The organism is Paenibacillus provencensis, from assembly GCF_042678545.1.
Classification (GTDB): Bacteria; Bacillota; Bacilli; order Paenibacillales; family Paenibacillaceae; genus Paenibacillus; species Paenibacillus provencensis.
Genome location: NZ_JBHTKX010000007.1, coordinates 57,672 through 115,342, shown reverse-complemented (window position 1 = coordinate 115,342; position 57,671 = coordinate 57,672). Strand labels below are relative to the sequence as shown.

The 57,671-nt window shown below is 45.9% G+C and carries 55 protein-coding genes and 1 pseudogene (2 of these 56 cut by a window edge); 45 read left to right on the top strand and 11 right to left on the bottom strand.

What is annotated here, in order from left to right; all coding sequences use genetic code 11:
• Both recJ and ACFQ3J_RS24180 read left to right on the top strand, forming a co-directional pair.
• Positions 1 to 979 carry the final stretch of a single-stranded-DNA-specific exonuclease RecJ gene (gene recJ, locus ACFQ3J_RS24185; RefSeq protein WP_091158908.1) on the top strand. Its footprint begins 1,427 nt before the window's first position, so 979 of the gene's 2,406 nt are visible here — the last part of the coding sequence; the start codon falls outside the window, past its left edge; it ends in the stop codon at positions 977 to 979.
• 29 nt (positions 980 to 1,008) lie between these two features.
• A complete protein-coding gene (locus tag ACFQ3J_RS24180; RefSeq protein WP_091158907.1) occupies positions 1,009 to 1,521 on the top strand; it encodes an adenine phosphoribosyltransferase in 513 nt (170 codons plus the stop codon).
• A gap of 102 nt (positions 1,522 to 1,623) precedes the next feature.
• Here ACFQ3J_RS24180 and uraA read toward each other — a convergent pair whose 3' ends face one another.
• Positions 1,624 to 2,910: a uracil permease gene (gene uraA / locus ACFQ3J_RS24175; protein WP_091158904.1), complete on the bottom strand. Its 1,287-nt coding sequence runs from the start codon at positions 2,908 to 2,910 to the stop codon at positions 1,624 to 1,626.
• A gap of 317 nt (positions 2,911 to 3,227) precedes the next feature.
• Between uraA and ACFQ3J_RS24170 the strand changes: the two genes are divergently transcribed.
• The 10 genes from ACFQ3J_RS24170 to ACFQ3J_RS24125 all read left to right on the top strand — a co-directional run bounded on the left by ACFQ3J_RS24170 (position 3,228) and on the right by ACFQ3J_RS24125 (position 16,204).
• The gene (locus tag ACFQ3J_RS24170) at positions 3,228 to 5,405 is read left to right on the top strand and encodes a RelA/SpoT family protein (RefSeq protein ID WP_091158902.1); all 2,178 of its coding nucleotides are present in this window, start codon (positions 3,228 to 3,230) and stop codon (positions 5,403 to 5,405) included.
• A 15-nt stretch (positions 5,406 to 5,420) separates the two neighbouring features.
• The gene (gene dtd / locus ACFQ3J_RS24165; RefSeq protein WP_091158900.1) at positions 5,421 to 5,864 is read left to right on the top strand and encodes a D-aminoacyl-tRNA deacylase; all 444 of its coding nucleotides are present in this window, start codon (positions 5,421 to 5,423) and stop codon (positions 5,862 to 5,864) included.
• 92 nt (positions 5,865 to 5,956) lie between these two features.
• Positions 5,957 to 6,124, top strand: coding sequence for a hypothetical protein (locus ACFQ3J_RS24160; RefSeq protein WP_170862453.1), 168 nt, complete (start codon positions 5,957 to 5,959; stop codon positions 6,122 to 6,124).
• 168 nt (positions 6,125 to 6,292) lie between these two features.
• Positions 6,293 to 6,799, top strand: a complete 507-nt coding sequence (locus ACFQ3J_RS24155) for a type 1 glutamine amidotransferase domain-containing protein (protein WP_091158899.1) — start codon at positions 6,293 to 6,295, stop codon at positions 6,797 to 6,799.
• Positions 6,800 to 6,890: 91 nt separating this feature from the next.
• Positions 6,891 to 7,328, top strand: a complete 438-nt coding sequence (locus tag ACFQ3J_RS24150; RefSeq protein ID WP_091158897.1) for a hypothetical protein — start codon at positions 6,891 to 6,893, stop codon at positions 7,326 to 7,328.
• A gap of 700 nt (positions 7,329 to 8,028) precedes the next feature.
• A complete protein-coding gene (gene hisS / locus ACFQ3J_RS24145; protein WP_251584186.1) occupies positions 8,029 to 9,273 on the top strand; it encodes a histidine--tRNA ligase in 1,245 nt (414 codons plus the stop codon).
• Between the two features lie 618 nt (positions 9,274 to 9,891).
• On the top strand, positions 9,892 to 11,670 hold the full coding sequence (gene aspS, locus ACFQ3J_RS24140; protein ID WP_251584187.1) for an aspartate--tRNA ligase: 1,779 nt from the start codon (positions 9,892 to 9,894) through the stop codon (positions 11,668 to 11,670).
• A gap of 22 nt (positions 11,671 to 11,692) precedes the next feature.
• Entirely contained in the window at positions 11,693 to 12,439 is a 747-nt protein-coding gene (locus tag ACFQ3J_RS24135) for a tRNA threonylcarbamoyladenosine dehydratase (protein ID WP_091158891.1), read from the top strand.
• 155 nt (positions 12,440 to 12,594) lie between these two features.
• Positions 12,595 to 13,896: an NCS2 family permease gene (locus ACFQ3J_RS24130; RefSeq protein WP_047913312.1), complete on the top strand. Its 1,302-nt coding sequence runs from the start codon at positions 12,595 to 12,597 to the stop codon at positions 13,894 to 13,896.
• 142 nt (positions 13,897 to 14,038) lie between these two features.
• The gene (locus ACFQ3J_RS24125; protein ID WP_251584188.1) at positions 14,039 to 16,204 is read left to right on the top strand and encodes a HelD family protein; all 2,166 of its coding nucleotides are present in this window, start codon (positions 14,039 to 14,041) and stop codon (positions 16,202 to 16,204) included.
• 56 nt (positions 16,205 to 16,260) lie between these two features.
• On the opposite strand, the gene ACFQ3J_RS24120 is transcribed toward ACFQ3J_RS24125, so the two are convergent.
• The 3 genes from ACFQ3J_RS24120 to ACFQ3J_RS24110 are packed head-to-tail and all read right to left on the bottom strand — an operon-like array spanning position 16,261 to position 17,668.
• On the bottom strand, positions 16,261 to 16,701 hold the full coding sequence (locus tag ACFQ3J_RS24120; RefSeq protein WP_251584189.1) for a hypothetical protein: 441 nt from the start codon (positions 16,699 to 16,701) through the stop codon (positions 16,261 to 16,263).
• Between the two features lie 42 nt (positions 16,702 to 16,743).
• Positions 16,744 to 17,199, bottom strand: a complete 456-nt coding sequence (locus ACFQ3J_RS24115) for a hypothetical protein (RefSeq protein ID WP_251584191.1) — start codon at positions 17,197 to 17,199, stop codon at positions 16,744 to 16,746.
• On the bottom strand, positions 17,183 to 17,668 hold the full coding sequence (locus ACFQ3J_RS24110; protein WP_251584193.1) for a hypothetical protein: 486 nt from the start codon (positions 17,666 to 17,668) through the stop codon (positions 17,183 to 17,185). Before ACFQ3J_RS24110 ends, ACFQ3J_RS24115 begins: the two co-directional genes overlap by 17 nt.
• 141 nt (positions 17,669 to 17,809) lie before the next feature.
• Here ACFQ3J_RS24110 and ACFQ3J_RS24105 point away from each other — a divergent pair, with 141 nt between their 5' ends.
• Genes ACFQ3J_RS24105 through crcB (ACFQ3J_RS24090) form a run of 4 tightly spaced genes read left to right on the top strand, consistent with a single transcriptional unit; the run spans position 17,810 to position 20,126 of the window.
• Positions 17,810 to 17,995, top strand: a complete 186-nt coding sequence (locus tag ACFQ3J_RS24105; RefSeq protein WP_091158885.1) for a hypothetical protein — start codon at positions 17,810 to 17,812, stop codon at positions 17,993 to 17,995.
• A 33-nt stretch (positions 17,996 to 18,028) separates the two neighbouring features.
• Positions 18,029 to 19,348, top strand: a complete 1,320-nt coding sequence (locus ACFQ3J_RS24100) for a replication-associated recombination protein A (RefSeq protein ID WP_091158883.1) — start codon at positions 18,029 to 18,031, stop codon at positions 19,346 to 19,348.
• A complete protein-coding gene (gene crcB / locus ACFQ3J_RS24095) occupies positions 19,345 to 19,749 on the top strand; it encodes a fluoride efflux transporter CrcB (protein ID WP_251584202.1) in 405 nt (134 codons plus the stop codon). Before ACFQ3J_RS24100 ends, crcB (ACFQ3J_RS24095) begins: the two co-directional genes overlap by 4 nt.
• The gene (crcB, locus tag ACFQ3J_RS24090) at positions 19,746 to 20,126 is read left to right on the top strand and encodes a fluoride efflux transporter CrcB (RefSeq protein ID WP_251584204.1); all 381 of its coding nucleotides are present in this window, start codon (positions 19,746 to 19,748) and stop codon (positions 20,124 to 20,126) included. The genes crcB (ACFQ3J_RS24095) and crcB (ACFQ3J_RS24090) overlap by 4 nt, the downstream gene beginning before the upstream one ends.
• Positions 20,127 to 20,226: 100 nt before the next feature.
• Here the strand turns inward: crcB (ACFQ3J_RS24090) and mnmA are convergent, their stop codons facing one another.
• The gene (mnmA, locus tag ACFQ3J_RS24085) at positions 20,227 to 21,351 is read right to left on the bottom strand and encodes a tRNA 2-thiouridine(34) synthase MnmA (RefSeq protein ID WP_379294182.1); all 1,125 of its coding nucleotides are present in this window, start codon (positions 21,349 to 21,351) and stop codon (positions 20,227 to 20,229) included.
• Positions 21,352 to 21,690: 339 nt separating this feature from the next.
• Between mnmA and cymR the strand changes: the two genes are divergently transcribed.
• On the top strand, positions 21,691 to 22,110 hold the full coding sequence (cymR, locus tag ACFQ3J_RS24080; protein WP_091158877.1) for a cysteine metabolism transcriptional regulator CymR: 420 nt from the start codon (positions 21,691 to 21,693) through the stop codon (positions 22,108 to 22,110).
• A 338-nt stretch (positions 22,111 to 22,448) separates the two neighbouring features.
• On the opposite strand, the gene ACFQ3J_RS24075 is transcribed toward cymR, so the two are convergent.
• Positions 22,449 to 22,970: a DUF3231 family protein gene (locus ACFQ3J_RS24075; protein WP_251584206.1), complete on the bottom strand. Its 522-nt coding sequence runs from the start codon at positions 22,968 to 22,970 to the stop codon at positions 22,449 to 22,451.
• Positions 22,971 to 23,064: 94 nt separating this feature from the next.
• Positions 23,065 to 23,313 (bottom strand): WGxxGxxG family protein, encoded by a 249-nt coding sequence (locus tag ACFQ3J_RS24070; RefSeq protein ID WP_251584209.1) that lies wholly within the window; start codon positions 23,311 to 23,313, stop codon positions 23,065 to 23,067.
• Positions 23,314 to 23,845: 532 nt separating this feature from the next.
• Between ACFQ3J_RS24070 and ACFQ3J_RS24065 the strand changes: the two genes are divergently transcribed.
• The 15 genes and pseudogenes from ACFQ3J_RS24065 to ACFQ3J_RS23995 all read left to right on the top strand — a co-directional run bounded on the left by ACFQ3J_RS24065 (position 23,846) and on the right by ACFQ3J_RS23995 (position 38,049).
• Positions 23,846 to 24,994 carry a cysteine desulfurase family protein gene (locus ACFQ3J_RS24065; protein ID WP_251584210.1) on the top strand — a complete coding sequence of 383 codons (1,149 nt, stop codon included), beginning with the start codon at positions 23,846 to 23,848 and terminating at the stop codon, positions 24,992 to 24,994.
• A 121-nt stretch (positions 24,995 to 25,115) separates the two neighbouring features.
• A complete protein-coding gene (locus ACFQ3J_RS24060) occupies positions 25,116 to 25,622 on the top strand; it encodes a PRC-barrel domain-containing protein (protein WP_091158873.1) in 507 nt (168 codons plus the stop codon).
• A 90-nt stretch (positions 25,623 to 25,712) separates the two neighbouring features.
• Positions 25,713 to 25,922: a hypothetical protein gene (locus ACFQ3J_RS24055; RefSeq protein WP_091158871.1), complete on the top strand. Its 210-nt coding sequence runs from the start codon at positions 25,713 to 25,715 to the stop codon at positions 25,920 to 25,922.
• Between the two features lie 254 nt (positions 25,923 to 26,176).
• On the top strand, positions 26,177 to 27,247 hold the full coding sequence (locus ACFQ3J_RS24050; protein ID WP_251584211.1) for an AI-2E family transporter: 1,071 nt from the start codon (positions 26,177 to 26,179) through the stop codon (positions 27,245 to 27,247).
• A gap of 208 nt (positions 27,248 to 27,455) precedes the next feature.
• Complete coding sequence (locus ACFQ3J_RS24045; RefSeq protein WP_170862452.1) at positions 27,456 to 27,608, top strand: hypothetical protein; 153 nt, start codon at positions 27,456 to 27,458, stop codon at positions 27,606 to 27,608.
• A gap of 218 nt (positions 27,609 to 27,826) precedes the next feature.
• Entirely contained in the window at positions 27,827 to 30,448 is a 2,622-nt protein-coding gene (gene alaS / locus ACFQ3J_RS24040) for an alanine--tRNA ligase (protein WP_251584212.1), read from the top strand.
• 146 nt (positions 30,449 to 30,594) lie between these two features.
• Positions 30,595 to 30,855 carry an IreB family regulatory phosphoprotein gene (locus tag ACFQ3J_RS24035; protein WP_091158866.1) on the top strand — a complete coding sequence of 87 codons (261 nt, stop codon included), beginning with the start codon at positions 30,595 to 30,597 and terminating at the stop codon, positions 30,853 to 30,855.
• Between the two features lie 15 nt (positions 30,856 to 30,870).
• Positions 30,871 to 31,287, top strand: coding sequence for a Holliday junction resolvase RuvX (gene ruvX / locus ACFQ3J_RS24030; RefSeq protein ID WP_091158865.1), 417 nt, complete (start codon positions 30,871 to 30,873; stop codon positions 31,285 to 31,287).
• Positions 31,288 to 31,301: 14 nt separating this feature from the next.
• Positions 31,302 to 31,610, top strand: a complete 309-nt coding sequence (locus tag ACFQ3J_RS24025) for a DUF1292 domain-containing protein (protein ID WP_076313463.1) — start codon at positions 31,302 to 31,304, stop codon at positions 31,608 to 31,610.
• Complete coding sequence (locus ACFQ3J_RS24020) at positions 31,611 to 31,925, top strand: DUF1292 domain-containing protein (RefSeq protein ID WP_091158863.1); 315 nt, start codon at positions 31,611 to 31,613, stop codon at positions 31,923 to 31,925.
• A 97-nt stretch (positions 31,926 to 32,022) separates the two neighbouring features.
• On the top strand, positions 32,023 to 33,096 hold the full coding sequence (gene mltG / locus ACFQ3J_RS24015; RefSeq protein WP_379294175.1) for an endolytic transglycosylase MltG: 1,074 nt from the start codon (positions 32,023 to 32,025) through the stop codon (positions 33,094 to 33,096).
• A gap of 26 nt (positions 33,097 to 33,122) precedes the next feature.
• A pseudogene (locus ACFQ3J_RS24010) lies at positions 33,123 to 33,673 on the top strand (peptidase U32 family protein).
• A complete protein-coding gene (locus ACFQ3J_RS24005; protein WP_348272328.1) occupies positions 33,634 to 33,723 on the top strand; it encodes a hypothetical protein in 90 nt (29 codons plus the stop codon). Before ACFQ3J_RS24010 ends, ACFQ3J_RS24005 begins: the two are co-directional and overlap by 40 nt.
• Positions 33,724 to 33,923: 200 nt before the next feature.
• Positions 33,924 to 36,050 carry a methyl-accepting chemotaxis protein gene (locus tag ACFQ3J_RS24000; RefSeq protein ID WP_251584215.1) on the top strand — a complete coding sequence of 709 codons (2,127 nt, stop codon included), beginning with the start codon at positions 33,924 to 33,926 and terminating at the stop codon, positions 36,048 to 36,050.
• 181 nt (positions 36,051 to 36,231) lie between these two features.
• Positions 36,232 to 38,049 (top strand): peptidoglycan D,D-transpeptidase FtsI family protein, encoded by a 1,818-nt coding sequence (locus tag ACFQ3J_RS23995; protein ID WP_251584216.1) that lies wholly within the window; start codon positions 36,232 to 36,234, stop codon positions 38,047 to 38,049.
• Between the two features lie 92 nt (positions 38,050 to 38,141).
• On the opposite strand, the gene ytvI is transcribed toward ACFQ3J_RS23995, so the two are convergent.
• Positions 38,142 to 39,269 carry a sporulation integral membrane protein YtvI gene (gene ytvI / locus ACFQ3J_RS23990; RefSeq protein WP_251584217.1) on the bottom strand — a complete coding sequence of 376 codons (1,128 nt, stop codon included), beginning with the start codon at positions 39,267 to 39,269 and terminating at the stop codon, positions 38,142 to 38,144.
• 278 nt (positions 39,270 to 39,547) lie between these two features.
• Here ytvI and ACFQ3J_RS23985 point away from each other — a divergent pair, with 278 nt between their 5' ends.
• Complete coding sequence (locus ACFQ3J_RS23985) at positions 39,548 to 40,981, top strand: polysaccharide deacetylase family protein (protein ID WP_251584225.1); 1,434 nt, start codon at positions 39,548 to 39,550, stop codon at positions 40,979 to 40,981.
• 100 nt (positions 40,982 to 41,081) lie between these two features.
• On the opposite strand, the gene ilvD is transcribed toward ACFQ3J_RS23985, so the two are convergent.
• Positions 41,082 to 42,770: a dihydroxy-acid dehydratase gene (ilvD, locus tag ACFQ3J_RS23980; RefSeq protein WP_091158855.1), complete on the bottom strand. Its 1,689-nt coding sequence runs from the start codon at positions 42,768 to 42,770 to the stop codon at positions 41,082 to 41,084.
• A 200-nt stretch (positions 42,771 to 42,970) separates the two neighbouring features.
• Positions 42,971 to 43,225: a con-10 family general stress protein gene (locus tag ACFQ3J_RS23975; RefSeq protein WP_091158853.1), complete on the bottom strand. Its 255-nt coding sequence runs from the start codon at positions 43,223 to 43,225 to the stop codon at positions 42,971 to 42,973.
• Between the two features lie 272 nt (positions 43,226 to 43,497).
• On the opposite strand from ACFQ3J_RS23975, the gene ACFQ3J_RS23970 reads away from it, so the two are divergent.
• From ACFQ3J_RS23970 to mgrA, 5 genes are all read left to right on the top strand, one after another.
• Positions 43,498 to 44,466, top strand: a complete 969-nt coding sequence (locus ACFQ3J_RS23970) for a sugar kinase (RefSeq protein ID WP_251584227.1) — start codon at positions 43,498 to 43,500, stop codon at positions 44,464 to 44,466.
• Between the two features lie 72 nt (positions 44,467 to 44,538).
• A complete protein-coding gene (locus ACFQ3J_RS23965) occupies positions 44,539 to 45,207 on the top strand; it encodes a bifunctional 2-keto-4-hydroxyglutarate aldolase/2-keto-3-deoxy-6-phosphogluconate aldolase (RefSeq protein WP_091158849.1) in 669 nt (222 codons plus the stop codon).
• Between the two features lie 134 nt (positions 45,208 to 45,341).
• Entirely contained in the window at positions 45,342 to 46,109 is a 768-nt protein-coding gene (locus ACFQ3J_RS23960; RefSeq protein ID WP_251584229.1) for an HAD family hydrolase, read from the top strand.
• A gap of 64 nt (positions 46,110 to 46,173) precedes the next feature.
• Positions 46,174 to 46,914: an NAD-dependent protein deacylase gene (locus ACFQ3J_RS23955; RefSeq protein WP_091158846.1), complete on the top strand. Its 741-nt coding sequence runs from the start codon at positions 46,174 to 46,176 to the stop codon at positions 46,912 to 46,914.
• Positions 46,915 to 47,086: 172 nt separating this feature from the next.
• Positions 47,087 to 48,085, top strand: coding sequence for an L-glyceraldehyde 3-phosphate reductase (gene mgrA / locus ACFQ3J_RS23950; RefSeq protein ID WP_251584236.1), 999 nt, complete (start codon positions 47,087 to 47,089; stop codon positions 48,083 to 48,085).
• Positions 48,086 to 48,209: 124 nt separating this feature from the next.
• Here the strand turns inward: mgrA and ACFQ3J_RS23945 are convergent, their stop codons facing one another.
• On the bottom strand, positions 48,210 to 49,067 hold the full coding sequence (locus ACFQ3J_RS23945) for an AraC family transcriptional regulator (RefSeq protein WP_251584237.1): 858 nt from the start codon (positions 49,065 to 49,067) through the stop codon (positions 48,210 to 48,212).
• A gap of 250 nt (positions 49,068 to 49,317) precedes the next feature.
• Here ACFQ3J_RS23945 and ACFQ3J_RS23940 point away from each other — a divergent pair, with 250 nt between their 5' ends.
• From ACFQ3J_RS23940 to glcT, 7 genes are all read left to right on the top strand, one after another.
• Positions 49,318 to 50,496, top strand: coding sequence for a galactokinase (locus tag ACFQ3J_RS23940; RefSeq protein WP_251584238.1), 1,179 nt, complete (start codon positions 49,318 to 49,320; stop codon positions 50,494 to 50,496).
• Between the two features lie 4 nt (positions 50,497 to 50,500).
• Entirely contained in the window at positions 50,501 to 51,502 is a 1,002-nt protein-coding gene (galE, locus tag ACFQ3J_RS23935; RefSeq protein ID WP_091158839.1) for a UDP-glucose 4-epimerase GalE, read from the top strand.
• A gap of 13 nt (positions 51,503 to 51,515) precedes the next feature.
• Positions 51,516 to 53,120: a UDP-glucose--hexose-1-phosphate uridylyltransferase gene (locus ACFQ3J_RS23930; protein ID WP_251584324.1), complete on the top strand. Its 1,605-nt coding sequence runs from the start codon at positions 51,516 to 51,518 to the stop codon at positions 53,118 to 53,120.
• A 148-nt stretch (positions 53,121 to 53,268) separates the two neighbouring features.
• Entirely contained in the window at positions 53,269 to 54,432 is a 1,164-nt protein-coding gene (locus tag ACFQ3J_RS23925; RefSeq protein WP_251584241.1) for an iron-containing alcohol dehydrogenase, read from the top strand.
• A gap of 382 nt (positions 54,433 to 54,814) precedes the next feature.
• Positions 54,815 to 55,336, top strand: coding sequence for an NfeD family protein (locus ACFQ3J_RS23920; protein ID WP_251584244.1), 522 nt, complete (start codon positions 54,815 to 54,817; stop codon positions 55,334 to 55,336).
• A gap of 45 nt (positions 55,337 to 55,381) precedes the next feature.
• Entirely contained in the window at positions 55,382 to 56,911 is a 1,530-nt protein-coding gene (locus ACFQ3J_RS23915) for a flotillin family protein (RefSeq protein ID WP_091159272.1), read from the top strand.
• A gap of 122 nt (positions 56,912 to 57,033) precedes the next feature.
• Positions 57,034 to 57,671, top strand: partial view of a glucose PTS transporter transcription antiterminator GlcT gene (gene glcT / locus ACFQ3J_RS23910; protein WP_091158833.1) — the 5' portion only. It continues 211 nt past the right edge of the window; the window shows 638 of its 849 coding nt (coding positions 1-638); its start codon is at positions 57,034 to 57,036; its stop codon lies off the right edge, out of view.

Genomic DNA, 57,671 nt, shown 5'->3' with positions numbered 1-57,671 from the left:
GCTTCAGCCTTTTGGAATGGACAATCCGACTCCTAAATTCGTAATCCGAAATGTCAATCTGGTCGGAATTCGCAAGATGGGGAAGGATCAGTCTCATTTAAAGCTTACGCTAGAACAAGATGGTCAGCTCATTGATGCGGTTTCGTTTGGGAGCGGCGTATTTGCGGACTACCTACCAGAAGGCTCTGCATTTGAAGTGATGGGTGAGCTGCAAATCAATGAATGGAATGGATCTAGAAAGCTGCAGCTGATGCTGGAGGATTTCAGATTTCCAGAGCACCAGGTATTCGATTATCGGGGAAGCAGGGATCCAGCACGCGAGATCGAGCGTTTTATACAGCAGCTGGGAAGCCGTGCTCAATCCGCTTCAAGCATCAACGGAGTGCTTGTTCATGAAAAAAATATATTTGGTCTAGAAAACCAATTGAATGAAAAGGCAATTTGGGTATATGATAGGAAGGTTGGAGTCGTTCCGAAGAACGACTTAGCGTTAGGATTTGAGGGAGAGCAGCTAGATAATCTGTTTGTTCTGGATACCCCCAAAACTGCCGAGCAATTAACAGCGATGCAAAGCTTGATCAAGAGAACGGGTAATGTTATTCTTCTTCACGCCCATGTACATCGCAGCGAAAGACTGCAGCGATTTACACGTGATGATTTTAAACGTATATATGTCCTTATATCCAAATGGGGACAAGAAGCTGTACCGGAAAAAGGAATGATGGAGGCACTCAGCCGTCAGTGCGGATATTCTGTAAGGATGATCTCCAAGGTGATGGATGTGTTTGAGGAGCTGTCATTCATTGAACGAAATTCTGGTACAATAACATTCGTGAGGAATCCTTCCAAGCAAAATTTGATGGATTCCCGAAACTACCAGGCTATTGAACAGCTCGTTGATATGGAACATGCGATGTTTGATTTGGCAGCGCCCCAACTGATGCAATGGATGATGTCTCACATGAAAGGTGCATCCTAAGCATTCATTTATTTTAGGAGGAGATTATTTTGGATTTTAAAGATTACATTCGGGTTATCCCTGATTTTCCGCAGCCCGGAATCAGCTTCAAGGACATTACAACACTGCTGAAGGACGGAGAAGTGTACCGCAAAGCGGTAGATGAAATCAAGCAGCTTGTATCTGATCTGAAAATTGACGTGATTGCGGGCCCGGAAGCACGCGGCTTCGTTGTTGGAGCACCGCTTGCTTATGCACTGGGTGTCGGTTTTGCACCTATTCGTAAAAGCGGTAAATTACCAGGTGAAACCATTGAAATCGGATATGATCTCGAATACGGTAAAGATAAATTAGCGATGCATACGGATGCCATTGAAAAAGGCCAAAATGTGCTGATTGCTGATGATTTGCTCGCAACAGGCGGTACAATTGCGACTTCCGTAAATCTAGTTCGTCAGTTGGGTGGAAACGTAGTTGGCGCTGCATTCCTGATTGAACTTGAAGAGCTCAACGGTAGAGATAAACTTACTGATGTGAATGTTTATTCACTTATGAAATACTAAACTCCCGTTTCCCGGGAAATATTTTGACGAATAAGCATTAGATGTAGCAAAAAAGGTGATCAGCCACGGCTGATCACCTTTTTTCGTTCGTATGTGTGTACCTTAGTGAGCGGACTCATCTTCACGTTCATTCATCCAGCCCAGTTTTTCGAAGAGATAGAACAATAGAGCGGCAATCATGCCTACGATTGTAGCTAGTGCCATCCCTTTGAGCTGTACGTTCGCGATAGACAGTGTAGTACCGCTGAGCCCTGTAACGAACACGAGCGTAGTCAGCAGCATGTTCTTGGTTTTGGAGAAATTGACTTTTTGCTCAACAAAGATTCGGAACCCGGATGCGGCAATGATCCCGAACAAGAGGAGTGATACGCCCCCCATGACAGCTGTCGGAATATTGGCGACAATCGCTGTGAATGTACCTGAGAACGAGAGCAGGATGGCGATGATTGCAGCTCCGCCGATGACAAATATGGAATATACCCGAGTCAAAGCCATAACGCCGATATTTTCTCCATAGGTTGTATTAGGAGTAGAGCCTACAAATCCGGATATGACAGTCGAAATCCCGTTACCGAGCAGAGAGCGATGAAGCCCGGGGTCTTTGGACAGGTCCTTGCCTACAATGCTGCCTGTAACGAGCAGATGACCGATATGCTCAACAATAACGACCAAGGCAACGGGTACAATCGTAAGGATTACCCCGATATCCCAAGTAGGTGTCGTTACTTCGGGAGTTTTAAACAAGCTTGCACTTGTAAAGCTGGTCGTATCTACTACTCCCATTAAGAACGCAAGCAGATAACCTGCCACAATACCGATCAGAATATGAATGATCTTTGCAAATCCACGAAATAGAATGGATCCAAGTACAGTAACACCAAGTGTAACCATGGATAAGGTGATGGTGGTTGCATCCGGTGACCAATCCTCTCCTGTGCCAATAAGACCTGCCATTTCGGCTGCGACTGGAACGAGCTCCAGTCCGATTAGAGCCACAACGGCCCCCATGACTGCTGGAGGAAAGAGCACGTCCAGCCATTTCGTGCCTGTATATTTAATAATTAGAGCAACAAGACAGAAGATAATACCCGTGACAATAAACGCGCTGAGGGCCATGGAATATCCGTTCCCCCCATGTTCACCCAGTACGACTCCGACAGGTGCAAGAAAAGCAAAGCTGGAGCCGAGATAGGCGGGGATTTTTCCGTTACATATAAAGATGTAGAGAAGTGTCCCTATACCATTCATTAATAGGATCATCCCAGGATCAACACCAAAGATGTTCGGAACCAGTACAGTGCTGCCGAACATGGCAAACAAATGCTGGATACTTAATAGAAGACCTGGTCCTACAGGGAGCTTTTCGTTAACTCCGATTTCACGCTGCAAAATTGTTCACTCCTCAAAATAATATCGTGCATAATCATTAGATGTAGCCTCTGCAATCCATAATAGATTATACAGTTTCACGAGATTTTTCAATGAATTTCTTTCCGTTTTCATAGGAGCGGTTTGACTTTGAGTCTAAATGAAGTTGAATAGATTGGGGAATTGGTGAAAAAAGCATAACTTGTCATCTTATGACGACGGTTGACGTAGAAGCAGGTAAGCGTCATAATATTATAAAATCACTATTTCGGGGAACCTGTGTAGATGTAAGATCGGCGGGTTCCATTTTATTATAGAAAGGAATCGGACAAGATTAGATGGGCATAGAGCAATTACTGGAGAAGGCTGGAGCCTATATCAAAGAACCCGAATTAACCCGGATCCGTGAAGCCTATGATTTTGCTGAGAAAGCTCATCACGGACAGACGCGCAAATCGGGCGAACCGTATATTTTGCACCCGCTAGCTGTTGCAGATATCGTGGTGAATATGCAAATGGACAGCATATCAATTATTGCTGCCCTGCTTCATGATGTCGTTGAGGACACTACAGTTTCTCTGGACGAGATCAAAGAGAAATTCGGAGACACGTGCGGCATGCTTGTGGATGGTCTGACGAAGCTTGAACGTATTAAATTTCGTTCAAAAGAGGAGCAGCAGAACGAGAATTACCGGAAGATGTTTATTGCGATGGCGCAGGATATCAGGGTCATTGTCATTAAACTGGCGGACCGTCTCCATAATATGCGTACGTTGAAATTTCAGTCCGAAGAAAGTCAACGACGTATTTCGTATGAAACCTTGGAGATATTCTGTCCTATTGCCAACCGGCTCGGGATCTCGGCGATCAAGTGGGAGATGGAGGATATTGCGCTCCGTTATTTGAACCCGCAACAGTACTACCGAATTGCTAACCTAATGCACAAGAAGCGTGCAGAACGTGAGCAATATATTGATAATGTCATAGATCGTATTTCCGACAAGCTGGGTGAGATGGGGATTCAGGCTGATCTGTCCGGACGCCCTAAACATATATACAGTGTGTATAAGAAGATGACGAGCAAGAACAAGCAGTTTAACGAAATTTATGATCTGCTCGCTATCCGGATTATTGTTGATAATATTAAAGATTGCTATGCTACTCTCGGAATTATCCATACATTGTGGAAACCGATGCCTGGGAGATTCAAAGATTATATTGCGATGCCCAAAGCCAATATGTATCAGTCTTTGCATACGACGGTCGTAGGTCCAAAGGGAGAGCCGACCGAGGTTCAGATCCGTACTTGGGATATGCACCGTACAGCAGAGTTTGGTATTGCTGCCCACTGGGCATATAAGGAAGGCGGAGGCAATAACTTAGAGGACAGTATTACGTTCTTCAGAGAAATTCTGGAGCTGCAGAATGAAGCGAAGGATGCTTCTGAGTTTGTTGAATCCTTGAAGATGGACTTTTTCTCTGATCTTGTATTTGTATTTACGCCAAAAGGGGAAGTGATTGAGCTCCCTGCAGGCTCGGTGCCTCTTGATTTTGCTTACCGTATTCATACAGAAGTAGGAAACCGTACCATTGGAGCCAAAGTCAATGGGCGAATTGTACCACTGGACTATCAACTCAAGACCGGCGATATTGTAGAGATTCTGACCTCCAAGCATTCATATGGCCCTAGCCGTGACTGGTTGAAGATTGCACAATCTTCTCATGCGCGCAGCAAGATTAAACAGTGGTATAAGAAAGAGAAACGTGAAGAAAATGTCGAAAAAGGTCGAGAAAGCCTTGAGCGTGAGCTGAAACGAATCGGCCTCGAGCCTTCTCAATGGCTTACTGATGATAAATTGCAGGAGGTCTGCAAGCGGTTCGCGTTTAACGATATCGACGATATGCTGTCTGCGATTGGTTTCAGCGGAATTACTGCATCCCAAATCGTAACACGTTTAACAGAGAAGCTTCGGAAAGAGCAGGAGGAAGCAAGTCTGCTTGAGCTCACAACAGAGCGCAAGGAAATTAAGGCTGCTCCTGAGCGAAAAGTCCAGCATACGAACGGCGTTAAAGTTAAAGGCATAGATAATCTGCTTGTACGATTTGCACGCTGCTGTAATCCGGTGCCAGGTGACGAAATAGTAGGGTATGTTACGCGCGGGCGCGGGGTATCTGTCCATCGTACGGATTGCCCTAATCTTCCGTCACTAGATATCGAAGGGGAAGAAGCAGCACGTGTGATCGAAGTGGAGTGGGAGAATGAGAATGAATCGGCGAGCTACAGCGTCGATATCGAGATTACTGGACATGATCGGAATGGGCTGCTTAACGAAGTACTCCAAGCCGTGTCCGAGAGTAAGACGAATATATCTGCTGTTACTGGTCGTACCGATAAGAATAAGCTCGCTCAGGTTCATATGACCATTCTGATTCGGAATACGGATCATCTGCAATCCGTTGTAGAGCGAATTAAGCGAGTTAAAGATGTATATTCTGTACATCGGATCATGCAATAAGGAGTACAGATTGACATGAGAGTGGTATTGCAGCGCGTAAGTGAAGCCAAAGTAACTGTAGATCAAGAGGTTATCGGCCAGATTAATAGAGGATTTATGCTTCTTGTTGGTATTACTCATGAGGATAGTCAGAAGGATGCTGACTATTTGGCCGAAAAAATTGCTGGTTTGCGTGTATTTGAGGATGAAGCCGGAAAAATGAACGAAAGCATTGTGGATGTTGGCGGTGCCATCTTATCCGTGTCTCAATTTACGCTTTATGGGGACACCCGTAAAGGAAAAAGACCGAACTTTATGGCTGCGGCGAGGTCTGAAGCAGCAGAGCCGCTGTATACGTATTTCAATGAGCAGCTTAGAAGCAAGGGGCTTACCGTTGAAACAGGAAAATTTGGAGCGATGATGGATGTGGCGCTGACCAATGACGGCCCTGTGACACTGATATTGGAGAGCAAGGTCTAACTGACTTCGTATACTTTAACTAAGGTTAATTGTAAAGACACCGGGACATACTAGGTAATGAATAACCCTGGTAAGGACGGTGTCTTTTTAATATGCGACAATCCCTAAAGCAAATGAACATGAATGCGTGTATGCTGCTTCTGCCTGGAAGTGTTCCGGAAGCCATGCATTTGGCCAATTTAGCAGCAGCCAAAACCATCTCGTTGTATGAAACGACATCGACCGATAAGCCGGTCAGAATCCGGTTGCCGCGGTCTTAGAGCTATTCTCTTGGAGATGCTTTCCCCCAAGGAGATAGCTTTTTTTCATTGATGGTTGATGAGATGATTTTGATTGGAAAGTAGATTTTTGCTGTGGATGTTATAAAACTGATTATACAGGGTAATGAATACTCGAGGCGCTATTGCCTTGAAAGGAGACGATAATCAATGAGTAAAGTAGCATTTTTGTTAGCAGACCAATTCGAAGACTCGGAAATGAAAGTTCCTTACGATGAGGTAAAGAAAGCAGGACATGAAGCCGTGATTATCGGCCTTGAAGCGGGAGCTACCGTGAAAGGGAAACAAGGGAAAGAAGAGTATACCATCGAGAAAGCCATTACGGAGGTCAGTGCAGCTGAATTTGACGCCGTCGTCATTCCGGGCGGATCTTCACCAGAAAATCTTCGTTTGAATGATCAAATCCTGAAATTCGTTACCGAAGTGAATCAGGCGAAGAAGCCAATCGCGGCAATATGTCATGGCCCGCAAATTTTGGCGAGCGCGGATCTGTTGAAGGGACGCACCGTGACTTCTTATCCCCCTCTCAAAGACGATATGATCAATGCGGGTGCTGAATTCCGTGATGAGGAAGCGGTTGTGGATGGTAATTTTATCACTTCCCGTACCCCTGAGGACGAACCGGCATTCGTGCGAGAAATACTAAAAGCGATATAAATGAAGCTGGGTTTGTAAGTGCTGCTTCAGAATACAATGGACTAACTACTTTAATAATGGACTAACTACTTTAATAAGGAGGGTTTGTTTTATGTCGAAGAGAATACAAGCGTATTTCAGAACCGAAGATGATGCAGAAGGTGCAAGAATCTCCCTACATGCATTTGCTACAGAGCAATTGGAGGTAGGAGAATTAGATTCTTCCATTGGGAGATCAAATCGAATTCTCATTCCCCTTGTTCCGCAAAACAATGTGGGAGGAATCAATACAACAGGTGCTGTCGGGACAGCTGCAGGAACACAAACGGAGTCTATTATTCCCGTTGTCTCTGATCGTGATCCTGATGAACCAACAGCGGCAGATCGCAATGGTAATCGGGAAGGCGGGCTGCTGAATGCGGAGGATGTATTCACTAACGACTATGACAACCTCCATTATGTATTAGCTGTGAAGGTTAAGGATGAAGAGTACGAGGATGTCGTAAACAAAATTCGCTCTAAAGGTGGATATGTTGAGATTGACGAGTAATCCGTGTCGATGTGGAACAAATTATGAACGTGCTGAGAATCAATGCTTGCCTCAGGGACAATATATGTTGTTCACTATACGGAACTAATCATGTGAGGCCAATTTATATAAAGCGCTTTCAAAATTGTAATGATCTCGTCATATTAACTACATCAATTATTAATATATGCTGTTTATAATAACAGCATGACCCCCTTTTTAAATATATACTTTGAACCTACAAACCGTTTTTGTAGGTTTTTTTCTGTCTTTTTTCTGGAATTAGTTTACCTGGCGTGTTATTTTCTTTTTGAAAATGCTTGACTTTAACGTATGGGTTCATTACAATCGAACAATAATATAAGGATATATAATGTGATTTGATGACAGGACCAAGTACTCCGTGCCCCACATGCTTAGAGATGAATCCCTTAGGCTGGAAGGATTCTCATGATGACCGGACGAATGACTTCCTCGAGAACGGGCGGCGAAAGCAACAATTGGTGATTAGCCGTACCGCGCTGGCGAGCGTTACACGCCTTAAGCGAACGAATGAGTTAATACAATCATTGTTCGGAATGTGGGTGGTACCACGGTAGATGTGCTTATGGCAATCTCTCGTCCCTGTTTCTTGTATGAGACAGGGCGGGAGATTTTTTGTTTTTTAAACATGCTTTTTAATATAAGATGATTCACTTGGAAAGTGATGGAGGGATGAAGAATGGCTTTTCAAAAACCGACGGGTACACAGGATTTGCTGCCAGGTGTGGTGGAGAAGTGGCAGTATGTTGAGAGCAAGGCAAGAGAGCTATGCGCGCGGTTTAACTATCGGGAGATTCGTACACCGATATTTGAGCAGACTCACCTGTTTGAACGGGGGGTAGGAGAGACAACAGATATCGTAGAGAAAGAAATGTATACCTTCAAAGATAAGGGCGATCGGAGCATAACGCTTCGGCCGGAAGGAACAGCAGGAGTTGTCCGCTCCTACGTAGAGAACAAGCTGTACGGAGAGCCGGATGTAACTAAACTATATTACACGGGTCCGATGTTCCGATATGAGCGACCGCAGGCCGGACGCCAGCGTCAATTTCATCAATTTGGAGTAGAAGCCTTCGGTTCGGTAGACCCTGCGATTGACGCAGAGGTTATTGCGCTCGGATATCAATTTTGCCGGGAGCTGGGACTTCAGGGCGTTACCGTGGAGCTGAACTCCGTTGGTAATGCGGAGAGCCGAGCTGTATATCGTGAAACTCTGCTGGCCTTCCTTAATCCGATGAGAGATTCGCTATGTAAGGATTGTCAATCCCGGATGGATCGGAACCCGCTGCGTGTGCTTGACTGCAAAGTGGATCAGGATAAATTTGCGAATGCCCCTTCCATTCTGGACAGCCTGAGTGAGGAAGAAACGAACCACTTCAAGAAGGTACAAGCATATTTAGACCGTATGGAGATTCCTTATACGCTGAATCACCGTCTTGTAAGGGGACTTGATTATTACACGATGACTGCTTTTGAGCTGAAAGCCGAAGGAATCGGTGCGATTGACACTATTGGCGGCGGTGGTCGTTACAATGGTCTTGTAGGCGATATCGGCGGACCGGATCAGCCAGGTATCGGTTTTGGTATTGGTCTTGAGCGTATCCTGCTCATTCTAGATAAGCAGGGAGTGGAGCTTGATGCGGTGAAACCGCTCGATGTTTACTTTGTAGCCCTTGGCGAAGCTGCCGAGGCAGAGGTGACAGCACAGCTGTTTAAATTGCGCCAAGCTGGATACAGCGGAGAGCGCGATTATTTGGGCCGGAAGATGAAGGCCCAAATGAAGTCGGCCGATCGCCTGAAAGCGCGGTATACCGCGATTCTCGGCGAGGATGAGCTTGAGCGGGGAGAAATCACGCTCAAGTCAATGCAAGACGGCGAGCAGCGTGTCGTGAAGCTCGCCGATCTGGTCTCCGCGCTGCAATAGTATCAGCAGCGCTTCTGTGCTTGCCATAGGGCGAAGCAATGCAAGGCACGCCGAAGGCTACAGGGGTATTCCCGCACTTCCTTGCATAGAGCGAAGCAATGCAAGGCACGCCGAAGGCTATAAGGGTTGCCTGCAGTTGCTTGCATAGAGCGAAGCAATGCAAGGCACGCCGAAGGCTACAGGGGGTATTCCCGCACTTCCTTGCATAGAGCAAAGCAATGCAAGGCACGCCGAAGGCTATAGGGTTTTGCCTGCAGTTGCTTGCATAGAGCGAAGCAATGCAAGGCACGCCGAAGGCTATAAGGGTTTGCCTGCATTTGCTTGCATAGAGCGAAGCAATGCAAGAGACGCCGAAGGCTATAGGGGTTTTACGCTCTTTGGAAGCAGTGAAGCGGGGTCCTTACCTTTGCAGCAATGCGGCAAAGGTAAGGACAGTAGCGCTCCCACTACTAACGTAAGTTTTTTCACCTTCCACCAACTGCTGCATCTGCTGCAGGTTCCGGGTGTCCAGAGGGCAGCGCCCTCTGGGGTCCTCCCTGTCAGGGAGGATTTAGGAGGGTGAATTTAAAAAGTTTCCTAAACATTTTATATAATTTTTGATTACAAAGGAGAATGAAGATGCAAAGAAGTCATCAATGCGGAACACTTACGACCGAGCACATTGGTCAAACAGTTACACTGAACGGTTGGGTACAGACTCGCCGTGACCTTGGGGGCGTACTCTTCATTGATCTGCGCGACCGCAGCGGAATCGTGCAAATCGTATTTAATCCGGATTACTCCGGCGAAGCGCTCAAAATCGCTGACCGTGTCCGCAGTGAATATGTTCTGGCTGTGACAGGAACGGTAGTTAAGCGGGATGAAGAAACGGTTAACCCGAACCTGCCCACAGGCTTGATCGAAGTACGAATTACAGAGATTGAAGTGTTGAACGCATCCAAAACACCACCGTTCTTTATCGAAGACGGAATTGAAGTGGATGAATCCCTTCGTTTGAAATATCGCTATATGGACCTGCGTCGTCCGGAAATGCAGGAGACGCTCCGTCTGCGTTCCAAAGCAGCCAAAGTATTCCGTGATTTCCTGGATGAAAAAGAGTTTATTGAAGTAGAAACTCCGATTCTGACGAAGAGCACACCGGAAGGTGCGCGTGATTACTTGGTGCCAAGCCGTGTGCATGAAGGCGAATTTTTCGCTCTGCCACAGTCACCACAAGTATACAAGCAGCTTCTTATGGTTGGCGGTCTCGAGCGCTACTATCAGATTGCCCGCTGCTTCCGTGATGAGGATCTTCGTGCTGACCGTCAGCCGGAATTTACACAGGTCGACATTGAGACTTCCTTCCTGCAGCAGGATGAGCTGCTGCCTATGATGGAAGATCTTATGGTTAAACTGTTCCGCGAAACCAAAGGAGTCGAAATCGAGACCCCGTTCCAGCGTATTACTTATGCGGATGCAATGGGCAAATACGGTTCAGACAAACCCGATCTGCGCTTCGGTATGGAGCTTGTCGAGCTGAATGATATTGTAGCAACGAGCGGAGTAAAAGTATTTGCTTCGGTGATCGAAAAGGGCGGAGAAGTGAAATGCTTGAACGCCAAAGGCTGCGGAACATGGACTCGTAAAGAAATCGATGACCTGGGACCTTATGCAGCGCGTTATGGTGCCAAAGGACTGGCTTGGATTCAAGTGAAAGAAGGCGAATTCAAGGGGCCTATCGTGAAATTCATGTCACCTGAAGAAATCGAAGCGATCAGAGAGCGCACAGGTGCGGAGGACGGAGACTTGCTTCTTTTCTCAGCTGACAACAAAAAAGTAGTAGCCGATGTTTTGGGAGCACTGCGTTTGAAAATCGGCCGTCAGCTTGGTTTGATTGACGATAATAAGTTTAAATTTGCTTGGGTCGTAGATTTCCCGCTCCTTGGATACGATGAGGATGAGAAACGTTATGTGGCTGAGCATCATCCATTCACGCGTCCGAAGGAAGAAGATCTGCACCTGTTCGAAACCGATCCGGGTCAAATTCGCGCTCAGGCCTATGACTTGGTGCTGAACGGTTATGAAGTAGGCGGCGGCTCCATGCGTATCTACAAGCGTGATGTGCAGGAGAAAATGTTCGCTGCTCTTGGACTCTCCACGGAAGAAGCTTATGACAAATTTGGATTCTTGCTGGACGCATTTGAATACGGCACGCCTCCGCATGGCGGTATCGCCTTCGGTTTCGACCGTTTGGTTATGCTGCTTGCAGGACGTAATAACCTGCGTGAAACGATTGCTTTCCCGAAAACGGCAAGCTCTACGGACCTGCTCATGAATGCACCGTCGGAAGTAGATACGAAGCAGCTGGAGCAGCTTCATATCCGCGTTTCTCGCAAGCCCAAAGCGGAAAAGAACTAAGTAAGGGGGACGAATTGTCACCATGCTACATCAATTTTCAAGAACGGAACTTGCGATCGGACCGGAAGGCCTGGCGAAGCTGAAGAACAGCACCGTTGCTGTGCTCGGCATCGGGGGCGTCGGCTCTATGGCCGTAGAAGCTCTGGCTCGTACCGGTGTAGGACGGATTATTATGATTGATAAGGATGTTGTCGACATTACGAATATCAATCGTCAGATCCATGCCTTAACGACAACGATTGGTCAGAAGAAAGCAGATCTGATGGTGGATCGGGTAAAGCTGATTAATCCGGAGATCGATGCCATTGCTCTTAACATGTTCTATACAGAAGAGACTTACGAGGAATTGTTTAAATACGAGCTGGATTATGTACTGGATGCATCCGATACGATCATTTACAAGATCCACTTAATCAAGGAGTGCATGGAGAGAGGAATTCCGATGATCTCCAGCATGGGAGCAGCCAACAAGATGGACCCATCCAAATTCCAGGTTGCCGACATTTCCAAGACCTCCATGGATCCGATGGCTCGTGTCATTCGTAACAAACTGCGTAAGGAGCACGGTATTAAAAAAGGCGTGAAGGTCGTCTTCTCAACAGAGCAGCCGATGAAGCCACGTCAGGATGTAACGGATAAGATTGTTCCGGAAAATGCACCTGAGATCCGTAAAGCAAAACAGCCGCCTGCAAGTAATGCTTTTGTGCCTCCTGTTGCAGGACTTATCATGGTCAGTGAAGCCATCAAGGATTTGCTAGCCGTGAAATAGGATGCTTAAGCCGATGTTTTCAGGTTTAAAATGAATATAATCTGAACAAGATAAACTTGTTCCCGCGTGGATACCAGCGTATGGTATTCACGCTTTTTTTCTTTGTATGGAGATTGTATGGATAATTGAAGTGAAGGAAAAGAGGATTGGAGTATATGAAACAAAAAAGTCTGTTCCGATGGGTTGGAATGAGACAAGGAGATGTGCTCAAGAAAGAGCTTGGAGCGGGAATCATCTCCTACTTCTCTGTTGTTTATATTGTAATGGTCAATGCTTCCATTCTGGCGGATGCAGGCATGCCGCTGCAGGCAGCCATGGTGGGAACTTTGTTAACTTCGATTGCCGGCTGTCTATTTATGGCGTTTATCGGCAAATCGCCGATTATCGTTGTTCCGGGAATGGGAATCAACGCATTTTTTGCTTATACCCTTGTTCATTCCATGAAATTGACCTGGCAGGAAGCTTTAGCGGTGGTCACGATTACGGGCATTCTGTTTGCGGTCGTCGCCTTTACGAACCTGTATAAAGTGATTAGTGAGGCGATTCCTCACAATTTACAGCATGGTATTACGGTGGGGATCGGACTATTCCTGACCTTTATCGGTCTTCAAAAAAGCGGGATTGTTGTGGCGCATCAAACGACCTTTGTAACGATCGGCCATTTCGATGACCCTGGTGTGCTGACAGCCTGCCTTACATTGCTGCTAGCTTTTGTGTTATTCGTTAGAAATGTGCAGGGCGGCCTCCTTATCAGCATGGTCGCAGGTACGATTTTGGCCTATGTGCTGGGTGCTGCAGAAGCACCTTCTCAAATGATGTCGGCATCTGAGCCGATACGAGAGTATGGGCAATTGTTTGGAGAGCTGTCTTTTACAGGGCTGGTGAATCTATCCTTCTGGATTGCGGTCTTCTTGCTGCTGCTTATTGTTGTATTTGAGAACATTGGTCTGATCGCTTCTCATACGAACATTACTCAGCGTCCAGAGACATTCAAAGGCAGCCTTCGGGCACTTTCGATTACGAATGTGTTTGCTGGAATATTTGGTACAAGTCCTGTAGTAGCAGCAGCCGAGACAACGGCGGGCATTGCAGCAGGGGGGCGAACGGGGCTTACACCGCTAACGACAGCGGTATTGTTTGGAGCAACCTTTTTATTCATCCCTTTATTAACGCTTATACCCGACAGTGCAATTGCACCGATACTGATCATTATCGGCGGTCTGATGGTGCAAAGCGTAAAGGATATCAAGTTCTCGGATTACACCGAAGCTTTTCCCGCATTTCTAATTATGGTGATGATTCCCTTCACATATAGCATTGTTGATGGCATGGCATTTGGATTTATCGCGTATCCCGTAGCCAAGCTGGCAGCCGGACAAGGCAGAGAAGTACCTAAGGTAATGTATTTCATAGCAGTTCTCTTCCTACTTAATTTTGTGGTCTATGCTTTGTTATAAAATAAACGGTATGCCTAATTATGAGGAACTCAGCCCCTCCGGAATTGAATAGCTTTTCATTATCTTTTGTGGTATATTAGTACTCCTTTTGCTGTACGGATACGTCCGAGCTGCAAAATAATTCTTAGGAGGTAACTGAACTATGGATGACACGATTCAAAGTGCCTATCAAGAAGAGGAGCAGAGGCTTAAAGATACGATGAAGGAAGTCGATCAGCAGCTTGCGAAGCTTCAGTCGGTTCCGGTATATACCGGTCATGACTTTACAGAGCAGGTGCTTGAGGCGGGCCGAGAGGAACGCCGACAACGGCTTTTCAAGAGCGTGAAGGAGCCCTATTTCGGACGTCTTGATTTTGAAGAGCTCGGCACTGGCAGTTCAAAGCCGCTATACATTGGCAAAGTCGGCGTAGATCGTGAAGAGTACACAGATCAGCCGCTGGTCATTGATTGGCGGGCGCCAGTGGCGAGTCTCTTTTATTCTTTTACCGGCGGGGATGGACCTGCAGAATATGAATCACCCGAAGGTATCATTGAAGGTCTCGTATATTTAAAGCGAAATATTGTGATTCGCCAGCAGATCCTTGAGCGTGTGGCAGACACGTATAATCGGGACAGTGACCAGCCTGCCGTATCGGATGAATTCCTCGTCTATCGACTCGGTGAGAATAAGGACAACAAGCTGCGTGATATTGTATCTACGATTCAGGCAGAGCAGGACCGGATCATCCGGGCAGCGCGGAATACAGCGCTCATTATTCAGGGGGTTGCAGGGAGTGGTAAAACAACCGTGGCGCTCCATCGCCTTGCTTTTTTACTGTACCAGTATAAGGAGCAGGTATCGGCAGAGAAAATGATTATTTTTGCCCCCAATAATATGTTCCTGGATTACATTTCTAACGTACTGCCTGAGCTCGGTGTGGGTGACATACAGCAGAGCACCTTCTCAGATTGGGCAATGAATCTGCTGGACATGGAGCTGAGACTGGCAGATCCTGCAGAAACTTTGTCTTATTGGTTTGAGGGTGAAGGAGAACTGCCGGAGATTACGGAGGAAGTACCAGGGCGGTTTAAGGGATCTATTGCGTTTATGGAAATTCTTCGTGACTGCGTTAAGAGGATGGAGATCAGCTCTGTACCGGATATGGACTTTTCACCGTGGGACGGGGCAGTGCTTACGAGAGCAGAGATTGTGAAGTGGTTTGAGGAAGAGTATAAGCCCTACCCTCTTGCGAAGCGCAAAGAACGAGTCATGGCCCGGGTGCATCGCTGGATTGAAATGGAGCTTAAGAAGGCACCTTCGGCCACCGTTCTTAAAGAGTGGAAGAAGAAGGCATCAGCACGCGAGAAGGCTTATGGCAACAAATGGCCGAAATATGAGCCGCTTACGCTGTACAAACAGATCTTCAAAGCAGCCAAAGGTGCGAGTCTCATACCAGTGGAAGCGGTCAGCCAGATTCCAAAGTCTGTGTTTAAGTCGACAGCTCTTGATTTGAAGAACAATGTCATTCGTGAAGAAGATCTTCCGGCACTCGTTTATTTGCATGTACTGGTACATGAGGTTGACGGGAATCAGCGATTTGATCATGTGGTCATTGACGAGGCGCAGGATTTTTCACCATTCCACATTGCGCTTCTGGATTTGTTCGTCAAAGGTCACTCCTTTACAATCCTTGGCGACTTGTCCCAGGGCATTCATGCCTATCGGGGCGTGCATCAGTGGGAGGAAATGAGCTCACTCTTTGCACCGGAATATAATGATTATTTTGCGCTGACTCGAAGCTATCGATCTACGATGGAAGTCATTGAGTTTGCCAATACGATCTTGGAAAAAGGCGTTCAAAGCGGCATCACAGCTGTACCCGTGTTCCGGAGCGGAGACGGTGTTCGGCTCATTGATTACGGGCAAGAGGGTAGAGAAGCTTCCTTGAAAAAAGCAATGGAGACGCTCATTGACAAGGACTACAGGACGGTATCCATCCTGACACGCTCTCTGAGGGAAGCTAAAGCTCTGCATGAGCGGCTTTGTTCTGAAGGGCTTGAGGTTAATCTGATCGATGATGGCAAGAAGCAGTATGAGGGCGGCTACTCGGTGCTTCCGGTGTATCTGTCCAAGGGACTGGAGTTCGATGCCGTTATTGTTGCGGATGCGGATCAAGCTCATTATGGCAGCAGCGCATGGGACGCCAAGCTGTTATATGTCGGCTGTACGCGTGCGCTGCACGAATTGTGGCTCATGAATGGTGAGGAACGGCCGGACTACGTTGAGCAGGATAACGATGAGGTTGTTGTGAAAGGCTGGCCGGAGTAAGACTGCCAGTTAACTAGGTTGAGGACCTTAGGTCACATCCATGAATTGGATGAGGCTTATACGTCCTCGGCTTTTTTGGTTTTGCGCAGGATGAAATACCCAAGAATATTACGACCCCATATAATTGTAAAAATGATGGCTACAAAAACCTTAGTCTGAGCGGAGGACCAATCTACTGATCGAGGCATGCCGTTTATGTAAGGCCTGGGATATAGCTCACGGAACAACATATTGACTTGCAGAAGCATAACAAAACCTATACCAAATATTCCGAAAAGATATTCCTTTCGCATTTTTAAGAGCTTTTCCTCCGTCATACTGTGAGTCAGCTCTTGCTTCTCATGATATATCATGTAGATCCCCGCACTAGCGGTAAATAATGTGAGAAGTACAAAATCGAAACTTAGCAGACGGTCTGCCTCATGGATGAACGTACGGATCAGGAATAATATTACTCCTGTGATATAAAGTACTATGCTTATCGTTTTCTTATACATGAGATCCTCCTTCTACTATTCCGTTTAATTCCTAGTGAATATTCAGTCTGCGTCGAGACTATCATTCTGGAGTTTCTTCAGGAATCGTACGCCCGCGATCGAGCGAAGCAGCATCATCGAGAACAGTATAATACCAAGAAGATGTAACTGTGCCGAGTCCCAATCAATGGGCATCACTCTTTCATCAAACACTTCTGGAGTAAGGTCATCCTGAAGCCTAGGTATATAAAGCAGGATCCAGATGATTGATATAATTAAGCTATAATAAATGCCAGATTTGAATGTTTTGATTCTGTCCTCATTTCTATCGTTCAACAGCTCACGAAACTCTAGAACGGAATAGCATAGAAATGAACCACAGCTGACAAGAGTGATCAAAATAAATGGAATATCCCATAAGGGACCGTCCGATTGCACAATAGATAAACTGAACAGGCTGGCGACAAAGCAGAGGATAAAAATAATAAAAGCTATGTTTTTCTTAGAGATGATCAGCATCCTCCTTGGCGGATTCTTTTTGGTTTAATGCACGAGAATACATTTGAAGCACAAGAGCCGAACGAATAGCTGTTAGGATGGCAACTACAAGCACATAAATACGAATTAAGATGCTTAAATTCCCACTTTCCGGTGTACTTTCAAAAAATCCTTCTATATCGGGCAGTGGAAATTTAAGCTCCAGATAAATAGTATGTATGCTTAGCAGTGCAATCAAAATAGAGCCTGCTAAGGTAATTTTAGTAGAGAGCGACAGTTTCTTAAGCTGATACTCTACCAATCTTTTATTTTTCAAATTGCGCTGCTCCGTGATAAGACCATAAAGAAGCACACCAATAGTGACGAACAGACATACTGTATATTCTGTATACAAAATATGACCGTCCCGATTATAAGTGAAGAAGAATCTTCCACCGAAAATAACCAGAGTGATCGTAAGCAGACTGGCTGCGGTCGTTCGTTTAACCATGTGCATACCTCCCTATTTAGAGAGAACGTATTTAACAGCAGGATAGTTAGATTTTACCATAATTAATTTCGATAAAGGATTTAGGTTGGATAAATCGAATTTTTGAAAATAAGAAGTTAATGCTTCATGGAGGTGTTATTTATGAAATGTGGAGCTAAAAGATATGTGATTGTAATTGATACAGAAGAGAATGAACTTAAAGAGATCATTGTCAAAGCCAGAACCGCTATTGAAGCGAGAAAAGTAATCCGCAAGCAGTACGGACCTAAGATTAAAATCACAAGCGTGTCACTCTTGAATCAGGAACAGGAAGGACATGTGTTATGATTAAGGTAAGCACAACTTAAGGGAAGTGAAATGATGGATTTATTCTCATACAGCCAGGATGCGGAGCCGAAGGCACGGCTGCTTGCCGATCGCATGCGGCCGCAGAGCCTGGATGAATATATAGGTCAGGAGCATATTATAGGGCCCGGGAAGCTGCTCAGACGCGCCATTGAGGCTGATCAGGTCTCATCTATCCTTCTATACGGCCCTCCGGGCTGTGGCAAAACGACGCTGGCGCATATTATCTCTCATCATACCCAAGGCGAATTTGTTCGGCTGAATGCGGTCGATGCCTCTGTCAAAGACGTAAGAGAGGTCATCGAGCAGGCCCAAAACAACAAGTCCATGTACGGTACGAAGACGATTCTCTTTCTGGATGAGGTACATCGTTTCAATAGCTCAAGACAGGATGCGCTGCTGCCCGCGGTGGAGAAGGGGACAATCATCTTCATTGGCGCAACGACAGAGAATCCGTTCCATTATGTGAATGGAGCCTTACTGAGCCGTTCAACGTTGTTCCAGCTGGAATCACTGACCAAGGAGCATTCACTCATCGCGATGCGGCGTGCTCTTCATGATTCGGAGAAGGGACTCGGGTATATGAAGCTGGAAGCGGACGAAGATGCCCTTCTTCATATCGCTTCCATGGCAAACGGAGACATTAGAAGGGCGCTGAATGCACTGGAGCTTGCAGCGCTGACGACGCCGCCTGAGCCAGACGGTACGATTCATATTACACTTACTGTAGCCGAGGAATCGATTCGTCGTCCCATCGTCAAAGCTGATGAGTCAACACAGTACGATGTACTGTCCGCTTTTCACAAGAGCATCCGGGGCTCCAGTGATGCAGCTCTTTTCTGGTTCCTGTACGCGGTGGAGAAGCTGGGGATGGACCCGATGACGTTCATACGCAGGCTTATCGCCGCTGCAAGCGAGGATATTGGTCTTGCCAATCCTCAGGCGATGGTACAAGCTGTAACTGCTCTTGAGGCTTACCGCAATAACGGCTGGCCGGAAGCCAAGCTGAACATTGCGCAAGCGATTTTGTTCGCGGTAGAAAGTCCAAAATCCAACCGAGTGTACACTGCTATAGCCAAAGCAATGTCTACGATGGATGAGTTGAAATCGGCGGAAGTGCCGCTCCATCTTAGAGACGGACACTATAAAGGCTCTGTTCAGCTTGGACATGTGGGATACAAATATCCGCACAATTATCCGGGGCATTATGTAGAGCAGCAATACTTGCCGAAGGAAATTCAGGATGAAATCTTCTATGAGGCAACGGAGCAAGGCAATGAGTCCAAAATCAAGCTGAATCAGGAGCGGAGAAGAATCCGGAATCAAAGAGGATGAAGGAGCTTATTTACATCGGTATCGGCGGATTTATGGGAACGGCAGCCCGGTATGGGGTACAGGATTTGTTTCTGCCGGGGGAAGGCCTATTTACTCTGGCTATATGGCTGATTAACATGGCAGGGTGCTTCTTTTTGGGCTTTTTTTTCACAGTTACTCCGGCCAAATGGAACATCAGACCCGAGATCAGGTTATGTATTGGCACCGGATTTACCGGAGCTTTTACTACGTTCTCTACCTTCACAGTAGATGTTGTCCGCTTAGCCGGCATGAGTGAGCTGCTTCTTGGATTAATGTATGTGACTCTAAGTGTAGTCATTGGATTATTCATGAGTTATCTTGGGATCCGATTGGGCCAATGGATGTTAGGACAGGCAGCACGGAAGGAGAACACAATATGATCTGGGCTGCTGGAGTAGGGGGAATGGCAGGAGCGATGCTCAGGTATGGGCTCGGAAAAATCATATCTCGTAAGGCAGCAGCTGCAGGATCATCGTTTCCTTGGGGGACCTGGGTGATTAATATCAGCGGATCCTTGCTGCTTGGGATACTATATGTGCTTACCGGGGAGGGCATATTGCTTCCGTTATGGTGGGCTGTGCTCGGCATTGGATTCTGCGGGGCGTATACAACATTTTCCACTTTCGGATATGAAACGATGCAGCTTATAAGGGAACACCTAAGAATACAGGCAGCATTATATGTTATGAGCTCTATCATCATGGGAGTAGCTGCTGCATTTGCAGGTATGTGGTTTACCTCATTCATCGTTAATTAAAAATTTAAATTATTCCTATGAAAAAAGCAGGAAAAAAGCCATTCTTCATGGTAATACATGAGGAATGGCTTTACTCATCTGCTAACTTGCTGAATCAGGCTTAAGCGGGTGAACCTGCTGCCACCTTTTCAACGATATCTATTGTACCTCCGCCGAGACACACATCACCGTCATAAAAAACGACAGCTTGTCCTGGCGTAATGGCTTTTTGCTCTTGATCAAACTTGACATGAACCGTGCCGTCTTCACGCCAGGTTAGGGTGACGCCTTGGTCGGGCTGGCGATATCTGAACTTGGCAGTGCAGTGGTAAGGAGCACTTGGTACATGTTCTTTACCCGCGATCCAGTTTACTCCTGTGGCAATTAGTCCGGTAGAGTACATGCTCGGATGCTTGTCACCTTGGACCACGTAGAGAATATTTTTCTCTAAATCTTTATCTGCTACAAACCAAGGCTGTCCATTGCCGGAGCCGCCGATGCCAAGACCTTGACGTTGGCCCAGCGTATAATACATCAGTCCATCGTGACGGCCTTTCATTTCTCCGCTCTCGATATCGACCATATCGCCGGATTTTGCAGGCAGGTAGCCAGAGAGGAATTCCTTGAAATTGCGTTCACCGATGAAGCAAACACCCGTGCTGTCTTTCTTCTTGGCCGTGTATAGACCGGCTTCTTCAGCAATGCGGCGTACCTCAGGCTTCGGCAAATGGCCGATCGGGAACATGGCTCTAGACAGCTGCTCCTGGCTCAGTGCATTAAGGAAATATGTCTGATCCTTGTTATTATCTACACCGCGAAGCAGCTTGTATGTGCCGTCTTCTTGAATCAGACGTGCATAATGTCCTGTAGCAACATAGTCGGCTCCAAGGTCCAGTGCCTTGTTGAGAAATTCGCCGAATTTGATCTCGCGGTTACACATGACATCGGGATTAGGAGTCCGTCCGGACTTATATTCATCTAGGAAATAGGAAAATACTTTATCAAAGTATTCCTTCTCGAAGTTGACTGTATAATAAGGAATGTCCAGCTGTTCACAGACGCGGCGGACATCTTCCGCATCATCTTCTGCCGTACAATGACCGAATTCATCGGTGTCGTCCCAGTTTTTCATGAAAATACCGATGACGTCGTAACCCTGCTGTTTAAGCAGCAGTGCTGTGACGGAGGAATCCACGCCTCCCGACATGCCGACGATGACGCGGGTGTTTTGATTATCGTTAGACATCGTCATCACCATCTCTATCTAAAATTGTAATACGCGTTTTATTTTAACATACTCTACCCTAACTTACGACGTAAATCGGACAATTACGATATAGAGTGCTGAAACTAAAGAAAACTTCATCTATTTCTTAATATTATCGTCACTGTTTTCTACCCATAAACGTCCTGTTTATGTTACCATTGTTTAATAGTTATGATCGGAATACTGTGAAATTGGCAATGCTGATCATAAGCCCGAATCTTCTAACGACAATTAAAATTTCTAATGATGAGAACGAGCTCACTATTACGAATTACGACGGGTTTCTTAGAATATGACTAAACAATGAGGTGTACACACTTGAAGATATCTACTAAAGGCCGTTACGGATTAACTATTATGATGGAGCTGTCTGGGCGATTTGGCGAGGGCCCGACTTCACTTAAGAGCATTGCGGAGAAGAATCAGCTGTCAGAGCATTATCTGGAGCAGCTCATCGCACCCCTTCGCAACGCAGGTCTTGTTAAGAGTATTCGCGGGGCATATGGCGGATATATTTTGGCGCGTGAGCCCATGACGATTACAGCAGGAGATGTCATTCGTGTGCTGGAAGGACCGATTTCTCCGGTTGATTTTACAGAAGAAGATGATCCGGCCAAACGTGACTTGTGGATGCGTATCCGCAACAGTATCGCAGAGGTGCTGGATTCTACAACACTTCAAGATCTGATCTCCTATAAAGAGGATACCGAATCAGACAGCTACATGTTCTATATTTAGTTTTACAATTGTCCTAAATGAGGCTGTAACCTCATGGACAATGGCTTGTTTAAAAGTTGGAATTTGACTATTGGGGTTACAGAGCTCTCCTGCACGAAAATCCAGAGATAAGCCCATTACTTACCTCAGGTTATTCATTGTACTAAACGGTATAGTGAATAACCTGAGGTGTTTCATGTTGCGTAAATGGACAAGAGTCGATATTATGTACGTTTATGACATCGTTGCGAGCATTACGGAAGTGGAATTCATGGGGAGGCCGAGGAACGGATCCTATAACAAGATCAGTATAAAAGAATACGATATGAAAAGGGCCCCTTTGGGCCCTATTTGAAAGGCTATTCAACAACAGCATCCTCAGGACGTTTAAACTGAAGCGGAGGAGGGACTAACCACCCTTTCTTTTTGTTCATTTCAAGAATACGCACAGCAAATGCAGTTTTTGTAACATGATATTTTGCAAACAGTGCACCAATATCTTCTCTGATGGATTGTCCAATAGCTTGACTACAGGCGACAAGGGCAATTGAATTGTCTGCTGCAATTTTTGCAGCAATCTCTGGGTCAGTGAATCTGGCTCCTGGTGGTATATCTTCAAGTTTTACTGCAGGTCTTTCAGAAAGGATCGGTGCAGTAGGAAGCCCATTGTTTATTAATAAATGATCACACTCTTTAATTTCTAATTTCGCTTGATCAATAAGGTCATCCAAAATGTTCTTCAGTTCCTTGTCACCTGCATGGTTTTTGAAGGCTTGATAACAAGATACGGCTCCTCTAGCCACTGTTGAACATTGCCAAACGCTAAAAATCTCACCAAAATGCATTGGTTCGTCTTTTGGGTTACCGCTCAAAATACTCATTAATTAATCTCCTTTGTTAGTAAATTTAGTGCTAATATAGAATTCCAATGTAGCTGTCAGCAAAGTCACAAAAGAAAGTTGTGACTTTCTTCAATTACCGATGTTCTTTTTCGCGACGTTTCATACCAGCTAGACCGATTAGTCCTAGTAAACCTAACCAACCCAAATCGAAATCATTATCATCTGCAGCATTTGCATTGTAATTGTTGGTGTTCATGTTGTTTGCATTCCCATCATTGTTATCAGCGAATGCAGGCACAGCAATCAATAAAGCAATACTCATGGCAGCCAAAATGTTACACTTAATCTTTTCTTTTGTTTGACCTCCTGTTTTATAGTTCATGTAAGCGATAGTTATTTTCTCCTAAACTTTGATTATTATGAACAGTCACAGAGGAATTCTTTTCTTGATACCAAACTTTGGATAAATATCAAAAAATTAAATGTAAAGCATAGCAGAATAGTGATTTTCCAGCTCCCTGTTGTTTACTGGCTTGTACCCGTTAGTTTACATAGCATGGAGCAGTTTGCCAGTTGGCAGCTGCTCTATATTACGTTAATCTAACGCTCAGGTTGGTTTCCTAGTCTTACAGTTGCTGCTGATTTTATTTAAACAAAAAAGGACTGTGGAACATTTGAGAATTGAGGAGTCTTTATGAGGATTATTTGAAACCTGCTAAGGCCTACTAGTATAATTTTTTGTCGCCTGTTATAGTATGAATGAATAAAACATCACAGAAAAATAACGATGACGGCTTAGATGTCCGTATAAATAATATTCAATATATTGTTTGAAAGTTATTAGAGTATGTTAAAACGTTTTGTAATGATGAGTACTAAAAGATGTTCCATATTTAAGCGGGGTGAAAGTCAAAATGAATATCTACTTGGATCATGCCGCATCCACTCCTGTGCATCCTGAAGTTGCAGAAGCAATGCTTAAGGTGATAACTGGTCAGTTCGGTAACGCATCGAGCGTGCATGCCTTCGGGCGTGCCGCGAAGCGTACCGTAAGCAATGCCCGGGATAAGATTGCGGCTTTTTTGGGCTCTTTTCCGGATGAGCTTATATTTACGTCAGGGGGGACAGAGAGTGACAACCTGGCTATTTTTGGTGCCTTATCTGCCCATGAAAATAATGGAAAGCATATCATTACCACTTCCATTGAGCATCATGCCGTGCTTCATTCTTTTGAGCAGCTGGAACAGGAGGGCTACGAGGTTACTTATCTTCCGGTTGATTCCTATGGACTTGTCCATACGGACGATGTGATAGCGGCCATAAGGCCGGATACGGTACTGATTAGTGTGATGTATGCCAATAATGAAGTGGGAACCATTCAGCCTATCGAAGAGATCGGAAACATAGCACGGGAGCATGGTGTGTTATTTCATGTCGATGCAGTACAAGCTCTCGGTTCTATTCCTATAAATCTGCATGCATTGCCTGTGGATATGATGAGCTTCTCGGCCCACAAGATTAACGGACCTCAAGGTGTCGGAGCACTGTATTTGCGCCGAGAGGTGAAACTGAATCCTATAGCGTACGGGGGACTTCAGGAGCGTAAACGCCGTGCAGGTACGGAAAATATGGCAGGGATCGTTGGCTTTGCCGCAGCTGTCGAGCATGCAGCTTCTCATATGGAGGAGAGAACAGCTCACGATCTTGAGCTGCGAAGTGTGTTCCTTGAAGAGCTTAACAAAGAAGTCGGGGAAGGAGAATTCGTCCTCAATGGTCATCCTGAACAGGTCCTTCCTCACATTGTTAACGTAAGCTTCCCTTCTGTCAAAACGGAGACGATGCTCATGAATCTTGATGTAGAAGGTGTAGCCTGCGCAAGCGGCTCAGCATGCACCTCAGGCTCCCTTTCTCGTTCTCATGTACTAGAGGCAATGCAATTACCTGAAGAAATTATGGATTCTGCGATTCGATTCAGTTTTGGGCTGGGTAATACTAAAAAAGATTTGGTATATACCGCTCAAAAAGTTGGAACCATTATTAAGCGGCTGCGTAGTAGAGCTTAAGGGTTTCTATATATACGGACAAAGGAGGGAATTCGCGTCCTGTTGTCATCGGCCGAATATAGCGGCACCTCGTGCTGCTCATATTCTAATTCAAGGAGATGAAGGGATACCCCAAGCAGACATGAAACTTCAAGAGATGATAGGTCTTGCCGTTTATGATATAACGGTCGGCAGACAAATCGGCAAAATTGTTGATTTTTTGCTTACAGAGGACTGGAAGATTTGTGGAATCGAGTTAGACGGTAGAGCCCTTTTTTCGGGCAAGGTCAAAACGATTGAATGGGGAGACATCGTCGCTTATGGCGAGGATGCAGTAATGATTCGCAATCAACAGGCGATCCGGCATACGGAAGCTGACGACATACAATATAGCTATGCCAAAGGTCATCATAAATTAAGAGATATGTCGGTGCTCACTAGAGAAGGTTTAGTGCTCGGGCATGTGACCGATGTTTATTTTGACCAGGAATTGGGAAATCATATAATAAGTCTCGAAATTAGTGACGGGTTTGTCACTGACTTGATGGAAGGCCGGAAATGGCTGCCTCTTGCAGAAGAGATAACGCTTGGCGAGCATGCCATTATCGTTCCTACTGCCAGCGAGCAGCATCTGTATAGAATGAATTAAGAGAGCGGATATGTAACCAAGTATATGATCTTAAGTTCAAGCTATGACAGTATCAATGTTTAATATTCTGCTAACGGATAGGTGAAGTTTATGAAATGTCCAAATTGTAGTTCCAAAGATATAGGAAAGATCGGTTCACACCAATTTTATTGCTGGGGATGCTTTATTGAACTGACAGTGAACGGAGATAAGATGTCAGTGTATCAAGTGGAAGAGGATGGAACACTGAGCTCGCTTGATGATCTATTCTTTGGTGATGAGATGGCTCAGGATTATCCTGGAATGCAAATATCACAATAATTCATTACCAACAACTTCCTCTATGCACGCTCTAACACGCGCTAGTCATGACTTCTAGAAGAAGTATACATAGCGGTCGGTTTACGCTGGTGGGGAATAATCAGGAAAAATAGAAACGCTAATCGTATTTCAGACCATTTGAGATACAGTTAGCGTTTTTTGTTGACCATTTATGCCTCGGACAAGTACAGGATTAAATTGAGATGGTCCTACATATACTTACATGGATAAGCCCGTCCGAGGAGGAGACAGATGTGGAGCACTTAAAAAACAGCAAGCTGTTTCGTTACGGATTGCTCATATTACTTACCCTTATCATTCTATATTTTATTTGGCTGCTTCGGCCGATGCTCCTTGACATATACGATTTTTTCAAAACTATACTTGCGCCATTTATTGTTGCGTTAATCGTATCGTATGTCTTAAACCCTGTTGTTAGTATGCTGGGGGGACGTAAAGTTCCCAGAAGCATAGCTGTGCTGCTCATATACGCTGTGTTTATCACTTGTCTTGTCGTTATTCTAATGAATGTCATTCCGATGTTTGTTGAACAGCTTGAACAATTGAACGAGCACTTACCTGAGCTCAATATGCATGCGCAAACCTTAATGAATAATATGAACAGCGGCTTGATGCCTCCGGGGATCAGATCGGGTATTAACGGATGGTTGTATCAATTGGAGAATCGTTTGGCAACAGGGATTTCGACTTTTATGGATAACATCGGCTCAACAATCAATACGATTTTTAATATCTTTATCGTCCCATTTCTGATTTTCTACATGCTCAAAGACTTTGATGTGATGGAAAAAGCGGTGGTCTCCTATCTCCCGCGTTCACAGCGGAAATCCATCGTCATGCTCTTAAAGGATATTGATACCGCTCTTGGCAATTATATAAGAGGTCAGTTTATCGTATGTGTTGTGGTCGGTATATTTGCTTATGTTGGGTATGTTATCATTGGCATGCCGTATGCCTTGCTTCTAGCGAGCGTTGTATGTGTGTTTAATATTGTTCCGTACTTGGGTCCTTTTCTAGGTGCTGCCCCAGCAGTAGTAATGGCCTCCACGATCTCATTTAAAATGGTGCTGTTTGTTGTGATCGTAAACACACTTTGCCAAATTCTGGAGAGTAATGTGGTGTCCCCTCAAGTGGTTGGCAAAACACTTCATTTGCACCCGCTGACGATCATATTTGCGCTGCTTGTTGGAGGAGAACTGGCGGGAGTAATCGGTCTTGTTCTGGCTGTGCCTGTATTTGCCGCGCTTAAGGTGATCTTTCAGCATTTCTTTATATATTATATCAAGCGGAAAACGATAGAATAAAAGTGAACGGACCCTTCGATCCCATCCCAGGAAGGCTGCATTGACATGGACTTTCTGGAACGATATAATAAATTATGTATGTTTATATGGTAAATTCAATGATGAAATCAAGTACGCCAGGGTGTTCCCTCAGAGAATGGACTCCTTCAGCTCATGTTAACTAATAAGTAAGATTAGGTGATGAGCTGCTGGGTGTAAGAGTCCTGGAATGAAGCGGCGGAAAGCTAATTTCGGAGAGCGGTTAAAGCCGCCGGTTGACCTACCGTTATCAGGTCCTAACAAGGCGATCGCTTGTATTCTCATTCGTATGATGAGCAGCGATAACCAGGGTGGTACCGCGAATAACTCGTCCCTGATCTAATCAGGGGCGTTTTTTTATTCCCTTGGGTTATTTCTCCCGCACAGGGAGTAACCTTTCTTCAATTTATTTTTTAGCCTTTTTTATACCGCGGGTTACTATTCCGATATTTATAATTCAGAAGCAACGACGATCGGAGAACAATCTGACAACGGAGCGGAGTCTCTTTAAGAGGCGGGAAGGTTAATCGATATACATTTAAAAATCGGAGGTTATGAACTATGAAGGCCAGTGAAATCCGTTCCAAATGGATTGAGTTTTTTGCATCCAAAGGACATAAAATCGAACCGAGCGCATCGCTTGTACCCCATAACGATCCATCCCTATTATGGATTAACGCAGGGATGGCTCCTCTTAAGCAATACTTTGATGGACGCGTGAAGCCTGAGAATCCGCGCCTTGCCAATTCTCAAAAGTGTATTCGTACCAACGATATCGAGAATGTCGGCAAAACGCGCAGACACCATACATTCTTCGAAATGCTCGGCAACTTCTCCATTGGCGATTATTTCAAGGAGGAGGCCATCACTTGGGCATGGGAGTTCTTGACTGACAAGAAATGGATCGGATTTGATCCGGAGCGCTTGTCCGTTACCGTTTACCCAGAGGATGAAGAAGCTTATAAATTTTGGAATGAAAAAATCGGACTTCCCGCTGAACGCATCATCAAGCTCGAAGATAACTTCTGGGACATCGGCGAAGGTCCGTGCGGACCGTGTACCGAAATTTTCTATGACCGCGGTGAAGCTTACGGCAATGACCCGAGTGATCCGGAATTATACCCAGGTGGAGAGAACGAGCGCTACCTGGAAGTATGGAACCTGGTATTTTCCCAGTTCAATCATAATAAAGACGGCAGCTATACACCGCTACCGAATAAGAATATCGATACAGGTGCGGGTCTTGAGCGTATAACTTCGATTCTTCAGGAGGTGGACTCCAACTTCGATACAGATTTGTTCCAGCCGATGATTCAGCGTACAGCAGAAATTGCTGGAGTGAAATACAACGACAGCGTAGAGGTGGACGTGGCACTCAAAGTCATTGCCGACCATATTCGTACCGTTGCATTCGCCGTAGGGGATGGAGTACTGCCGTCCAATGAAGGACGGGGCTATGTTATCCGCCGCTTGCTGCGTCGTGCAGTCCGTTACGGTAAAGTTCTTGGTCTAGATCGTCCATTCATGTATAAATTGACACAGCAGGTTGCAGACGTGATGGGTGTATACTATCCAGAGGTCATCGACAAACAAGAATTTATTGCCAAAGTCGTGAAGACGGAGGAAGAACGTTTCCATGAAACGCTGAGTGATGGTCTTGCGATTCTGGCAGATATCAGTGGACGGGCTAAATCGGAAGGACGTTCTGTTATCGGTGGACAAGATGCGTTCAAACTGTATGACACGTATGGCTTCCCATTTGATCTGACAGAGGATTATGCTGCAGAACATGGTCTTACTGTGGACCGTGAAGGCTTTGATGCAGCGATGCAGGAACAGCGGGATCGTGCTCGTTCTGCACGGCATGAGAATGAGAGTATGAAGATTCAAGGCGGGGCCATTGCCGATCTGACGGTTAAAAGTGAATTTGTTGGATATAATGACCTCGTGACAGAATCAACGGTTGTTGCTCTTATTCACAATGATGCGAACGTAGATGCAGTCGGTGAAGGCGATACTTGTCAAGTCGTACTTGATGTCACCCCTTTCTATGCGGAAAGCGGCGGTCAGGTCAGTGACAAGGGGCTTCTTCGCGGAGCAGCTGCCGTGGCTAAAGTCGAGGGCTTGCTCAAAGCTCCGCTTGGACAGCATGTTCATATCGTAAACGTTGAAGCGGGTGAGCTTCGCGTAGGGGATAAGATTAAAGCCGAAGTAGATAAGACGAGCCGGGATGCGATTGTCAAGAATCATACCGCAACCCACTTGCTGCACAAAGCGTTGAAAGAAGTGCTTGGCGAGCATGTCAATCAAGCAGGTTCTCTGGTCGAACCTTCACGGCTGCGCTTTGACTTCTCTCATTTTGGAAGCATTACGCCGGAAGAGCTTGTTATCATTGAACGTAAAGTAAATGAGCAGATCTGGAATCAATTGAATGTTGTGATCGAGTACAAGCCTATTGATGAAGCAAAAACAATGGGAGCCATGGCACTGTTTGGCGAGAAATACGGCGACATCGTGCGCGTCGTTCAAGTAGGCAATTACAGCTTGGAGCTGTGCGGAGGATGTCATGTAAACAACACTTCTGAGATCGGTCTCTTCAAATTGGTAAGCGAAAGCGGCATTGGGTCAGGTGTAAGACGGATCGAGGCACTTACAGGACGCGGCGCGTATGAATACCTGGAAGGACAGCTGGATCTTCTGAAACAATCCGCTGCACTGCTTAAATCCAATCTTAACGATGTTCCTAAGCGCATTGACTTGCTTCATGTACAAGTGAAGGAGCTGACGCGTGAGAACGAATCTCTTCAAGGCAAGCTTAGCTCGATTGAAGCAGGCCAGCTTACAGATAAAGTTGTTCAGCATGGTGATACCAAAATGCTTGCAACGCGAGTGGAAGTGTCCGGAATGGAAGCACTTCGTACACTTGCGGATGAGCTCAAGGTGAAATTGCCGGATACGGTGCTTGTGCTCGGAGCGGCAAATGAAGATAAAGTGAATTTTGTCGTTGTCGTACCGCAGGAGCATGTAAAAAAAGGCTTACATGCGGGTAAAATTGTTAAAGAAGTAGCAAGTGTATGCGGCGGAGGCGGAGGCGGTCGTCCTGATATGGCGCAAGCAGGCGGTAAGGATGCCTCCAAGCTGGATGAAGCGCTCCGTGTAGCGGAACAGATTGTAGCAGGATAACGTTTCGGCACTTCCCGTAATAAGTTCAAACGCTCACTTTCTTTGATATATTTGCAAAGCGCCAAAATATGTTATGATATAGAAGAAATCAATTCGGCATGGCAAGAGTTTACTCTCTTGCCGTATGCAGGAGCGAGGTGTCATAAGTGGACTCCATGGATAAGACAGTTAAATTCAACGTCAAGGGCGATGTGGAAGAAACCTCTGCACAAGAGATTCTTCTAAAGGTATACGATTCATTACTGGAGAAAGAATATAACCCGATTAACCAAATCGTAGGTTATCTGATTTCCGGGGATCCTGCCTACATTCCTCGTCATAACAATGCCAGAAGTCTAGTCCGCAAAAAAGAACGCGACGAACTGATTGAAGAACTGGTACGTTCTTATCTGGCCAATCACCGATAAGAATAGGAGAACTGAATGAAGATTTTGGGTTTGGATTATGGCGACCGAAGAATTGGTGTCGCGATCAGTGATGCCTTTGGCTGGACTGCCCAGGGATTGGAAGTAATAGAACGGCGCCGGGATGGGGATGAATTTGGACGAATCAATGAGCTCGTTCGTGAGAACGAAGTCAGCGAGATCGTCGTTGGTTTACCCAAGAACATGAATGGCACCGTAGGTCCTCGCGGCGAGATTTGTATGGAATTTGCAGAGAAGCTGCGGGAGACGCTGGACTTGCCCGTTCACCTGTGGGATGAGAGGCTGAGCACCGTTTCGGCAGAACGAACGCTCGTTGAAGCTGACGTCAGCCGGAAGAAGCGCAAGAAGGTTGTGGACAAAATGGCCGCAAGCCTAATATTGCAAAATTATTTAGATGCCAAAAGTACAAGGTGAGGGGGACGCAAGCTATGACGGATAATCGTTTGGGTATGGACGAGGATCGCGAGATTATTTATATTACGGATGAGGAAGGCAACGATGAGGAATTTGAAGTCATCATGACCTTTGACGTCGATGGTTCAGATGCGAAATACATGATGGTTGTCCCTGTAGAAGCGGATGAGGATGAAGATGAGTCCGAGGTATATGCATTCCGTTATGAAGAAGACGGGGATGATATTAAACTGTTCACGATTCAGGATGAAGCGGAATGGGCCATCGTTGAAGAAACTTTCAATACCCTTGTTGCCGCTGAAGAAGACGAGGAGAATGTATAGATGACCGAATATCCTTTTTCAAGAGCGAATCTTGTCGTAACGACTCGCTTAAGGGAAACATTTGGATCTGAGGTTGAACTGGAAGATGAGAGCGGTAAGTCGGTTCCCTATGAGCTACTGGCTGAGTTCGAAGTGTTAGGTCAAGGATATGTTGTACTGCAAGCCTTGAAGAGTACGTTCGATGATTATGAGCTGCTTCGGGTAATGTACAATGAAAATGGAGTTCCTGAGCTTATCACTATTGAGGATGACGAAGAGTGGGAGAACATCGCCGAGCTCTATGATGAATGGTCATTACCAGATGATGAAGGATAGAATGAGGCACCTCTACCGAGGTGCCTGATTTGTATGTTATCATAGTATAAATAAGATTGAATTATGGAAAGGGCGGAGCAGTCCGCTCTTTTTAGCTATGAAGGGGTGGAATCTTTTTTTGAAAGCAAAATACTTCAGACGGTTCATCGTGCTAATCCTGCTTATTGTGGTATTAGTAGGCGGAGGACTATACGTATGGCAATCAACGAAGCCGGTGGCTTCAACGGATGAGCCTGTTGTCTTCACGATAGAACCCGGGACAGGTACTTCAGGCATTGCCGATCTACTTGAAGATAAGGGACTGATTCGAAACGCTCTATTATTTAAAGCTTATTTGAAACTTAATGATCAAGGGGCGAACTTTCAAGCAGGTACTTATGCTTTTCAACCTGGATTGAATTATGATGAAATGATTGCTGCTCTTAATAGTGGAGATGTGCAAAAAGAAGAAATGCTGCGTTTTACGATTCCAGAGGGATATACCTTGAAGCAGATAGCCCAGAAGCTGGAAGATGAAGGGGTTACGGACGGTAAGATCTTTATGCAGCTTGTCCAAGACAAGGAGCTGTTCAGTGATATTCCCCTTGTTGCCTCTATCCCGGATAATGAAAATTACCGATATGCACTTGAGGGATATTTATTCCCTGAAACCTATGAGATGAAGAAGGAGAGTACGGCAGAAGATATTATCCGTCGTATGCTGACAGAAATGCAGGATAGACTGGATAGTATCGCCGATCTGGAGGCTGATCTCAAGGAGCATAACCTGACTCTTCATCAGCTGCTTACCGCTGCTTCGCTCATTGAACGTGAAGTGGTTGTTGATAATGAAAGACCGCTTGTTGCGGGTGTCATCTACAACCGGCTAGAGCAGGATATGAGGCTTGAAATGGATGCTACCGTTCAATATTTGCTGGATAAGCAGAAGGAGCGTCTTTTGTACAAGGATCTTGAAGTGGAGAGTCCATATAACACGTATCGGAATCAGGGGCTGCCACCCGGACCGATTGCAAGTCCAAGCATGAGTGCGATTGAGGCTGCGCTTGCGCCGGAGCAATCTGATTATTTATTTTACGTCACCAAAAAGGATGGAAGCTCGGAGCATTTGTTTGCTGAAACCTATGAAGAGCATCTAGACAATATTGAGAAGAGTAATGAAAGTGCGGAATAACGGAGGGATGGCTTTGACACGGCCTTATGAATTGCTCGTCACAGCAAGTGATTTACAGGAAGCGGAGTGCCTGCTTCTGGAAAGAAGAAGGACTGCCCCGTGTCGTTCTGGGACGTGAAGCAAGCTTAGAGGAGATTCAAGAGATTAAGGACCATGTGGATATTGAGATTGAGGCGTTATTCATGGCGCTATGTGCTCTTGCCGTTGGAAATATGACCTGTTTGAAGATGGGTGTGAGGAAAGTGTCTGGGTATCTGAAGAGAATATGCAGAACTCCCGTGTGCTTCAAAATTTTGAGCTGGGTGTCAATCAGATCCCGCTGTATGAACAAGAGGATCCGGCCTTTACAATGGGCTCCAAGAACTTGTGTATGCTTGAGCATATTCCAGACTTAATTGATGTAGGAATTGACTCGTTCAAGATTGAAGGCCGAATGAAATCCATTCATTATGTGGCGACTGTCGTTAATGTTTATCGGCAAGCGATTGATTCCTATATGGAAGATCCGGATAACTATGTGATGAAGCCGGTAATCAGCTGGAGGCTGCCCGCCATCCGCTGCAGTTCATCAAGATGAAAGTGGACCAGCCGGTTGCTTATTTTGACATGATGCGTAAGAAGAAGTGAATAAGTCTCAGGACTAAAGCCCTCGTATATCGGCAGACGAGGGCTTTTTTTTAATAGTAATCTAGGAAAAAAGTTATAGTTAATTTCTCAAAAAAGCAAAGGTTTTGGAAGAAACTTGTCGAAATAAAAGATAATACTAGAACGTTTACATAGCTATGATAATTCTTTACGGTGGGTGAACAAAGATGAAGTGGAATCCAATGAAAAAAAGAAAGCGTAAACATGAGGAGGAGATCCAAAAAAAGGAAAGAAAGAGATTTGAGCTGGCTTCAGTCTTGTCCTGGAAGCAAGTATTTAAATTTAACCCCTTGCGTTCAGTAGGTGTACGATTATTTCTTATTTTCATGATTGCTATCCTGCTTGTCGTATTTGGTCTAGGCACCCTATCTTATCAAACAGCCAAATCGACCATCAAAGAAACGGCCTCTGTTGCCAACCAGGAAGCCATTCATCAAGTGGGTCAAAAGCTCGATCTGATTATGGAGCGTTACGTAGATTTATCGACACAAATCTTCTTTGATACCCATATTCAGAGCAATCTAGAAACTCTGCTCAGAGGCAACATATCGGATTTCGACAAATTTGAAGCGACGTCCTTGTTAAGCGATTCGCTCACAAATATGCAGTTTACGAATGCAACGGTTGCTTCTATGACCATCGTTCATAAGAATGAAGAGGTTCCTGTGATCAGCACCGGAGCAGCTTCAACGATGAGTGCCATTCGTGAAGAGGAATGGTTTGATACCTTGCTCGAAGCCGGAGGTGTCATGTGGCTGCCGACTACAGCAGCAGAATCTGGACAAGAACAAACATATCGAATGGCCAGAGCTCTTAAAAATGTGAATGCTAGCATCGGGACTTACATTATCGTTATAGAGATTAAGGCAAGTGCCATTGAAGATGAGTTAAAGACCGTAAATCTCGGCGAGAACGGTGTCACACAAGCGATTTCTGAGAATGGAATTGTGGTTGCTTCTACCCTTCCTGACCGTGCAGGCCGTGAAACCGAGCTCTCCTTCTACACAGAAATTACGGATGAGGCAGGCGCCAAGGATGCTAGGAATACCATCAATGGTCAGAATGAAGAGGTTCTGGCCGTCTATAACACACTTGATGTATCCGGCTGGAAGATTATTGGGATGATCCCGGTGGTTGAGCTGGTCAAGGATGCACAATCGATTCTCGTGACGACAATTATCGTCGCCATTGTTTCCTTACTCCTTGCTATTCTACTCGGAATATGGATGGTCCGTATGATTGCGAAGCCGCTTGTGCATTTGAAGGATCTTATGTTTGAAGGAGCAAAGGGGAATCTAACGGTTCGTACGACACATAAGAGCAAAGACGAGATTGGAATGCTCTCAGAGAGCTTTAATCTGATGATGGAGCAGATCACTACTCTTGTGAATCAGACAAACCAGACGGCAGAGGATGTGCTGCTGACGGCATCTGAGCTTAGCTCGGCATCACAGAAGACCGCTGCATCGGCAGCTGAAGTGGCAATTGCAACAGAGCAAATTGCAGGTGGCGCGACGAATCTGGCTTCTGAAGCAGAGAGAGGCAGTGAAATGACTGAACTGATCTCAACACAGATGCAGAAGGTTGTTGGAACCAATGAGGAGCTTGATCAATCCGCTAGACTGGTTGAAGGGGCGAGCCAGGAAGGTACAAAATATCTTGGTGAGCTGCTAGGAAAAACAGAACAAAGTGAGCAGATGATTCGAGCGTTGGTCACAAAAGTAGATACACTCAAAACAAGCACTTCATCCATTCTAGGCATTCTGGATGTACTCCATAATATTGCGAGACAGACGAATATTCTCTCGCTTAATGCGACAATCGAGGCAGCAAGAGCCGGTGCGGCAGGCAGAGGCTTCATGGTGGTAGCCGGTGAGGTGCGGCAATTGGCAGATCAATCGAAGCAATCGATTGACATGGTTGCCGAGATGACGGACCGGATTATGAATGAAATGAATGAGACTGTAGCTGCACTGTCGGAAGCATATCCACTCTTCCAGGAACAGATTCAAGCAGTGAAGGAGACAGGCGAGATTTTCCAAACCGTAGAAGCGCAGATGGGGATGTTCGTGAACAAGCTAACCGAGACGTCCGCTTCCATCGATGCGCTGAGTCAATCCCAGGTTACCCTGTCTGAAACGATGATGAGTGTAAGCTCTGTTGCTGAGCAGTCATCTGCTACATCTCAGGAAGTCGCGTCCCTTAGCAGTGAACAGCAGAGCATCGGTAACCAGCTCGTGGAGCTATCGAACAAAATGGAACGGGTATCTGAGGAGTTGAAACATACATTATCTGCATTCCGTATATAATTTTCATCATATGAATGGCTTAAGCTTCCTCCGTCCACAGGACGGAGGTTTTTTTATGTCAAAGGAGATAAAGTTTAGGAGAAAGTATGTTTTGGGCATATCGGAAAGGGAGATAATAGCATGTAAATGAGGATTTGGCATACATAAAACTCAAAAAAGGAATTGAAGGCAGGCAGCAGCTATGAAATTACTTCGTAAACAAAGAATATTTTATGCCTTATTTCTGATGCTGATCGTATTTGCAGCGATTATTATGCGTCTTGCATATATTCAGTTCATTCAGGTGAATCACCCATTAGGGGGCTCTGAACGAACGATGCTGCAAATGTCCGTGCTTCAGCGTGAGCAGGGAATTGTGCTGGATTCAGGTCGGGGACAGTTTATCGATCGGAATCACAAGCCGATTACTGGGCAGCTGATATGGGTTCCGGTCTTATTCCCGTTAGAGGATTCGTTAAATGCTGACCAGGAGCAGCAGCATCAGGAATTGGCCCACATATTGAATATAGATCCTAATAAGCTGTGGGAGAAATGGAAGTCGCTTCATTCCCCTGAATATTGGAAATCGTCCACAGGAGAGCCGTTGAGATTAACCCCGGCCCAGATTAAGGCAATCGGGAAGCTGCAGCTAGAGGATGTTCAGGCGTTGCCTTATATGGATCGATATGCAGCCTTCAACGCGAATGGAATGCAATGGCTGGGCTATCTATCCGAGATGCCTGGCGCTGAGAAACGGGATGTAAAGCTTGAAGTCAAGGATCCCTTTAATGTGAAGACAGGTGCAGCAGGTCTGGAAAGAAGTCTTGAACCCTTGCTAAAGGGGCTTGGCCCAACGATCGTCTCGAATATGGTAGACAGTCACAAGAAGCCGGTAGAAGGAATGGGACCCCGCCTTATCGCACCTCATAATCCCAAATATCCGCTCCATATTCAAACAACGATAGACTTGTCGCTGCAGCAGAGGCTGGAACAACTGACCACCGGAGCGGAAGTGAACGAAGGAGCGATCGTGGTACTCGATGCGAACAATGCCGAGGTAATGGCGATGGTATCTCGACCTTTCTACAATCCAACAGATATTCACCTTGATGACGGCAGCTCGGTCAATCAGGCCACAATGGCGGCCGTTCCCGGCTCTATCTTTAAGCTGGTCACAGCCGCAGCGGCTTTGGAACAGGAAGTTGTGAGCTCAGCAGAAACATTCCATTGCGCAGGTCATTACGGTAAGTATGGACTGGCCTGCTGGAAAAAAGAAGGGCATGGAACGATCACCTTTGAAGAGGCTTTTGCCGAGTCCTGCAACGTTGCGTTTGCGGAGGTGGCTTCTCGGCTGACCTCAAGCCAGCTGCTGCAAGCGGCATATGCCCTGGGACTTGGACAGCAAGTAGGCTATCATCGGGAGGGTTACCTTGGCTTGCAGGAGTTTAGACCTTTTGATCATGAGGACGCAGGCGAGATTTTTCACTCAGAAGAGATATTGAAGCAGAACGATGAAGGAATCCGAATTCAGACGGCAATTGGTCAAAGAGATGTTAAAATTACCCCGCTTCAAGCGGCGAATATGATCGTTACTGTGCTGCAAGGAGGACAGGTGCGCTCTCCCAAGATTGTTTCGGAGATTCATTATGCTGACGGCACACTCCTCGCCGAGATTAGAGATCAGTTCTTGACTCAGTCTGGGACGTCTGAAGCTCCTCCAGTTCAAATTCACAGTTCTACCGCTAAGCAGCTTCAGTCCTATATGGAAAAGGTTGTTGAAGAAGGAACAGGTACCCGCCTGCAGCAGGCAATTTGGCCATTGGCTGGCAAATCCGGGACTGCCCAAGTGCTGCACAATGGGGTGGAGAAGAATAATCAGTGGTTTATTGGCTATGGACCTGTGAGTAATCCCAAGTATGCTGTAGCCGTTCTGGTGAAAAATGAGTCTGTTCGTTCCCAACATAAAGCTACAGCGCTTTTTAAACAGGTCATGGACGTACTTGCAGAAACTTCGGGTTAGAAGAGTAAGCAATCCATAATTTCCACAAACAAAAAAAGGATAGAGGAGGCATGCTAATTTTAGGTGCCTGTCTATCCTTTTTGAGTTAGATATTAATTTCGATTGTCGTGATCATCCATTGCAAAAGGAGAGGATTGGAATTCATCCTCAGGCAATCGAATCCAGCGCTGCAAATACCCCTGCTGCCATAACTCTTTAATCAAAATCAGCAAGATTGGCGAGAGGATCACTCCAGAAATGCCGAAGATCGAAAGCGAGATCAGCATAAAGGACAGCATCAGATACGCAGACGTCACACCGATGGAGTTGCCTGATATTTTTGGCTCGGCCAGTTGTCTTACGAGCATGGTCACGCCCATAACCACTAATAAGCCAATCGCAGTTCCGACATCACCCACGATGAACAAATAAATGCTCCAAGGAATAAATATAACAGGTACCCCGAGCAGCGGCAGAAGATCCAGAACAGCTGCGATGAGCGCAAGCGTAAGCGCGTTTCCGGTTCCCAGAATGATTAGACCGATCAGTACAAGCACAAATGTGATGGAGATGAGTATAAGCTGTGCCTTAAGATAAGCACCAATTGCCTTGAACACATGATTCTTCAAGAACAGATAAGCTTGCTTTAGCGTATTGGGCGCTTTACTTTTGGTAATCATCCGCCACATATCAAACTCGACGCTCAGGAAGAAGGCAAGTATAATCGCTACTGCAAAATTTCCGATGAATGAGGAGAAGGAGCTCAGCATACCGACAATGTAACCGAGGAAGCCCGCACCCCAGGAGGAGAGAGCTGCCGTTACTTTTTCAAAATTCTGATTAATTTGGTCGGTCACCGTTGCTGGCAGCGCATTCCACTGGGTCTGGAACAGTTCAAGCAGCTGGGTGAACTGACTCTGTATCAGTGCCATGTACGCCGGAATATTATCCTGGAATTGACTAATGGACGATACAATGATAACACCTAGTCCGAAGAAGATGCCTAAGAGAACAGCCACGAACAGAAGCACAGAGATGGCTGATGCTAAGGCTTTTTTTAATCCCTTTTTATGTAGGAACTTAGCCAAGGGCTCAATAATGACAAATACAAGAAAAGATAGAAATACAGGAGCGGCAATCTGGTACAGCTGGCTTGAAACAAACATGATCAGAAATACGGTCAGCGCAATTAATCCAATATCGAGTGCGGTTCGCCAATATTTTTTGTAAAGAGGAAGCATATTATAACAACGACTCCTTTTGAAAAGTGTGTAATTCACTTGAAAGATTAAACTAATAAATCAATTTCAGTGGGATGAGTTAGAGAATGGGTTCGGAATACTACAATTTACTGTATAGATATTGGTTTAATCTGTCTAGGAAGTATACGTTAATTTTAAATTGAAGGGTTCATTTTATTCACAATATGATAAAATAATAGTTAGTGTTGTTTTTAAGATTTTGTAATGTACGTCTTACAACCACACGTTACGAGTCTAAAAAAGTGAGGAATACCGTTATGCAGAACTTGCTGCTGTTGCTCTTTTACATTACATCTTTTTATGCATTTATACCTAGTTTAATTAGCCGTTTATTCGGATTTCGAGTATTCAGACGCGGAAGGAATCTTAATGATTTTGCGTTAACTTTCGATGATGGGCCGGATCCCGATTACACGCCGCAGCTGCTTGATCTGTTGAAGAAGCATAATGCCAAAGCCACCTTTTTTGTTGTGGGTGAACATGCGGAGCGCAACCCCGAGCTGTTAAAAAGAATGCACGCCGAAGGTCATCTCATCGGCATCCATAATTATATACATCAAACCAATTGGCTAATGACACCCAAAGTCGTTCGCCAGCAGATAGAAAGAACAGGCTCCATTATATATAAGATTACTGGCTCTCATGCACTATATTACCGTCCACCTTGGGGAATTACCAATTTATTTGATTTTTCCAAGAAGCATCACCATCGCATCGTATTGTGGTCGGGTATGTTCGGCGATTGGAGAGAACGGTTAGGCGCAGATCGACTGACAGAGCGGATGCTGAAGAAACTGCGTGGCGGTGAGGTGATGGTGCTTCATGATTGTGGAACGACGCCAGGAGCGGATCGGCATGCGCCGGCTCAAATGCTCATCGCGCTGGATCGGGTTCTGACTGAGGCCGGTCAGCGAAACATTCAAAGTATACGGATTGATGATATGATCTCACTCCATTATGCTGCCAAGCAGCAAATACCGGGAAGGGAGGCAGTTATGAAGATTCAATCAGGTCTAAAAAGATTAGTAGTGCGGGCATGGCTCGGTTGGGAGCAGATATTCCATATGGTTACCAAGCTGAAGACGATAACTCCTCAGGATCCTTTCTTGCATTACCGAGTTCGTCCTTATCAAGGCAAGGCCATTAAGCTGCCGAATGGCCATGCCCTGCAAAAAGGGGACGACATCATTGAGCTTCATTTTGATAATAAGAAGCTGTACCAGCTGGGATCCTCTTCAAAAACCCCTGTTCATCTCGCGATCCGGATGATCCGGATGATGGAGAAGCAGCTGCCTGATCTCGTCAAGATTGCTGCCCTTGACCCGGAAGTGGCTAATGCGAAGGCATTGTACGGTGTCAGCATGATCAATCGTGGACCCGAACAGTTTGGATTCTCGGTGCTGGATCTTCCGCGTGGTTTGTTTGCGGCATCTACATCAGTGTATTTAAAAATTCTGCTTAGTGTAATACATCCGGAAGGTCAAGGAAGATTACGGGAAGGAAGTCATCAGATGACTCCGAAAATGATTGTGATGCCAATGGATATTTTATTTGAACGTTTCGGTGATGGATTGAGACGTAAAAAAGACACGGTCTATGATCAAAGCACGGCCAAGTCAGCCTATTCGGATGAGGATGAAATCTCATTAACAGGTAATACAGATTTAACGCGTACACCGCCTGTGGCATAGTATAGTTATCTTAAAGTTGATTCGAATAATTATGAAAAAGAATAAGGGATCCAATGCTTGTTATGCATTGGATCCCTTTAATTTATCTATAAGTGCAGAATTATATTTTGAGGACACCGCCGTTGCTGGCGTTGGTAACGAGTTTGGAGTAACGAGCCAAGTAACCCGTCTTCACTTTTGGTTCAAACTCCGTCCATTCTTCAGCACGGCGACGTTCCATCTCTTCCTCGCTGACAAGCAGCTCAATCTTACGATTGTTGAGATCAAGCTCAATCAGGTCTCCGTCATGTACAAAGGCGATTGGTCCACCTTCAGCAGCCTCAGGAGAGATATGTCCGATACTGATTCCTCTAGATGCACCAGAGAAACGTCCGTCCGTAATCAGGCCGACCTTGGCACCAAGTCCCATCCCGACGATTTGGGAGGTAGGAGCAAGCATTTCTGGCATACCTGGTCCGCCTTTAGGTCCTTCATAGCGGATAACGACAACGTGACCTTCTTTTACTTTGCCATTGGCAATACCTTCAAGAGCTTCTTCTTGAGAGTTGAAGCAAATGGCAGGTCCTTTGTGATAGCCGCCTACAGAAGGATCTACTGCACCAACCTTGATGATGGAGCCTTCTGGTGCAAGATTACCGAAGAGAACGGCAAGTCCTCCGCGTTCAGAATGTGGGTTATCCAGTCTGTGAATAACATTCTCGTCCAAAATAGGTGAATTCTCTACGTTCTCGCGCAATGTTTTGCCGGTAACCGTAATATTCTCTGCATGAAGTGCGCCCGGCTTCTTGAGCAGCTCGTTCAGTACAGCACTTACGCCGCCTGCGTTCTGGACATCCTCAATATGATAGTCGGAAGCAGGAGCAAGCTTAGACAAATGCGGTACGCGGTTAGCGACTTCATTGATACGCTCGATCGGGTACTCAATGCCGGCTTCATGAGCAAGAGCTAGTGTGTGGAGCACCGTATTGGTGGAGCCACCCATAGCCATATCCAAAGCGAATGCATTATCGATTGCTTCTGGAGTCACGATATCACGCGGCTTCAGATCCATCTTGATTAGTTCCATCAGCTGAGTTGCCGATTTGCGAACAAAATCACGGCGCTCAGGCGCAACGGCCAGAATGGTACCATTACCCGGCAGAGCAAGACCGAGCGCTTCAGCAAGACAGTTCATGGAGTTCGCCGTGAACATACCCGAGCAGGAACCACAAGTCGGACAGCCAAATTGTTCAAGCTCAAGCAAGCTTTGATCATCGATCTTGCCGGCTTGATAAGCACCAACGCCTTCGAATACAGAAGTAAGCGACAGTGCGCGTCCGTTCTTGTCACGGCCTGCTTTCATGGGTCCGCCGCTGACGAAGATGGTTGGAATGTTAACACGAAGAGCTCCCATCAGCATTCCTGGCGTAATCTTGTCACAGTTCGGAATGCAGACCATACCGTCAAACCAGTGTGCAGATACGACCGTTTCAACGGAGTCGGCAATGATATCACGACTTGGCAGCGAGTAGCGCATACCGATGTGCCCCATTGCGATCCCATCATCAACACCGATTGTATTAAATTCAAATGGAACGCCGCCAGCTTCAATAATAGCTTCTTTTACAATTTTTCCGAATTCCTGAAGATGAACATGACCTGGTACAATATCGATGTATGAATTACATACGGCGATAAATGGCTTGCCGAAATCCTCTTCTTTTACCCCGGCTGCACGAAGCAAGCTTCGATGCGGCGCTCTGTCAAAACCTTTTTTAATCATGTCTGAACGCATTTTTTTTGGTGCCATGGTGTCTGTTTCCCCCCAAGAATCAAATATTGATTAGCATTTGAACTGCACATGTGAAAGCAGTATGCACGAAATGAATGAACGATCACTGTTTCTGTGCTGCTTTAAAGAGCTAATAGTAAGAATGTAATTTAAATGAGTCTATCACAGTTCACGTCAGATTTCTACAAATTTAAGGTGATTTCGGGGGGACTTCCTTCCTAACGAAGGCCTCCTTTACGGCCGATTTCTCGATAGAAGCTCCGATCATGTGAACGAGCAGTGGATTTTCCGCCTTTACTGCCAATTTCTTGATAAAAGTCAGAGCTGTGATTTTCTGATGTGGTCTCGCCGCCTTTACGTCCGATTTTTTGATAGAAGGATCGATCATACTTTTTGGATGTTGCCTCTCCACCGAGGCGCCCAGCTTCTGCACGGGTCATCTTGGGGCGATTTCCTTTCAGCGTGTGTGCCATGGATGAATCACTCCTCTTCTTAAATGATGTTAAGGATATGCTTGTACTTACCACGAACAAAAATAGATGAAACGGATAAAATTTCAAAAATTTGGATAGTAGAATCATTTTCATACATAAAGTCCTGAGTTCATTTATTTTGAGAAAAATCGTATAAATTGTAGATTGACAACGGTTCCATGGATGATAACAATGGAATAAGTAAACGAATTTGAAAGTATGCGCACCTAAATGGAAGTGAGGAAGGGTACAAGAGAGAGGGAGGGATTGTTATGGGAAATCAAACGGAATATTCTTCGCCTGAAGTGGTAACGTTCGGTGAAAGTATGGGTTTGTTTACGGCACAAGATACACGCGGACTTGAATATGCGAGCACCTTGTCTAAATCGTTTGGCGGCGCTGAGAGCAACGTAGCGATTGGTCTGGCGAGACTGGGTCACCGTGCAGGCTGGTTTGGAAGGCTGGGTAATGATGCGCTGGGTCAGATGATATATAAGGCGATTCGCGGCGAAGGTGTAGATGTCTCCCGGGCTCAGCTGAGCGAAGGCGAAGCTACAGGACTTATGATCAGAGAAAATATGCCGGGCAAATCTTCTGTACATTATTATCGCAGATATTCAGCTGCAAGCCAGATGACGACCTCAGACCTTGACACGGACTACATTTCGAGAGCTAAAATTCTGCATGTTACAGGTATTACTGCAGCAATAAGTGAATCCAGCAGAGAGACCGTCCTTGAAGCAGTTCGGATCGCCAAGCAGGCAGGTGTTCTTGTTAGCTTTGACCCTAACTTGCGACTGAAGCTGTGGACACTTCAAGAGGCAAGGCCTGTTTTGCTGTCCCTTGCACAAGAGGCCGATTATTTTCTTCCGGGACTGGATGAACTCAAGATGCTCTATGAGGAAGAGAATACGGATAAAATATTTGATCGTCTAAAACAACTAGATGCCGTATCCATTGTTAAGGGTGGTCCGGAGTTGACTTATGTACTGCAGCAAGGTTCTGTGGAAGAAGTTCCCTTTGTAAAGGCGGATCAAGTTATAGATACCGTTGGCGCAGGCGATGGCTTTGCCGCAGGATTTTTATCCGGTATTTTGCAAGGCTTGAATCCTGTGCAGGCAACAGGCATTGGCAGTCTGACCGGAAGCTTGATGGTTCAAGCTGTAGGAGATTGGGAAGCGCTTCCTACAGCAGCTGAAGTTAAGGCCAAGCTCAGCAATGCCCACCATATTGAACGGTAAGCAAGTGTAATAGAGTGATCTCAATCTTACTGTAGTTCATTTATTAAATCATGCAAAGGGGATTAAATAACAATGAAAAAATTAGAGCTGCTACATAAAATATTTGAGCATGGCGTCGTTGCTGTGCTGCGTGCGGATTCGGCCGATCAGGTTGTTCAGATGGCAGAGCAGGCGATTGCAGGCGGCATCAAAGTCATTGAGATCACACTGACCGTACCTGGGGCACTGCAGGCCATTGAGCGTTTGAGCCAGAACTATTCATGGAATGCAGTGAATGAACAGAATTTTGCTATTATCGGGGCAGGGACGGTTCTGGAGCCGCAATCTGCACGTGCTGCGATTATGGCAGGATCGGAGTTTATCGTAGGCCCAGCTTTGAATCCTGACACCGTCAAATTGTGCAATCTGTACCGTGTTCCTATTCTGCCGGGAGTCATGACGATTGCCGAGGTTCAGTCAGCCTTGGAACTTGGTGTGGATGTTGTTAAACTATTCCCAGGGAACGTATACGATCCCTCAATTATCAAAACAATGAAGGGCCCACTCCCTCAAGCGAACTTTATGCCAACTGGCGGAGTGTCATTAAGCAATCTGGGAGACTGGATTAAAGGAGGAGCGGTCGCCGTCGGAATCGGTTCAGACCTGACAGCGGAGGCCGTCAAGACCGGTGATATGACCCATGTCCGCCGCAAAGCCGAGCAGTATATGGATGCATACCGGAAGGCAGTTCAAGAGAAATAACTAATCGAGAGAAGCTGGTGGCAGGAAAGAGCTATGTTAATCGCATGGCTGCAGCAAATCGATTCTGCACAGGAATAAGCCCTTAAAAATTCTGACCGAACCTTCGGTCAGAATTTTTAAATAATCAAGAGGAAGTGATTCAAATCGCTCTATTGAAGGCCGGACAGAAGGAAGCGCATATTTCTGGCATTTTATTCGATAAGGATGGAACGCTCCTAGACATTGAGGCATTATGGACCCCTTGGGGAAATTATGTACTTGATGCACTGGAAGCTCAGCTGGCTGTTATGGGGAAGAACTTTACTGGACAGCGTGACCAAGTGCTGGGGACCAGATATGATGCACATGGGAAGGTCGCAGGCTACGACGCCGAAGGACCGTTTGCTATTGCAACGGTAAGCGAGTCTACCGCAGTTCTTGCCTGGCAGCTGTATGCTGCCGGAATGGCCTGGAATGATGCAATAACCTGCATTCGTGGGATTAGTGCCAGAGCTAACGAATTGATAAGCAAGGATCATGCAATTCCATTGGACGGACTGATTCCATTTCTGGACCGCTGTAAGGCTCAGGGACTCTTGCTGGGTGTGGTTACGGCTGATTCTACTTCTAATGCTACATTGCATCTCGAATGGCTGGATATTCTCGACTATTTTGATGTTATAATTGGATTTGACCGGGTGACGAGCAGCAAGCCTGATCCTGAAAGTGTGCAAGCGGCTTGTTTAGCACTTGGACTTTCTCCTGGGCAGCTGGCTGTCATCGGCGACAGCAACGGAGATATGCAAATGGGGAGAAGTGCGGGTGCTCAAATAAACATCGGAATTGTTCCATCAGGAAATACGTCCTATTTAAAGCATGCGGACACCGTGATTACGCATTATGACCAAATTTTTCTGAAGTGAAGCTTTTGCTTGGATCCAAAAAGAACAATTTATCGTAAAAGGGGTACGAAGGGAGGGCGAGGAAATGGCTGATGCGTTTGAACCTTTAGTTACGTGGATTCGTGAGAGCATGAAGATCGTGTTTTTTGGCGGAGCAGGTACATCTACGGAGAGTGGAATTCCAGATTTTCGATCTGCTGCCGGGATTTATCAGACAGAGCAGCATTCTCCGTACTCACCTGAGGAGCTGCTCAGTATTGACTTTTTTATGCTGCATCCGGATATTTTCTATGACTTTTATCGTTCCAAAATGCTTCACCCTCATGCCAAGCCCAACGGTGCACACCGCTTGCTTGCCCGGCTTGAGAAGGAAGGTAAGCTGTCAGCTGTGATCACTCAAAATATCGATGGTTTGCATCAGGCGGCAGGCTGTGGGAAGGTACATGAGCTTCACGGTTCTGTTCATCGCAACTACTGTATGGACTGTGCCCATTTCTATGATCTCGATGCCATAATAGCGTCAGAATCATTGGTTCCTCTGTGTAACAAATGTAATGGTATTATCAAGCCGGATGTCGTGCTGTACGGAGAATCACTTGATCAGACGACCCTGTACCATGCTGTGGATGCTCTGTCTGAAGCTGATTTGATGATCATCGGAGGAACTTCATTAACCGTTCAGCCTGCTGCGCAGCTCGTCACTTATTTTCAAGGCAAGCATACCGTCTTGCTGAATGCAACACCGACGCCTTACGACAGCAGGGCAGAGCTGCTGATAACAGAACCGATCGGCCGTGTGCTGGACCAAGTGAATGCACTATTATAATGATTTGCCATGAGCCTGCCTTTCTAGATAAAGGGGGTTCTTTTGCTGTCGGAGGCACAAGGCGATCTATACTCTATGTAAACGATTTCTTGTCAAGCTGAAGTTTTGGGTCTATCATGAATAAATGAATGGATAAGCTTTAACAGATTAGTCGCGGGAGGAAGATGTGCAAATGGGATATGTAGCTGATAATAGACGTTATGATGAAATGAAATATAACCGGGTAGGACGCTCGGGACTTAAACTGCCGGCCATTTCACTTGGACTATGGCATAATTTTGGCGGAATTAATTCGTTCGAGAATGGCAGAGACATGATTAGACGGGCATTTGACTTGGGAATCACACATTTTGATCTGGCTAACAATTACGGACCTCCACCGGGCTCTGCTGAGCAAATGTTCGGACAGGTGCTCGCTCAAGATCTGAAGCCTTATCGGGATGAGCTGATCATCTCAACGAAGGCGGGTTATCATATGTGGCAGGGACCTTACGGCGAATGGGGGTCACGCAAATATTTGATCTCGAGCCTTGACCAGAGCTTGAAACGAATGGGGCTGGACTATGTCGATATCTTCTACTCTCATCGATTTGATCCAGACACTCCGCTTGAGGAAACGATGCAGGCGCTCGATCATATCGTTCGTTCAGGCAAGGCCTTGTATGTCGGAATCTCGAATTATTCAGCTGAAAAAACGAAGGAAGCTGTACATATTCTGAATAAGCAGGGCACTCCTCTACTTATTCACCAGCCTCGTTATTCCATGCTCGACCGCTGGATTGAAGACGGGCTTCAAGACGTACTGACGGAAAATGGTGTGGGAAGCATTGCTTTTTGCCCTCTAGAGCAAGGGGTACTGACGGGCAAGTATCTCAATGGAATCCCTGAAGATTCCAGAGCGAAGAGCAGTTCTGTCTTCTTGAATGAGACTCAGATCAAACAAGAGACGCTGCGTAAAGTGCGTGCCTTAAACCAGGTGGCCGCTTCCCGCGGTCAAAGTCTGGCTCAGCTTGCCCTCGCGTGGGTGCTTAGAGAAGGAAAAGTCACTTCTGCCTTAATCGGAGCGAGCCGGCCTAGCCAGATCGAGGAGAATGTGGCGGTTCTGAGCAACCTTGACTTCTCTTCCGAAGAATTAGCGGACATTGAATCTATTCTGCATACGGACAACTAAGGGGATAAGGATTGATCGAATTCCCATCGTGACAAAAGAACAAGCCTGCCTTATGATCAAATTCATAGGCAGGCTTGTATTATTTTATACATAGGAAAATGCTCGTGACTCAGTCATGGAAGGTTCAATTGGACTGCTCCTGCATCTGTCTGCGGTATGCACTAGGTGAGTGCCTATAGAACCTTTTGAATTGTCTGGAGAAATAGAGTGCATCCGGCAAGCCGACAGAGGCAGAGATCTGCTCTATTGACAGTTCAGGCCGTTCTCTGAGCAGCTGCCTGGACTTATCGATCCTCAGCTTCAGCAAATACGTGACGGGTGAGAGCCCAATTTCTTTTTTGAAAATGCGGGACAAATAAGCACGATTATAACCCAAGCTTGCACACATTTGTTCGATGGAGATTGGATGGGCATACTGAGTCGACATGTATTGGATCATCTGCTTCACCGTCCGGCCTACTTGAGATTCCGCCATTGTAACCGCCGATTCCAGCACGAGTCTTTCTTTTGCCTCAGCAAAGATCAGATATAAACAGCCGATGGAGGTGAGGTGAGCACTTTCTTTTTTTTCGAAAAAGGCATCTTGCATGGTGGATAGGAGTGACGACATCCTGCTGTCCTGCACGGTTGGAATAACAGGCTGTTCAAGGCTGAACCCAGCATCCTTCACCTGCTTGTCGGCCTCTTTACCCGTAAATGCCATCCAACGATAACGCCAAGGCTCCTCCTCGTCGGACACATAACTGACCAGCTCAGATGGATGAATTAGAAATATATGCCCTGCGGAAAGGTGGTAAGTACGGCTCTCTGTGCGAAAAATACCTTTGCCTGACTCGACATAATGAAGAAGGTAGTAATCATATATTTTCGGTCCAAGGGCATGTCCCGGTTTGGTTTGGCTCTCGCCTACGAAGAGGACGTGCAGCGGACTATTCTCGTAATCTACGGGATTGGAAGCTACTGAATAGGAGTCCTGCATCATTTGTTGATTCCTTCCTTCTGCAAGCGAGCTTACAGAACAATAATGTACATAAAAGTATAGCTGTCATGTCACCAGTATACCATAAAAAGCAGGGAGTACATATTAATAAAAGCCAGTGTTTTCCATGTTTTCAAATAGGTCGCAGTCACATTTGTCCATATATTGAACACATGCATACATTACCGTTTATAACGCTTCCATGTATACTTTAAGTAAGATTAAAACAACTTTTACAAAGAGGTGAAGGTTAATGAACGTACAACAACTCAAACAACAATTTACTGAAAAATATGGTGATAATTCTGCTGAAATACGCGTGTTTAATGCCCCTGGACGCGTGAACCTGATCGGCGAGCATATCGATTATAACGGTGGCTATGTTCTTCCTGCCGCACTTGAATTTGGAACAACGCTGATCATCCGCGAACGTCAGGATGACGAGATCCATTTTTATTCCACGAACCTTACCTATGAAGCGGTAATTAAGGTGGGGGATATCGGCAAGGATAAATCAGGCGAGTGGATCGATTATCCTGTCGGTGTAATGGTCGAGATCATTAAGGCAGGCACTAACATTACGAAAGGCTACGATCTGATGTTCCATGGTGAGATTCCGAACGGAGCAGGCCTATCCTCCTCTGCTTCAATCGAAGTAGTAACTGCATACGCTTTGCTCACGCTTGAAGAAGGCAAAGTCGATACGGTTGAAATATCACTGCTCTCCCAGCGCGCTGAGAACCAGTATGTGGGAGTGAACAGCGGAATTATGGACCAATTTGCAGTAGCGAACGGTGCAGAGGACCAAGCGATTCTTCTGATGTGCGATACGCTTGAATACAAGCATGTGTCGTTCCGCACGGGAGATTACAAGCTGATTATCGGCAATACGAACAAGCGCCGCGGACTTGTGGATTCGGCCTACAACGAGAGACGTCAGCAGTGCGATCAGTCCCTCGCTATTCTGAAGGAGCAGCTGCCTTCACTGTCTTATCTGGCTGAGCTTACTCCGGCGCAATACAGCGAGTTGGAGTCAACCCTTGGTGATGACATTCTGAAGAAACGGACCAAGCATGTTGTTGAAGAAAATGCTCGTGTGCTGGCCTCAGTAGACGCACTTAGCAGCGGAGACCTCACAGCTTTCGGGGAGCTAATGAACGCATCTCATGATTCCTTGCGCGACCTGTATGAAGTCAGTTGTGAGGAGCTTGATGTGATGGTTGAAGAAGCTCGCAAAATTCCAGGTACACTCGGCAGCCGCATGACAGGTGCAGGATTTGGAGGCTGTACTGTATCACTCGTGCATGAAAACGATGTGGATCGGTTTGTGCAGGAGGTTGGTGCAGCATACAAGGAGCGGACTGGACTCACTGGAGAATTCTATGTATGCGGAGTGGGCGACGGCGTTAAAGAATTGAAAGGGGAGGCGTAAGACGATGGCGATTCTAGTAACAGGTGGAGCAGGTTATATTGGTTCTCATACCGTTGCCGCGCTGCTTGAGCGCGGTGAGGAAGTTGTTGTTCTTGATAATTTGCAGACAGGTCACCGGGAGGCCCTTCTTGGCGGCAAGCTATACGAGGGAGATCTTCGGGACAAGGAGCTTCTTGCAAGACTGTTCTCAGAGAACGAAATTGATGCGGTCATTCATTTTGCAGCCAATTCCCTTGTAGGAGAAAGTATGCAAAATCCAGGGAAATACTATGATAACAATGTGTTCGGTACATTGTCACTACTCGAAGCCATGAAGGATGCAGGCGTTAAGAGAATTGTCTTCTCCTCAACGGCAGCAACCTATGGCGAGCCTGAAAAAGTACCTATTGAGGAAAGTGACCGTACAGAACCGACCAATGTATACGGCGAAACCAAACTCATGATGGAGCGCATGATGTCCTGGTTTGATAAAGTACTAGGCATCAAATATGTATCCCTTCGTTACTTTAATGCAGCCGGCGCCCATGACAGCGGCAAGATCGGTGAGGATCACCAGCCTGAGAGCCATCTCATTCCGCTAGTGCTTCAAACGGCATTGAAGCAGCGCAAGCATATTGCGATTTTTGGAGACGATTATGCTACAGAAGATGGAACATGTATCCGTGACTATATCCATGTGAGTGATCTTGCGGATGCACATCTACGTGCAGTGGATTATTTGCGCAAGGGCGAAGAGAGTAACGTGTTTAACCTCGGCAACGGTCAAGGGTTCAGCGTCAAAGAGGTTATCGAAACAGCGAAGAAAGTAACTGGGCTCGACATTCCGGTTGTCTTGGAAGCACGACGTGCGGGTGACCCTGCGGTACTGGTTGCTTCCTCGGATAAAGCCCGTGCAGTGCTTGGCTGGGAGCCGAAATATACCGATCTAGCCAAGGTCATTGCGAGTGCTTGGAGCTGGCATCAGTCCCATCCCGATGGGTACAGCACAAACCAAAAAGGGGAGTAAGCAAATGGCAGAGATGAACGTGAATACGAATGCAGGAGAAAAACAGAACGCGCAGTCATCCGCTGCACAAGAAGCACTTCATGCCATTGAACGTTTGGTATTGTTTGCAGCAAGACGTCATCTGATCGAGGATGCGGATTATGATTATAGCCGTAACCAGCTGCTGAGTCTGTTTAATTTTGATGAGCCCTATGCGGGTACAATGGATGAATCCGAGCTGTCTGGACCGCAGCCGCTGATTGATGTACTGATTGATTTCGGCTATGAGATCGGGCTCATTCCAGAAAATACGGACACGTATCGGGATCTGCTGGATGCGAAGATTATGGGCCTTGTGATGGCTCGCCCTTCCGAAGTGATTCGGGAGTTCCGTGAGATTCAGACAAAGAAGGGGATGGAGGCGGCAACAAGCCGGTTCTATGAACTGTCTATTGATTCAAACTATATTCGCATGGATCGTATCTCGAAGAACGTATATTGGAAGCAGCCTACGGAATATGGGGATATTGAGATCACGATTAACCTGTCCAAGCCGGAAAAAAGCCCAAAAGAAATCGCGATGGCTAAGCTGCTTCCACCGCCTGTATATCCTAAATGTCAGCTCTGCCGTGAGAATGTTGGTTACAGAGGCCGAATTAATCACCCGGCACGTCAGAACCTGAGAACCATTCCGCTCACGCTGAATGATGAGAAATGGCTGTTCCAATATTCTCCTTATGTTTACTATAACGAGCATTGTATCGTGTTCCATCATGATCATGTGCCGATGAAGCTGACAAAGGATACGCTGCGCCGCCTGCTTGGGTTCGTGGATCAATATCCTCACTATTTCATCGGTTCTAACGCGGATCTTCCAATCGTGGGTGGAAGCATATTGACGCATGATCATTTCCAGGGTGGAAGACATACATTTGCGATTCAAAAAGCGGTACAGGAGGCTGTATTCCATAATGATGCCGCTCCAGGCGTTTCACTCAGTCTTGTAAAATGGCCGATGTCTGTGCTTAGACTCTCTTCCAAGGATCAAGCTGTCTTGCTGGAAGCGGCAAATGATATTTATGAGGCGTGGAAGGTATACAGTGATCCGGAAGCAGATATTCTGTCACATACGGAGCAGGATGGACAGATGATACCGCACAATACGGTAACACCGATTGTCCGGCGTGCTGAGGACGGGGGATACGAAATGGATCTCGTTCTTCGCAATAACCGTACAAGTGATGAGTATCCTGAGGGAATCTTCCATCCGCATCGTGAAATGCACCATCTGAAGAAAGAGAATATCGGTCTGATTGAAGTGATGGGACTTGCCATTCTGCCTGGCCGACTAAAAGAAGAATTGGATCTTATTGCTGATATTTTGACAGGTGATGAGGAGCTTCTGAAATCAGCTGTCAGTAATGAAGTTTCTGACCTTCACAAGCATACAGAATGGATTCATGCCCTGATTGAGAAGTATGGTACTGCGCTCTCTAAGGAAGCGGCTGTGGCCCGGGTACAGGAGGAAGCGGGTAATAAATTTGCTCAAATTCTTGAGCATGCCGGTGTTTACAAACGAGACGAAGCGGGCAAACAAGCATTCCGTCGTTTTGTACAGCATCTGGGTTATACAGAATAGAAACTCATCGTTGATTGCGGTGCAGAGCCTGTCCCTTCATTGGGGAGGGCTTTTCTTTTTCCCAGAAGTTTGTTTTTTGAAAACAATTGGTTCTATAATAAGATATGTATAAACGAATAAAAATGTATGCTTGGAGGCGATTTTTACAATGAGAGCATTTCAATTTCATAATCCTACACGTCTGATCTTTGGTAAAGGTCAGCTTGCAGCTCTAAAAACCGAAGTGCCTAAATACGGCAACAAAGTGCTGCTTGTCTACGGCGGTGGCAGCATCAAACGCAATGGTCTCTACGATCAAGTCATCCAGCTCTTGTCCGAGATTGGAGCAGAGGTTCATGAACTGGCCGGAGTTGAGCCCAATCCTCGACTATCTACAGTACATACAGGGGCAGACCTCTGCAAAGAACACGGAATTGATCTGATTCTCGCTGTTGGCGGCGGCAGTGTAATAGACTGTGCCAAAGCCATTGCAGTCGGTGCCAAATATGATGGCAGCATGTGGGACTTTGCAGAGCGTAAGGCACAGCCAAAAGCCGCCCTGCCGCTTGCTACAGTGCTGACGATGGCTGCAACGGGTTCAGAGATGAACAGCGGCTCGGTCATTACGAATCAAGAGACTCAGGAGAAGCTGGGCTGGGGAAGTCCGCTGGTATATCCGGCTTTTTCAATTCTTGATCCGGTTCATACCTTCTCTGTACCTCAGGATCAAACGGTTTATGGCATAGTAGATATGATGTCGCATACATTGGAGCATTACTTCCATTTGGATACGAATACTCCAGTACAATTGGGCTTCTGTGAAACGATCCTGCGTACAGTGATCGAGGCAGCTCCTAAGCTAATTAACGATCTGGAGAATTACGAGCTGCGTGAAACCATTCTGTACTGCGGTACGATGGCACTGAACAATATACTGAGCATGGGTCTTGCAGGCGACTGGGCAACACACAATATTGAGCACGCCGTGTCTGCCGTTTATGATATTCCGCATGGCGGAGGGCTTGCGATCCTGTTCCCGAACTGGATGAAGCATAACCTGCATGTAGATGTATCCCGCTTTAAGCGTCTTGCGATTAACGTGTTTGATGTGAATCCAGAAGGCAAGAGCGATGAGCAGATTGCACTCGAAGGAATCGAGGCGCTGAGCTCGTTCTGGACCAGCATTGGCGCTCCAAACCGACTGGCGGACTATGATATTGATGCAAGTCAAATTGATGTGATGGCGGATAAAGCAATGCGCTTTGGACCGTTCGGTAACTTCAACAAATTGCAGCGCGAGGATGTAGTAGAAATTTATAAAGCGTCCTTGTAAAAAAAGCATAACCAACAGCCCTTTGCTCTTGTTTATTAGTGCAAAGGGCTTTTTTGCGTGCTTTGGTCTAGAGAAGCATGGGCAAGCGGAGGAGGATGAAGTTGTACCAGAAGTAGCGAAGCGTTCGCTTTTTGTCTTTGGATTCTAACCATTGAATATTTTATAAGATCAGAGAATCCCAAGACAATTTGCGATCTGAAGAACAATCCGTCAACCGCAGCCATAATCCCATGCACTCATCTCATAATTTATCCATATTTCCTTCATCACCACTGACATTCTTATTTCCACCTCAATTAGCTCCTAATTCATAATTTTGAAACATTTACCTAATGCATACGTATATATTGACATGTGCATCTGAGGGCAGAGGGGGTGAAATATGGAGACGTTATACTGGGCTTGTCTGATCGGAGGAGCAATATTTGCACTTGTTAGCCTCTTGTTCGGAGATCTGTTTGATGGTTTGCTGGAAGGTTCATTTGAGCTGGCAGGGGTGGAATTTTTGAATTCTACAGTTATTGCCAGTGCAATAACGACCTTCGGGGGAGCAGGCATTCTACTGATGAAGTATACCGAGCTGAATACAGCAGTTCATGTTCTGCTATCCTTGTTGTTCGGCATTCTCGGCGCGTTGACTGTATTTTTTGCCTACATAAGGCCTGCACGAAACAGTGAGGTATCAACTGGTTTTTCCATGCGTGAGCTTGCTGGAAAGATTGGTGAAATCACCGTCCCTGTTCCAGAGAAGGGTTATGGTGAAGTGATGATTAAGCTCGTAAGCGGCAATACCCTTCATACAGCTTCCAGCTTTGAAGCTAAACCGATTACGGCAGGCACCAGGGTGGTTGTTGTGGAGGTTGCAGATGGCGTGCTTCGGGTAGCGGAGCTAGACAGTCTGTAGTAATGACCAATTATACTTAGAGGAGAGATGAGAATGCCAGATTTCATGCAAGAATCTTTACTTATTCCCGTAATTGTAGTGGTTGTAATTTTAATCCTCGGGATCGCGTTCTGGGCGAGATACAAGACAGTGGGTCCAGATGAAGCGATGATCGTTACCGGATCTTTTCTCGGAAGGAAGAATATATCTAGTGATGAATCCGGACGGGAAATAAAGATTGTTCGCGGTGGGGGTACTTTTATATGGCCGGTGTTTCAACAATCGGAATTCATATCGCTTTTATCTCACAAGCTCGACGTAACAACACCTGAAGTCTATACGGAGCAAGGAGTACCGGTTATTGCAGACGGAGTAGCCATCATCAAGGTCGGCAGTTCGATCGAAGATGTTGCTACAGCGGCAGAACAATTTATTGGTAAACCCATTGAAGCTCTAAAAAGCGAAGCACAAGAAGTTCTTGAAGGACATCTGCGTGCGATTCTCGGCTCAATGACGGTAGAAGAAGTTTACCGTAACCGGGATCGATTTGCTCAAGAAGTTCAGGGTGTGGCGGCAAGAGATTTAAAAAAGATGGGTTTGTCTATCGTTTCTTTTACAATCAAAGACGTACGCGACAAACACGGATATCTTGATGCGCTCGGTAAGCCCCGAATTGCAATGGTGAAACGGGACGCTGAAATTGCCGAAGCAGAAGCCGTCAGAGATGCGAGGATTCAAAAAGCGAATGCAGAAGAGCAAGGGCAGAAGGCGGAATTGTTGCGGGATACGAATATCGCAGAAGCAGCCAAAGAAAAAGAGTTGAAGATAGCATCCTTTAAGAAAGATCAAGATACAGCCAAAGCGGAAGCTGATCAGGCTTATCACATTCAGGAAGCCCGTGCGAGACAGACGATGGTTGAGGAGCAAATGAAGGTAGAGCTCGTGCGCAAGGAGCGTGAGATCGATCTTCAGGAGAAAGAAATTACGGTACGTGAGAAGCAATATGATGCGGAAGTGAAGAAAAAAGCCGAGGCAGATCGTTATGCAGTAGAGCAGGCGGCAGAAGCAGACAAGGCAAAAAGAATGCGCGAAGCAGATGCTGTACAATACTCTATTGAAACACAAGCAAAGGCTACAGCTGAACAGAAGCGTCTTGAAGGTCAGGCTGTCGCGGATGCTGAACGTGCAAAAGGTACAGCAGATGCAGAAGTTATCCGTCTGCGTGGTCTTGCAGAAGCGGAGGCGAAGGAGAAGCTGGCAGAAGCTTTCCAGAAGTTCGGCGAAGCCGCTGTTCTCGACATCATTGTGAAAATGCTGCCTGAGCTTGCTGAGCGTATCGCCCAGCCATTATCCTCCATCGACAAACTTACCGTGGTCGATACTGGCAAGGGAGAAGGTGCTGCAAGAGTCAGCAATTATGTGACCGAGCTCATGTCAACTGCTCCTGAAATGCTAAAGAGCGTGTCTGGAATCGATGTTGAGCAGCTCATCCAAGGATTTACCAAGAAGGCAATCCCAACCGCTCCTTCAGAGCCGGCAGCATTGGAAAACTTGAAGATTCCAGCTGAAGCGGTTGCTACCAAAGAAACAGTTTGATCTAAGCACTCCAAAGGTTAAATATTGACCTTAGCCTCATAATTTGTTAACTTAAGCGTGGTGTATCTTATTTAGATATAACATGCCGAATTACGAATTATGGGGCTAAAAGAGGTGCAAAAGTGAACCTGAAGGTAGCTAAAGTGTTGAATAACAATGTGATTATCGCGACCCACCCTGAACACGAAGAAGTCGTCATCATCAGCAAAGGGATTGGATTCAATCGCAAATCAGGTGATCAAATTCCTCTGCAAGCAGTAGAAAAAATGTTTATATTAACGAGACAGGAGGAGCAGGAACAATACAAGCAGCTGGTTCCTCGTGTTAGTGAAAAGTTAATAGAGACGATTAACGATATTATTTTAAATATAACAAGCAAGAGTAACGTTCCTCTCAACGAACATATCCATATTGCACTGACGGATCATATTGCCTTCGCTATGAAGCGCAAAGAACAAGGTATCGTATTGCATAATCCTTTCTTGTACGAGACAAAAGATATGTATCCAATGGAATATGAATTTGCTGAGTATGCCATCGAGCTGATAGAGAAGCGCCTCGGAGTCGATCTTGGCAAAGAAGAGATTGGATTTGTAGCCCTTCACATTTATAGCGCCATGACGAATCAGAATATTTCACAGGTCCAAGAGCACTCCAAGCTTATTGCAGACCTGGTTGCTTTGGTTGAGGAGCAGCTCGATTACCGAATTCCTCGTGATTCTCTGGATTATTCCAGGCTTGTGACCCATCTGAGATTCGC

Excerpts from the sequence above, each read along its gene's own strand:
- ACFQ3J_RS24170 (WP_091158902.1), top strand. The coding sequence starts at position 3,228 with ATGGGCATAGAGCAATTACTGGAGAAGGCTGGAGCCTATATCAAAGAA.
- dtd (WP_091158900.1), top strand. The coding sequence starts at position 5,421 with ATGAGAGTGGTATTGCAGCGCGTAAGTGAAGCCAAAGTAACTGTAGAT.
- ACFQ3J_RS24160 (WP_170862453.1), top strand. The coding sequence starts at position 5,957 with ATGCGACAATCCCTAAAGCAAATGAACATGAATGCGTGTATGCTGCTT.
- ACFQ3J_RS24155 (WP_091158899.1), top strand. The coding sequence starts at position 6,293 with ATGAGTAAAGTAGCATTTTTGTTAGCAGACCAATTCGAAGACTCGGAA.
- ACFQ3J_RS24150 (WP_091158897.1), top strand. The coding sequence starts at position 6,891 with ATGTCGAAGAGAATACAAGCGTATTTCAGAACCGAAGATGATGCAGAA.
- hisS (WP_251584186.1), top strand. The coding sequence starts at position 8,029 with ATGGCTTTTCAAAAACCGACGGGTACACAGGATTTGCTGCCAGGTGTG.
- aspS (WP_251584187.1), top strand. The coding sequence starts at position 9,892 with ATGCAAAGAAGTCATCAATGCGGAACACTTACGACCGAGCACATTGGT.
- ACFQ3J_RS24135 (WP_091158891.1), top strand. The coding sequence starts at position 11,693 with ATGCTACATCAATTTTCAAGAACGGAACTTGCGATCGGACCGGAAGGC.
- ACFQ3J_RS24130 (WP_047913312.1), top strand. The coding sequence starts at position 12,595 with ATGAAACAAAAAAGTCTGTTCCGATGGGTTGGAATGAGACAAGGAGAT.
- ACFQ3J_RS24125 (WP_251584188.1), top strand. The coding sequence starts at position 14,039 with ATGGATGACACGATTCAAAGTGCCTATCAAGAAGAGGAGCAGAGGCTT.
- ACFQ3J_RS24120 (WP_251584189.1), bottom strand. The coding sequence starts at position 16,701 with ATGTATAAGAAAACGATAAGCATAGTACTTTATATCACAGGAGTAATA.
- ACFQ3J_RS24115 (WP_251584191.1), bottom strand. The coding sequence starts at position 17,199 with ATGCTGATCATCTCTAAGAAAAACATAGCTTTTATTATTTTTATCCTC.
- ACFQ3J_RS24110 (WP_251584193.1), bottom strand. The coding sequence starts at position 17,668 with ATGGTTAAACGAACGACCGCAGCCAGTCTGCTTACGATCACTCTGGTT.
- ACFQ3J_RS24105 (WP_091158885.1), top strand. The coding sequence starts at position 17,810 with ATGAAATGTGGAGCTAAAAGATATGTGATTGTAATTGATACAGAAGAG.
- ACFQ3J_RS24100 (WP_091158883.1), top strand. The coding sequence starts at position 18,029 with ATGGATTTATTCTCATACAGCCAGGATGCGGAGCCGAAGGCACGGCTG.
- crcB (WP_251584202.1), top strand. The coding sequence starts at position 19,345 with ATGAAGGAGCTTATTTACATCGGTATCGGCGGATTTATGGGAACGGCA.
- crcB (WP_251584204.1), top strand. The coding sequence starts at position 19,746 with ATGATCTGGGCTGCTGGAGTAGGGGGAATGGCAGGAGCGATGCTCAGG.
- mnmA (WP_379294182.1), bottom strand. The coding sequence starts at position 21,351 with ATGTCTAACGATAATCAAAACACCCGCGTCATCGTCGGCATGTCGGGA.
- ACFQ3J_RS24075 (WP_251584206.1), bottom strand. The coding sequence starts at position 22,970 with ATGAGTATTTTGAGCGGTAACCCAAAAGACGAACCAATGCATTTTGGT.
- ACFQ3J_RS24070 (WP_251584209.1), bottom strand. The coding sequence starts at position 23,313 with ATGAACTATAAAACAGGAGGTCAAACAAAAGAAAAGATTAAGTGTAAC.
- ACFQ3J_RS24065 (WP_251584210.1), top strand. The coding sequence starts at position 23,846 with ATGAATATCTACTTGGATCATGCCGCATCCACTCCTGTGCATCCTGAA.
- ACFQ3J_RS24060 (WP_091158873.1), top strand. The coding sequence starts at position 25,116 with ATGAAACTTCAAGAGATGATAGGTCTTGCCGTTTATGATATAACGGTC.
- ACFQ3J_RS24055 (WP_091158871.1), top strand. The coding sequence starts at position 25,713 with ATGAAATGTCCAAATTGTAGTTCCAAAGATATAGGAAAGATCGGTTCA.
- ACFQ3J_RS24045 (WP_170862452.1), top strand. The coding sequence starts at position 27,456 with ATGAAGCGGCGGAAAGCTAATTTCGGAGAGCGGTTAAAGCCGCCGGTT.
- alaS (WP_251584212.1), top strand. The coding sequence starts at position 27,827 with ATGAAGGCCAGTGAAATCCGTTCCAAATGGATTGAGTTTTTTGCATCC.
- ruvX (WP_091158865.1), top strand. The coding sequence starts at position 30,871 with ATGAAGATTTTGGGTTTGGATTATGGCGACCGAAGAATTGGTGTCGCG.
- ACFQ3J_RS24025 (WP_076313463.1), top strand. The coding sequence starts at position 31,302 with ATGACGGATAATCGTTTGGGTATGGACGAGGATCGCGAGATTATTTAT.
- ACFQ3J_RS24020 (WP_091158863.1), top strand. The coding sequence starts at position 31,611 with ATGACCGAATATCCTTTTTCAAGAGCGAATCTTGTCGTAACGACTCGC.
- mltG (WP_379294175.1), top strand. The coding sequence starts at position 32,023 with ATGAAGGGGTGGAATCTTTTTTTGAAAGCAAAATACTTCAGACGGTTC.
- ACFQ3J_RS24000 (WP_251584215.1), top strand. The coding sequence starts at position 33,924 with ATGAAAAAAAGAAAGCGTAAACATGAGGAGGAGATCCAAAAAAAGGAA.
- ACFQ3J_RS23995 (WP_251584216.1), top strand. The coding sequence starts at position 36,232 with ATGAAATTACTTCGTAAACAAAGAATATTTTATGCCTTATTTCTGATG.
- ytvI (WP_251584217.1), bottom strand. The coding sequence starts at position 39,269 with ATGCTTCCTCTTTACAAAAAATATTGGCGAACCGCACTCGATATTGGA.
- ACFQ3J_RS23985 (WP_251584225.1), top strand. The coding sequence starts at position 39,548 with ATGCAGAACTTGCTGCTGTTGCTCTTTTACATTACATCTTTTTATGCA.
- ilvD (WP_091158855.1), bottom strand. The coding sequence starts at position 42,770 with ATGGCACCAAAAAAAATGCGTTCAGACATGATTAAAAAAGGTTTTGAC.
- ACFQ3J_RS23975 (WP_091158853.1), bottom strand. The coding sequence starts at position 43,225 with ATGGCACACACGCTGAAAGGAAATCGCCCCAAGATGACCCGTGCAGAA.
- ACFQ3J_RS23970 (WP_251584227.1), top strand. The coding sequence starts at position 43,498 with ATGGGAAATCAAACGGAATATTCTTCGCCTGAAGTGGTAACGTTCGGT.
- ACFQ3J_RS23965 (WP_091158849.1), top strand. The coding sequence starts at position 44,539 with ATGAAAAAATTAGAGCTGCTACATAAAATATTTGAGCATGGCGTCGTT.
- ACFQ3J_RS23955 (WP_091158846.1), top strand. The coding sequence starts at position 46,174 with ATGGCTGATGCGTTTGAACCTTTAGTTACGTGGATTCGTGAGAGCATG.
- mgrA (WP_251584236.1), top strand. The coding sequence starts at position 47,087 with ATGGGATATGTAGCTGATAATAGACGTTATGATGAAATGAAATATAAC.
- ACFQ3J_RS23945 (WP_251584237.1), bottom strand. The coding sequence starts at position 49,067 with ATGATGCAGGACTCCTATTCAGTAGCTTCCAATCCCGTAGATTACGAG.
- ACFQ3J_RS23940 (WP_251584238.1), top strand. The coding sequence starts at position 49,318 with ATGAACGTACAACAACTCAAACAACAATTTACTGAAAAATATGGTGAT.
- galE (WP_091158839.1), top strand. The coding sequence starts at position 50,501 with ATGGCGATTCTAGTAACAGGTGGAGCAGGTTATATTGGTTCTCATACC.
- ACFQ3J_RS23930 (WP_251584324.1), top strand. The coding sequence starts at position 51,516 with ATGAACGTGAATACGAATGCAGGAGAAAAACAGAACGCGCAGTCATCC.
- ACFQ3J_RS23925 (WP_251584241.1), top strand. The coding sequence starts at position 53,269 with ATGAGAGCATTTCAATTTCATAATCCTACACGTCTGATCTTTGGTAAA.
- ACFQ3J_RS23920 (WP_251584244.1), top strand. The coding sequence starts at position 54,815 with ATGGAGACGTTATACTGGGCTTGTCTGATCGGAGGAGCAATATTTGCA.
- ACFQ3J_RS23915 (WP_091159272.1), top strand. The coding sequence starts at position 55,382 with ATGCAAGAATCTTTACTTATTCCCGTAATTGTAGTGGTTGTAATTTTA.